The sequence below is a fragment of the Ruegeria sp. AL2 genome (genome assembly GCF_056540845.1).
Window position 1 is genome coordinate 56,524 of the sequence record NZ_JBQFXM010000009.1, and the last position, 53,454, is coordinate 109,977.

The following is a 53,454-nucleotide window of genomic DNA, read 5'->3' on the forward strand; positions in this document are numbered from 1 at the left end:
GGGATCAGAGGCATTGCTCACAATGGCGTGAGGGGCGGAATGGCCCAGCAAACCTTGTGGTCAAAGGTCGCTGGCGTCCAGCGCATCTTGCAGGATTACCGCCAGCCGCTCGGCCCAATGCCGTTGACCGGCATGGTCGGCGATCAGATCATTGCGCAGCTCGATCAATGCATTGGGGCGGCTAAAAGCGGTGCAGTGCTTGTCAATCGCGTCACCTGGCAAAACGCCGGTATAGGGTTCATTGACACCAACGCACAGGTCATTTTCCTGTTGCATCCGGTTGATCAAAGGGCGCGAGAACCGCTCGTCCGGGGTGTGCAATACGCCAATGTGCCATGGTCGGGGGTCACGTCCACGCAACTGGCGCGTGAAGGAATGCATCGACACAATTACCGCATGTGGCAGTGCCGCCATCTCGGCCAACGCTGTGTGGTAGGGGCGATAACACATGTCCAGGCGGCGTTCGCGCTCGGCGGCATCGGCATGGCGGTTGCCGAGGATGATCGACCCGTCATACAGTTTCATCAACAGCGTAGGGTCATCTTCCCCTCGGTTCGGGTCGATTACGAGGCGCGAGAAGTTGGCGGCAATCACCGGTGCGTTCAGAATCTCGCCCAGATGTTTTGATACCTCATACGCTCCGACATCATAGGCGATATGGCGCTCCATATCCTCGCGTGGCAGGCCAAGGTCTCCGTCGTTGACCTCGGGGGGGACGGTGTTGGTTGCGTGGTCGCATGTGATCAGCCACCGGGACGGGCGATCCGCGCCGTGAACGAAAAACGGGGTGTAAGTCATAAGCCTGTCATCTAGTTTGTCGCAGGTGTAGGGCAGTTGCTTTAAAAAGGGAATTGCGCAATAAGCGCCACAGCAGTGTTTGCGGTAACATTTTGCAAAAGCTGATCTGCGCAATCTGAACCGGCATGAGGAGGTCAAGACCAATGCGACGCCTGAGAAATGTAAAAATCGTGGCGACGCTGGGACCGGCGTCCAGTGACTATGACACCATTCGCGCCCTGCACGAGGCCGGGGCGGATGTGTTCCGTCTGAACATGAGCCACGGCAGCCATGATGAGATACGTGAACGCCACAGGATCATTCGGCAGGTTGAAAAGGATCTGGACAGCCCGATTGCTATTCTGGCCGATCTTCAGGGTCCCAAGCTGCGGGTTGGTGTTTTTGCAAATGATACGGAGGAGCTGGAAGAGGGCGCGGCGTTCCGTCTGGACCTTGATTCAGCCCCCGGTGACATCACCCGCGTGTGCCTGCCGCATCCCGAGATTTTTGCAGCCCTTGAACCGGGCGCGCGCCTTCTGGTCAATGACGGCAAGATCCGTCTGATCGTTCAGGATTGCGGCCAAGACTTTGCCAATTGCACGGTCGAAGTGGGCGGTACGATTTCGAATCGCAAGGGCGTGAACGTCCCGGATGTGGTGCTGCCGCTGGCGGCCTTGTCGGCGAAGGACCGTGATGATCTGGAGTTTGTGTGCCAACTGGGTGTCGATTGGCTGGCGTTGAGCTTTGTTCAGCGTGCGAAAGATGTGTTCGAGGCCCGCGCGCTGGCTGATGGACGCGCCGCGATCCTGTCGAAGATCGAAAAGCCCGCCGCGGTCGAGGCGTTCGACGACATCCTCGATGCCTCGGACGGGATCATGGTGGCGCGGGGCGATCTGGGCGTGGAACTGCCGGTATCCGCGGTGCCGCCCATTCAAAAAAGGCTGGTCCGCAAGTGCCGTAGTGCCGCCAAGCCGGTCATTGTCGCCACCCAGATGCTGGAAAGCATGATCGAAAGCCCGATGCCCACCCGTGCCGAAGTGTCGGATGTGGCCACCGCGATCTATGAGGGCACGGACGCCATTATGCTCAGCGCGGAATCGGCGGCAGGTGCTTATCCGGTTGAGGCCGTGCAGACCATGAATGAGGTCGCCATCGAGGTCGAGGCCGACCCGACCTATTCCCAGATCATCGCCGCGTCCCGCACGGCAAAAGGAAGCACTGTGGCCGATGCCATCGTCGCGGCCGCCCGAGAGATTGCTGAAAAGACCGATATCAAAGCCATCTGCTGCTTTACGCAAAGCGGAACGACCGCCTCATTGACAGCCCGCGAACGTCCCGGTGTTCCGATCATCGCGATGACATCGTTGATGGGGACCGCGCGCAGGCTTTGCCTGAGCTGGGGGTGCAACTGTGTCATGACACCCGAACTTCAGCGGTTCAAAAGCGCCGTGGTCAACGCGGCCCGCGCGGCGCGGGCAGGGGGGTTTGCAACCGAAACCGACCAGATCGTGGTTACGGCCGGTGTCCCCTTCAACGTTCCTGGCACCACCAACATTTTGCGGGTGGCCCCTTGTGATGAACGGCTGATCTACAGCACGGATCCGGAATAACCGCACTCCGAAACTCGGGCCCGAGTGTCATGTCAGTCAACCGGCTCTTTTACAATCTCCATAACTGTAAAAGAGCTGGTCTGATGTATCCCCGGCAGCTTGTTGATCTTCTCGCCCAGAACCAGCCGGAAATGTGCAATATCGCGCGTTCGAACGGTCAAGAGATAATCAAACGATCCCGCCACCATCAGGCAGCTTTCGATTTCCGACACATTCCGAACAGCCTCATTGAATTTCACAAGGGATTGTTCCGCAGTTGCGACCAGGGATACCTGCACCACGGTCAGCAGCGCCAGCCCCATCCTTTCCTTGTCGACGACGGCTCTGTACCCTTTGATATAACCATTCTTCTCAAGTCGTTTTACACGCTCGGAACAGGGCGTATTGGTAAGGTTTACGCGCGCCGCCAACTCAACTATCGAGAGCCGGCCATTGGCCTCCAGCTCGTACAGGATGCGTTGATCGATATTGTCTAAATCTCTGCTAATCAGTAAAATTCCCTGTATTTTTGGCGCAATTCGATAAATTACACTGAAAATGGCCCAAAAAAATCTCCAATTCCTAGTGAAATTTCCTAATACTTACCAAAGGGCGGTCTTGTTGAAAAGTTCCAAGTTCCGGCCGCCCTGCCGGGGGCGTGGGCCCCGGCCTTAACAACAAAAACGGAGGAACGAAATGACAACAAAGATTGTCATAGGACTCGACGGGACTGAAACCGGCGAGCGTGCGATTGCCTTTGCCAAGGATTTGGCAAAGCTGATCGGAACGTGCGATTTGCTGGTCGCTTATGTGATCGAATGGTCACCTTACACATTCCAGACACCTGAAGAAAACGCCCAGCGCCACAAGCGCCGCGAAGAAGAGGTTGATCTGGCGTTATCGCGTGTCGTGACACCAGCCGTAGAGGCCCTCAGGGCAGCGGGTTTCGAGGCGCAAGGCATTGTGCGCCATGGCGATGTGGCGGAAACGCTGAACGCCATCACTGTCGAAAACGGAGGCTCGCAAATCGTCGTGGGCCGGGCATCTGCGGACGGGATCAAGAAACGCCTGTTCGGCAGTTCGACGCAATATCTGGTGATGCATGCCGACGTTCCGGTTACGGTCGTGAACTGAGGGGAGGGCTAAAATGAGAACGCTAAAAACACTTGGCGCCGTAACGGCCGCCACCATTGCCGCCAGCCCTGCCCTTGCGCAAGAGGCGCCGGGACTGGACGAAAAAATCAATCAGGCCTTTGCAAACCTGACCGGGCCGTTTGTCAGCTTCATATTTGCACCGCTGCCCGGAACCAGCTTTCCGTGGATCGTTATGTGGCTGGTCATCGCTGCATCGGTTTTCACGCTGTATTTCGCGCTTGTGCAGTTGCGGTTTTTTGGTCACGCGATCAGCCTTGTCAAAGGTGACTATTCCGATCCCAACGACGCGGGCGAGGTCAGCCACTTTCAGGCATTGGCCACGGCGCTGTCCGGCACTGTGGGCCTGGGGAACATCGCGGGCGTGGCCGTTGCCATTGGCATCGGTGGGCCAGGCGCAACCTTCTGGATGATCCTTGCGGGTCTTCTGGGCATGGCATCGAAGTTCACCGAATGTACGCTGGGCGTGAAATACCGCAATGAATACGAAGACGGCACCGTTTCAGGTGGCCCGATGTATTACATGTCCAAGGGCTTCGACGAGCTGGGTCTGCCCGGTGGTAAGATCCTGGCGGTGCTGTTCTCGATCTTCTGTATTCTGGGCGCGTTGGGCGGCGGGAACATGTTCCAGGCTAACCAGGCGCATCAGCAGATCGCCGGTATCGTTGGCGACTATCCGGGCTGGATTACCGGTATTGTTTTTGCCGCGGTCGTGTTCATGGTCATTGTTGGCGGTCTGAAATCCATCGCTCGGGTGACTGAAAAGGTCGTGCCGTTCATGGGTGTGCTGTATGTCGCCACCGCACTGGTCATCATCGCGATGAATGCGGACATGATCGGCTGGGCCTTTGGTCAGATCTTTGCCGGTGCCTTCACGGGGCTGGGCGTAGCAGGGGGCATGGTCGGCGCGCTGATCCAGGGCTTCAAGCGCGCGGCATTCTCGAACGAGGCGGGCGTTGGCTCGGCGGCGATTGCGCACTCGGCGGTTCGGACCAAGGAACCGATCACCGAGGGTTTTGTATCGCTGCTTGAACCGTTCATCGATACCGTCGTGATCTGTACCATGACGGCACTGGTGATCATCATCACGCAACAGCTGATCATCGACCCTCAAACCGGCAACTACATGCTGAACGAGGCGGGTTCCGCCATCGCAACAGTGGATGGCAATTCCGGCGTCAGCCTGACCTCTGCCGCCTTTGCCAGCGCGTTCAGCTGGTTCCCGTACATCCTTGCGATCGCGGTGATCCTGTTTGCCTTCTCGACAATGATCAGCTGGTCCTACTATGGCCTGAAGGCCTGGACCTACCTGTTCGGAGAAGGTCACACAAAAGAGCTGATCTTCAAGATCATTTTCTGCGTCTTCGTGGTGATCGGCGCTGCAGCCAACCTCGGTCCGGTTATCGACTTCTCGGATGCGGCGATCTTTGCGATGGCGGTTGTGAACGTCTTTGCCCTCTACTTCCTGATGAAAGTGGTGCGGCAGGAACTGGCGTCCTACTCCGCAAGGCTGAAGAGCGGTGAAATCCGCAAATTTGAACACTAAGTCCAATCACCGGGGCGGCTTGTGTCGCCCCGGTGCCTGACCAGCCTGCAAAAAGCATAGATTCTGGTCCAAACCCCCTTGCCAGTATGACCGAACTTGCGTAAACGGCGCTTCTGATCGCGTGACCGGCCGAGATGGCATGCCGAGTCGCGTCTGAAACCGAACCCGGAAAAGGAGACGGAAATGCCTAAGATGAAGACCAAATCAAGCGCCAAGAAGCGCTTCAAGGTGACTGCGACCGGTAAGGTCCTTGCTGGCCAGGCCGGCAAACGGCACGGCATGATCAAGCGGACCAAGAAATTCATCCGCGATGCCCGTGGCAACACCACCCTGTCCGCCCCCGACGCAAAGATCGTCAAGGGCTACATGCCCTACGACCGCTAAGAGGAGATGTAAGAGATGTCCCGCGTTAAAGGTGGAACCGTAACTCACGCCCGTCACAAGAAGATCATCAAGGCCGCAAAAGGCTATTATGGTCGTCGCAAGAGCAACTTCAAAGTCGCAACTCAGGCCGTCGACAAGGCCAACCAGTACGCGACCCGTGACCGCAAGAACCGCAAGCGCAACTTCCGCGCGCTGTGGATCCAGCGGATCAACGCTGCTGTGCGCAGCCATGACGAGGCTCTGACATATTCCCGCTTCATCAACGGTCTCAACCTGGCCGGTATCGAAGTGGACCGCAAAGTTCTGGCCGACCTGGCCGTGCACGAACCGGAAGCGTTCGGCGCGATCGTCGCCAAAGCTCAGGCTGCTCTGGCTGCCTGAACCTCTGAAAAGAGACAGTGAAAGAAAGGCCGTCCCCTTGGGGCGGTCTTTTTCTTTGGCAGAAACCCGTGGATTTCCGCATCAACCAAGTATGGTATTCCATTCTGGATAATGCACGTAATTGCTGTAATTATATAATCAACTTCTCTTTTGGATTGAATGGAATTACCAGAATGCCTTTTGCCTAAAATTAATACAAGCTCTTATTGTTCTGACTGCCACGTTAGTCGGTTACTCTGATGAAGCGCGGTCGCAGGACGCTATCACAGAGCCCGATACTCCGGACGTGTTGGTTGAAACCTTTGACGGAGAAGACCAGACGCTCATGCTGGGCGGGCAGATTGACTTTCAGTCGGTCAAGTCGCCGTGGGCGTTTTATGTGGCCGATGGCAAGCTTGTGATGGAAAATAGGCAGGATACCCGCAGTCTTCAGTTCAACGATGTGGCATGGGTAAATTTTCCAGGATCGGACTCGTTGGAGAGTACGCAAGACATGGTGATATCTGCCGTTGTGGGCGGAGAGTTTTCCGGAAAAAGCGGGGTTGGCATTCTGGTTGGCAGCGGGAAAGCGGGAAAATATGTGGTATTTGCCGTGGACGGCAAGGGGCGCTTCCACGTTCTGCAAAAAGACGGACGTCAGTTGCGCGTCGTGCATGCGGGCACTCATGACGCGATTTTGCTCGAGTCTCCGAACAAGTTGTCCTTTAAGGTGCGAGGCGCGCATGTTGTCTTCTATGTCAACGGAACAAAGGTCATTCAAACGCTGTTTTCAAAACGAACGTCCTCGGGCGCGGACGGTCGCGCGGGAATTGGCCTCGCAGCATTCGGAACCGGCAGGTTTGAATTTGACGAAGTCGAAATCAAGAGGGTGAACTGAGACTGGACTTCTGCGCTTGAATGAACCGGCGCAGAGCGCGCCGGTTCAGAGAATTGGAGTTTTTAAGATCAGCGGTTAGTCGGCTTGGATCATCCAAAAACACGCCCCAGCGCGCCGTCAACCGCGTCGGTGATCTGGTCGATGTCATCGGCCGTAGCAATCAGCGCAGGCGAGAAGCACAGCGTGTTGTTGCGACCGGGGATCGAGCGGTTGGTCACGCCGATGATCACGCCCTGTGCCATACAGTCGGCAGTAACGGCCTGCGCTAGTTTCTCGTCCACCGGCTCTTTGGTGCCGCGATCCACAACCAGTTCGGCCCCCAGGAACAGGCCCTTGCCGCGCACATCGCCGATGACCTTGTGCTTGTCCATCAGCGCCAGAAGGTTGTTCGTCATACGCGCGCCCATGTCCGTGCAGTTCTGCAACAGGTTTTCATCCTGAATGATGCGCATGTTCTCGATGGCCGCTGCCGGACCAGCGGTGCACCCACCAAAGGTCGAGATATCGCGGAAATAGTTCATCGGGTCCGCGGCATCGTCTTTGAACAAGTCAAAGACTTCCTCGGTGGTGACCATGCAGGCAATCGCGGCATAGCCCGATGCAACGCCCTTGGCCATGGTCACGAAATCGGGCTTGATACCGTATTGCTGGTACCCGAACCACGTGCCGGTGCGGCCCACGCCACAGACAACCTCGTCGATATGCAGCAGCACATCGTATTTCTTGCAGATCTCCTGCACGCGCTGCCAGTATCCTTCAGGCGCTTCGATCACACCGCCGCCCGCTGTCACCGGCTCAAGGCACAGCGCACCTACTGTATCAGGGCCTTCGCGCAGGATGACGGCTTCAATCTGATCTGCGGCCCATTCGCCGAAATTCTCTTCGGGTGCGCCGTCCAACTCGTGCTTGCGATATTCCATGCAATGCGGCACGCGCACGAAATCAGGGGCGAAGGGGCCGTATTGCGCTGTGCGCTCGTCCTGACCGCCTGCCGACATGGTCGCCAGCGTCGAGCCGTGATAGTCCCGGTCGCGGTACAGGATTTTGGTTTTCTTGCCGCCGTATTTCTTGTGCGCGATCTGGCGCACCATCTTGAACGCCTTCTCGTTCGCCTCGGAACCTGAGTTGGTGTAATAGACGCGGCTCATGCCCGGCATCTTGTCGATCAGTTGCTCGGCAAACAGCGCACCCGGGATGGAACCGGCCGAATTGGCGAAATAGCACAGCTTCATCAGCTGGTCGTAAACCGCCTTGCAGATCGATTCGCGGCCATAGCCGACGTTGACGGTCCAGACGCCGCCGGAAACCGCATCCAGATGCTCTTTGCCTTTCTGGTCCCAGACACGCATGCCCTTGCCCTCGACAATGATGCGTGGGTCATTGGTTTCAAAGGGTTTATGCTGGATCAGATGGTGCCAGATATGGGCGCGGTCGGCCTCGACCACGCGGGAAAGATCGTTTTCGTTGAACGTGCCGTCCATGACATGTCCTTTCAGTGAGGAAGCGGTGCACGGGATATGGAAATGCCTCATCCCGGCATGTGTTTAAGATGCTTCAGATCACCGCGAAAGCCCGGATGTAGATAGCGCCAGATCGTATCATCCCGTATCGCCAGTCAGTTTTGCCGCCGTATTTCTACGGGTTTGTCAGAACGCGAACTTTGTGCTCAATTCGCCCAAACTGCGTTTCGGGAGGACAGCGGATGGCAGCGACACATATCTACGAGCGTCATTTGGACAAATGCCGGGCAAATTACACACCCCTGTCGCCCCTTACGTTCATTGAACGGACGGCGCAGGTCTACCCGGATTATCCATCCGTGGTTTATGGGGATCGCCGGTATTCCTGGGCTGAAACCTATGCCCGTTGCCGGCGTCTGGCGAGTGCGTTGACAGCGCGTGGGATTGGACGGGGCGATACCGTTTCGATAATCGCGGCCAACATCCCGGAAATGTACGAGGCGCATTTTGGCGTGCCCATGACGGGCGCTGTTCTGAACGCAATCAACACGCGGCTGGATGCGTCGATTGTCGCATTCATCCTGAACCATGCCGAAGCCAAGGCGCTGCTGGTCGACCCCGAGTTTTCGGATGTGGTGAAAGATGCGCTGCAACAGGTCGATCATGACATTCTGGTCATCGATATCGAAGACCCCACCTTCGACGGCGGTGAAAAGCTGGGCCGCCTGACCTATGATGCCCTGCTGGCCGAAGGCGACCCCGCGTTTGACTGGTCACTGCCAGCGGACGAATGGGACGCGATCACCCTGAATTATACCTCGGGCACCACGGGCAACCCCAAGGGCGTGGTTTACCACCATCGCGGCGCGACCCTGAATGCGCAGTCCGATTTGCTGGACTGGGATATGCCCAAGCATTCGGTCTATTTGTGGACTCTGCCGATGTTCCACTGCAACGGCTGGTGCTTCCCGTGGGCCATGGCAGCCAATGCAGGTGTTTCCGTTTGCTTGCGCGCGGTGCGGGCCGAACCGATCTATGCTGCTTTCCGGGACGAGAAAGTGACCCACTTCTGCGGTGCGCCGATCGTTCTGAATATGCTGGCCCACGCTCCGGATGAGCTGAAGGACTTTGACCACCAGATCAAGGTGATGACGGCAGGTGCCCCGCCGCCTGCGGCCGTGATCGAAGCGATGGAGGCGATGGGTGTCGAGGTCACGCATGTCTATGGCCTGACCGAAACCTATGGGCCTTCGGTTGTCTGCGCATGGAAAGACGAATGGAACAGCAAAGGGCCTGAAAACCGCGCGGCCCTCAAGGTGCGGCAAGGGGTGCGCTATACAGCGTTGTCCGGACTGATGGTGGCCGACCCGGAAACGCTGGAACCGGTTCCGGCTGATGGCGAAACCATGGGTGAGATATTCATGCAGGGCAACGTGGTGATGAAAGGATACCTCAAGAATCCCGACGCTACCGACAAGGCCTTTCACGGTGGCTGGTTCGCGTCCGGTGATCTGGGCGTCATGCACCCCGATGGCTATATCGCGCTCAAGGACCGTTCAAAGGACATCATCATCTCGGGCGGCGAGAATATCTCATCTGTCGAGGTCGAAGGTATCCTCTACAAGCATCCGGCGGTTATGGAGGCTGCAGTGGTGGCCCGTCCCGATGAGAAATGGGGCGAAACGCCCTGCGCCTTTGTCGAGTTGAAACCCGGCGCAGCCGCAACCGAGGCAGAGCTTATCGCCTTCTGTCGCGACCGGATGGCCCATTTCAAAGCACCCAAAACGGTTGTGTTCGGCACCCTGCCCAAGACATCAACCGGCAAGGTGCAGAAATTCGTTCTGCGGGATCAGGCACGGGCGCTGGGTTAAAGGTTGTCGAAGATCGACAGGTCCAACGCCAGCATCTCACCCATCCAGATCGCGCGGTCGCGGTGATCCTCCAGATGTTCACCGGTTTCCGGGTGCGTGAAGACCGTCAGGCCCTGCCGGTTCAGCATCAGCCATGGGATGACTTGGTCGAATGCGCTGGCAGCAAAGCCCAGCTGGCAGCTCCAGCGCGAATGGGGGCCGACGTTTCGGGCGTGCATCCGGCCCATTTGAACAGGGAACAGGCGGGCCGCCTCTTCACAGACCTGTCGCGCGGTGTCCTGCGTGTCGGCGTCGAAATAGACATGGGCGTGATAGCCGGTGATCTCGGGCATAGGAACCTCGTCTGCTTTGTTGGCTCAAAGCTAAGGCCTAAAAGGAAAAAAACCTAGCTGCGCATGCACACAGGGTCTGTGCAATGTTAACCCTGCGCATGTGCGTCGGGATGTGCCGCGACAAAGGCCGGGTGATTGGCGCAAGCCTCTTCAACCCGCAGCAGGCGGGGCATATCCGACAGATCAACCTGCCACCGGCGCGCGTTATAGATCTGCGGTATCAGGCAGAGGTCGGCGAGACCGGGCTTTGACCCAACACAGTAGGGGGTCTGTTCGAAATCCCCCAGCATGGTTTCAAACGCCTGCAACCCGGGTTTGATGAAATGTCGCATCCAGTCGCCGGGCATGTCGGGGGCATTATGGCTTAGGGTCGTGGCATAGCGCGCAACCGACAGGTTGCAGACTGGGTGGATGTCGACCGCAATCGCATAAGACAGTGCCTGAACACGCGCACGTTCCGCCGGATCATCAGGCAGAAGGTTCAACTGCCGGGTCCGGTCCAGATAGTCGAGGATGGCCAGCGATTGCGTCAACCGCAGCCCGTCAATATCCAGAACCGGCACAAATCCCTGCGGGTTTCGAGCGATATGTTCATCGCTCTTTTGTGCGCCGCCGACCAGATCGACAACAACCGGGCGATACGCGATCCCGGCCAGATTCAGTGCTATCCGCACCCGGTAACTGGCCGAGGATCGCCAATAGTCATAAAGGACGACGTCGCTCACGTCCGGGCCTGTCAATTGTCAGTCAAAACGGCAGCGCGAAGGGCGTCCGTCAGCACTGCACTGTCACCGATGTGGTTGGCCAGCACCAGCACCAGCCGCGCATTCAGCGCGTCGCTGTCGGCTTTTTCCAGGCCCTCATGTGCGGCCAGAAGTTCGGCATAGAAGTCATCGGCGTCTTTGATGTTCGGGGTTAGGATCAGGTCTGACATGGGGCTTACTCCTTACCGCAGGCTCTGCGGATCGCGTGCCGGAAGGTGTTTTCTTCGTAACTGTCACGCCGGGCCGCCACATGCTGGTCCGGGCGGATCAGGTAGACTGCGCTGGTCGCGTCGCCCAGATAGCGGCGTTTGAGGGCCAGCGTCATGTCATCCTTGACCGACAGCGCCAGTCGCGTGACCTCGATCCCATCTTCTTCCAGGGTGTCAGGGGCGTCTGCATCGATGGTCAAAAGCGTGAACTTGCCTGCAAGCTTGGGCAGCAGAAACTCGTCACCAAGCGGAGCGTCGGGACAGGCCGAGCCCGGTCGCGTTCCGGCGGGGCCGTTCAGCGCGTCCGCAGAATTCAGCGAAGATCCATCATAGGTGCAGGGCTGGCTCAGGCGGCCAGAATTCACCAGCGGGCGGGCGAAGTCATAATGCTCGCTCAGGTCCAGTACCGCATCGCGCAGGATCCGCGACATCTCGGATTTCGGGGTAATGAAATCGGTCGACCGGCTGGAATTCAGGATGTTCTCGTCCGCCCCGTACACGCGTTCGGCGTTGTAGCTGTCCAGCAGAGTTTCAGGTGCTTTCCCATCCTGAACCAGCTTCAGTTTCCAACACAGGTTGTCGGTGTCCTGAAGACCGGAATTGGCCCCGCGCGCGCCAAAGGGGCTGACCTGATGCGCGCTGTCGCCCGCAAACAGGACACGTCCCTTGCGGAAGCTTTCCATGCGACGGCACTGGAACGTATAGATCGAGACCCATTCCAGCTCAAACTCGACATCATCCCCAAGCATTGCCTTGAGGCGGGGGATCACGTTCTCGGGGCGCTTTTCGCGTTCCTTGTCGATATCCCAACCCAGTTGCAAGTCGATGCGCCATACATTGTCGGGCTGTTTGTGCAACAATGCGGATTGCCCGCGATTGAACGGCGGATCGAACCAGAACCAGCGTTCAGACGGAAAATCCGCATCCATGATCACGTCTGCAATCAGGAAGTTGTCTTCGAAAATCCGTCCTTCGAAATCAATGCCCAACATCCGCCGGGCGGGGGAGGTCGCGCCATCACAGGCAATCAGCCAATCGGCTTCGATTGTGTAAGGTCCTTCGGGCGTCTCGACCTCCAGCCGCACGTGATCGTCATGCGTGCCAATCGCCTCGACCTTGTTGCGCCCGCGTATCTCAATCGGTGCGCCTTCTGCCTGCAACTCGCGGACCCGTTCAACAAAATAGTTCTCAAAATGGTATTGCTGAAGGTTGATGAAGGCAGGGTTGGCATAACCTAGTTCCGGTTGCAGGTTGAAGTCATAGACCTGTCGGTCATCGAAGAAGACCTTGCCCCGATCCCACAGGACGCCCTTGTCGACCAGTCGGCGTCCGCATCCCAGCCGGTCGGCAATTTCCAGCGTGCGTTGCGAGAAACAGATGGCGCGGCTGCCGAAACTGACCTTGTCATTCTCGTCCAGAACCACGACGTCGACCCCTTGCTGCGCCAGATCAATCGCGGCGGCCAGACCAACCGGGCCCGCGCCGATCACGATAACCTTGTGCCGAACCGGCGTCGGGCTGTCCTGATCGGGGCTGCGTTCATAGCCGTAAAGCGGAGTTTCAAAGATCTTGTTCATGGGCTTCCCCCCAAGCAGATGCGCCAAAGTGCTGCATGTCCTGTGCCCCGGCAGCACGTGCCGAAGCCTTTGGCATATGGTTTCACTGAATCCCGCCGCCTAAAACGATCTGGATCAAACTGGGCCGTTTTTCCTTATCCCTGCAGGGCCTCCCACATCTCAAGATCGCGTTGGGCGGTCCAGATGCGAGGCGTGTCGATACCACGGGCTTCGTCATAGGCGCGGGCGACGTTGAACGGCAGGCAGTGTTCATAGATCGCGTAACTGGCGAATTTCGGGTCACATTCGGCGCGGACTGCGTCCCATGCCTCTTTCAGGCTGCCACCGCGCGCCGCAACCTTGGCTGCGGGGCGGTAGGTGCTTTCGACGAAATCGCGGGTGTTTTCGATGGCGGCATTGACCATGTCCTTGCCAACCAGCGCGTCGCCGCGTCCCGGTGCGATGGCGTCGACATCGAACCACTTGATCTCGTCCAGCGTGTCGCCCCAGTCGCTGAAATGCCCGTCGCCGCAATAGCAGGCCGAGTGATATTCGACGATGTCGCCGGTGAACATCACGTTCTGGTCAGGCACATGGATGACGATATCACCGGCGGTATGGGCGCGCCCCAGATGCATCAGGTCGATCCGGCGGTTGCCCAGATAAACGGTCATCGTGTCGCTGAATGTGGTTGTGGGCCAGGTCAGGCCGGGGATGCTTTCATGCCCTTCGAACAGGCGCGGGAAGCGCTGGAATTCGCTGTCCCAGTCTTCCTGACCGCGTTCAACCACCATGGCGCGGGCCATGTCGGACATCAGGATCTGTTGTGCTTCAAAAGCGCTGGCACCTAAAACCCGTACAGCGTGATAATGGGTCAGGGCCACGTGGGTGATCGGCTTGTCGGTCACAGACCGCACGCATTCGATCACCTTGTTGGCCAGGCGCGGGGTCGCCTGCGCCTCGACGATCATCACGCTGTCATCGCCGATGATCACGCCCGAGTTCGGGTCGCCCTCGGCGGTGAAAGCATAGAGCCCCTCGCCCACTTCGGTGAACGAGATTTTCTTTTCCGACATGTCCCCCTGGGACGCGAATGCTTTGGCCATCTTGGTTTTGTCCTTTTGCGGTTGCGCGGAAGGCAGGGATTGGATGCCTCCGGCGGGAGTATTTGGGAAAAGATGAAGCTCAGTGCGTCATCGCTCGAATGGGGAATTGAGTGCAGGCAGAACGGTGCCGGTGCAGTCGCCGAACCCGATCGTATAGCCGTCGCCCCTGGCCGCGCCGGTCAGGGTCATCGTGTCGCCGTCTTCGATGAAGCTGCGGGTTTCACCTGTGTTCAGCGTCAGCGGCTCTTTCCCACCCCAGCTGAGTTCCAGCAACGATCCGCGTTCGGGCTTGGTTGGTCCGGATATGGTGCCTGACCCCAGCAGGTCGCCGGTGTTCATCGGGCATCCCGATGTGGTGTGGTGGGCCAATTGTTGCGCGGCGGAATAATACATCTGGTTGTAGTTGGTCCGCGCGATGGTCGTGGCGTCTTTGCCTTCGGGTGCCATGGTGACGGCCAGATCGATGTCATAAAGCATCGGGCCGCAATCGTTGAGGTGGTCCAGCAGCGCGAACTCGCGGGCTGGCGTATCACAGCGGAACGGTTCGAGGGCTGCCTTGGTCACGATCCAGGGGCTGATCGAGGTTGCGGTTGCCTTGGCCTGAAACGGACCCAACGGCTGGTATTCCCAGGCCTGTATATCACGTGCCGACCAGTCGTTCAGCAGAACGTAGCCGAAGATGTGGTCGTCAGCTTCCTGAACCGTGATCGGGCCATCCGAGGGCGTGCCGACAATCGCACCCATCTCCAACTCGATATCAAAGCGGCGGCTGGGCAGGAAGGCGGGCAGGTCCTGATCGGGGGATTTCAGCTGTCCCCAAGGGCGACGGATATCCGTGCCGGACACCACGACCGAGGACGCCCGTCCGTTATAACCAATCGGAATGTGCAACCAGTTCGGCGGCAGCGCGTTTTCCGGGCCACGAAACATGGTGCCCACGTTGAAGGCATGGTTCCGCCCGGCATAGAAATCGGTGTATTCGCTGACCGCGAAGGGCAAGTGCATCTCGGCTTCGGCCTGTGGTACAAGCAGCGGTTCGACCTTGCTTTGTTCGTCCGAGCCGTCCGCCAGAAGGCTGATCAGCCGCTCACGCAGGGCGGTCCAGACAGCCGGGCCTTCCTCCATCAGGGGGTTCCAGAACGGCAGATCGAACAGCGGTTCATCGGTCAGGGTGATCAGGCCTTCGGCTTCGGCGGCGGTAACGTCCAGGATCATGTCGCCAATGGCCACACCGCAGCGTGGATCATCGCCTTCAGTCGAGAAGACACCGTAAGGCAGGTTGTTCAGTGGAAACGGATGCGCCGCGTCGTTGGCCGAGGCCACCCAGGATTTCATCAAAGGCATATTTCGCCCCTATTTTGTTGTACTTGGTACGTGGTTCGAAACGATCATAACCCCTAAAAGACAGGCGCCAAAGCCCAGAACGGGCGCGGTTGCGGCAGGTCGGCTGCCAAGGCCCCGTCTTTGTTTTCCGGTTGCAGCGACAGTACGCCTGCAACCGGAATGGGTATGTTCATCGCCATCAGGACGGGTGCTGTCCGGGTAACCCAGTCTGAGGGTCACTTCTTGCCCGGTGTGCCGTCGAACTTCTTCTCTAGCGATGTCCAGCAATCGATATAGTCGTCCTGCAACGGTGCCTCATTGGCGGCAAACGGCGTCAGGTGCTGGGGGAACCGGGTTTCGAACATGAACGACATCGTCTGGTCCAGCTTTTCCGGCCCCAGATTGGAATAGGATGCTTTGTCAAAGGCTTCCCTGTCGGGGCCATGCGGGATCATCATGTTGTGCAGACTGGTGCCACCGGGAACGAAGCCCTGCGGTTTCGCATCATATTGACCGTAGATGTTGCCCATCAGTTCCGACATGATGTTCTTGTGATACCACGGTGGGCGGAACGTGTCTTCCATCACCATCCAGCGTTCGCGGAACAGGACAAAGTCAATATTTGCAGTACCAGGCTGGCCGGAAGGCGCCGTCAGAACGGTAAAGATCGACGGGTCGGGATGGTCAAACAGGATGGCGCCGACCGGGCAATAATTGCGCAGATCGTATTTGTAGGGTGCATAATTGCCGTGCCACGCCACCACATCCAGCGGGCTGTGTCCGATTTTCGTGGTGTGAAACTGGCCGCACCATTTGATCGTCACGGTCGAAGGGGTTTCACGATCCTCATAGGCAGCGACCGGAGCTTTGAAATCGCGCGGGTTGGCCATGCAGTTGGCCCCGATCGGGCCGCGACCCGGCAGTTCAAACTTCTGGCCGTAATTCTCGCACACAAAGCCACGTGCCGGGCCTTCCAGAACTTCAACCCGGTACAGCAGTCCACGCGGGATGATCGCGATTTCCTTGGGCTCAAGGTCAATGATTCCCAGTTCAGTCGCAAAGCGCAGTCGCCCTTCCTGTGGCACCACCAGCAACTCGGAATCAGCCGAGAAGAAATAGTCGTCGACCATGGATTCGGTAACCAGATAAATGTGGCAGGCCATGCCAACCTGGGTGTTCACATCCCCGGCCGTCGTCATGGTCCGCATCCCGGTCATCCAGTTCAGACCTTCATCGGAATGCGGCACCGGGTCCCAGCGATACTGGCCCAGGCTGATCACGTCCGGGTCGATGCACGGGGCCGATTTCCAATAGGGCAAGTCGATCTTTTCGTAACGGTGCGAATGCTTTACCGACGGGCGAATACGATAGCACCAGGTGCGTTCAGGCGGGTTGGCGGTAAAGGCCGTGCCGCTCAGCTGTTCACCGTAAAGTCCGTAGTTGCACCTTTGCGGGCTGTTCATCCCCTGCGGCAGCGCATCGGGCAGCGCCTCGGTTTCAAAGTCGTTGCCAAAGCCGGGCATGTAACCGGCATGGGTACCAACAGGCGTTGCTGCTTGCGTCAATGAATGCGGATCCGTCGGACGGTTCATTACGTATTCCTCCGTTTGCTGCTTGTCGGTTAATAGTTGATTTTGTAACTAACAAGCATGACACACGACGAATCTGAAAAAAATGATGACTTTTTCCTGCAGAATTTTCTGCCGTTTCTGCTGAACCAGGCAGCCGAGCGCGCCTCGTTGGAATTTCAGGCTGTCTACAAGGGACGGTACGGAATGCTCAGAACCGAATGGCGGGTGCTGTTCCATCTGGGGCTGTTTGGCGAAATGACCGCCAAGGAAATTGGTGAACGGGCCGGAATGCACAAAACCAAGATCAGCCGTGCAGTTGCCAAGCTCGAGGAGCGCCGGTACCTGAAACGCACACGAGACGAAGCAGATCGGCGGGCGGAATGGCTGACACTGACACCAGCCGGGCAAGCCGTGTATCGCGACTTGTACGGGGTGGCCGCAAGCTATGACGCCAGGCTGTCGGGTCTGTTCAGCGAAAAAGAGGCCGCCTTGCTGCGCCAGATGTTGCAACGGTTGGCAGGCGTGGATTGACCACTGGTAATTGGCGCCTGCCGTCCCCAGATGTGTGTCATGCTTGATACGGAATTTGAAATGACGTCATTTGAACCTGCCAAGGTATCCACACACACCCTGATCGACTGGTTGGTCCAAAAGGGGCTTGAGGGTGCCGGGCAGGAAGAGTTGCTGGAAGGGTTCTGCACCAGTCTGGTCGATATGGGCATTCCGCTGGTGCGGTTTCATGCGGCGCAGTCAACCTTGCACCCGGTTTATGGCGGAACCGGATATAGCTGGTACAAAAGCACCGGTGGTGAATCCGAGAAGTTTGAAAACACGGATACGCCCAGCGAAATGTGGCAACAAAGCCCGCTTTATGCGCTGCTGAACGAGGATCTGGATGAAATCCGGGTCAAACTTGTCGACCATAATGAACCCAGCCGCTTTCCATTGTTGAACGACCTGAGAGAGGTTGGGGCGACCGATTATTATGCCACCGGCATCTCGTATGAGGGGGCGGGAAAGATGCGCCCCGACGGTACCAAAAAGGTCAGTGATGGCGTCCTGATGTCCTGGACCAGCGATGCGCCGTCCGGGTTTGATGACAGAGATCTCAGGCACATTCATGCGGTATTGCCGCATCTGGGGCTGGCGCTCAAATCCGCCAAGAACCAGAACCTGACCGAAGACCTGATGCGGGTCTATCTGGGTCGTGATGCCGGGCGCCGCGTCCTGTCAGGTGAGATTCGTCGCGGATCATTGCAGCAGATCGATGCGGTGATCTGGAATTTCGATCTGGAAGGGTTCACCAACCTGTCAGAAGACCTGCCGGGCCACGAGATCATCGACATGCTGAATGATTACCTGGCTGTGGCCGTGGGCGTTGTGCACGACAAGGGTGGGAATATCCTGAAATTCATGGGCGATGGGCTGATGGCTATGTTCGATGTCGGCGAAATCGACGAGGACGCCCGTGCCGCGCTCAGCGCAGTGCCCTTGCTGCAAGCCCGTATGGATGAATTGAACGCCCGACGTCAGGCGCATGGGCTGCCGGTTGCGAATTTCACGCTGGCCCTGCATTCCGGCGAAATCCTGTATGGCAATATCGGGTCCGAAACACGGCTGGATTTCACGGTGATCGGCCCCGCCGTCAATCAGGCCGCCCGCATCGCGGGAATGCACCGGTCGCTGGGTCAGAGAATCCTGATCTCGGACGACGTCGCGGTCGCGGCACGCCCCTGCGCACAAGACCTCATCTCGGTCGGGCGCTACATGCTGCGCGGGGTGAACGAACCCAAAGAGCTGTTCACGGTATACAGTCCCGGCGGGCCATCAGTTACCGGGTGAAACCGAGGCTGTTCCGTTCAGCGGTTCCAAAGCTGAAAGCCGTGAGGGAGCACCTTTGTTTCGCTGGGTACGAGCGGCGGGTTGGAGCGGGTGTTCGAGAATGGTGAGGATTTGAACGAATAGCTGGTTTAGAGGCCATTGCCGACAATGCGGTTTTACGCAGGGTAATCAAGGAAACCTTCATATTGACCTGATCCGGCGTCCTGTATTTGCATTGAGCTCGAATTGGAGTGCGGCCTTTGAAAAACAACTACATACTAATCGATTTTGAAAATGTTCAACCCAAGAACCTCGAACTCCTTCGGGGACATGTTTGCACCTTGATTGTTTTCGTAGGAGCCAATCAAAAAAGCATACCCTATGACTTTGCACAAGCACTGCAAAGCTTGGGAGAAAATGCTGTTTATCAGAAGATAGCAGGGAATGGCTCGAACGCCTTGGACTTTCATATCGCGTTCTACTTAGGAGAACTCTCTACCAAAGACGCCAATGCGTGTTTTCATGTTATTTCTCGTGACAAAGGCTTCGACCCATTGATTGCACATCTGCGACAAAGGAAGCTCCCCGCTTTCCGTCATGCAGACCTATCCGAGATCCCATTCGTCAAAATCTCGAATGCAAGCTCGCTGGATCAAAAAATTGATGCGATTGTTGACAGCTTGAAGTCTAGAGGAAGTTCGCGTCCTAGGAAGATCAAAACCCTTAAGGGAACGATGAACGCACTTTTTCTAAAGACCTTGGAGCAGGAAGAGCTGGAAAGGCTGGTTGATGAGTTGAAAAGACGTGGTCACGTAGTCTTTTCGGATCAATCAGTCAGTTATGGCCCAGACATTACCCAGCACTGACTGGCCTTGGGGCCGAGAGTTTCGCGTTTTGAATGGCCCAGTTGCCCCGCGTCCCAGCCCCCAATACAGCTGATCAGAAATCGACTTCGACACCCGGCAGGTTCAGCTCTCGCATCATGTCGCGCAGTTCCTGCCGTGCTGCGATGTTCGAGATGTTCAGCTGTTTGACGCCAATATCCTTGAGGTCCAGCAGGGTCAGGCCGCGGGGAAACAGTTCGCGAAAGATCACCCGTTCGGAAAAGCCCGAAGCGACGCGGAAGCCGATACGCTGCGACAGCATTTCGATCGCGCGCTGCATCTTTTCCTTGTTGACCATGCGCTGGGTACCGACGCGGTTGCGCACAACGACCCAGTCGATGGGCTTCAGCCCGGCCTGCGCCCGCAATTGCCGGGCATTCCAGACCATCTCGGAATAGACGGACGGGCCGAGGATTTTCTCACCCTTTGAATCAATCCGCGCCAGCAGGTCAAAATCGATGAAACTGTCGTTCAAAGGGGTGATCAGCGTGTCGGCCAGCGAATGGGCCACTTGGCTCAGGCGAGTATGGGAGCCGGGGCAGTCGATCAGGATAAAGTCACTGTCGCTTTCCAGTTGCGACACGGCAGCAGACAGGCGGTGGTCGTAGATATTCTCGCCCGGCTTCAGCGTGCTGGCATCGATCTCGGGCAGGTCGTGATGGCGGGGGCCGGGCAGCGTCAGGCCCGCGCTTTTCAGAAAGTTGTTCCGGTTCTCGAAATACCGTCCAAGGCTGCGTTGCCGCAGGTCCAGATCCAGCGTGCTGACCTTGTGACCCAGTCGGGCCAATGCGGTTGCCACATGCATCGACACGGTCGATTTGCCAGCGCCGCCTTTTTCGTTCCCGACCACAATGATATGTGCCATGCTTGTATTCCCAAGTCTTGCCGTGTTTGACTACACGTTGTTGGCACCCACTATATGTTGTGTCGCCTGCGATGAAAAGAACCTCAAGCGGCGCTTTTGGGCATTATCGGACTCTATTTTGGAAAACACAGCGCCGTGCGCGGGTTACACGAAGGCGCCTGTCGGGTGATCTGCCTTGATCGGCTATCCGATCACGGTCTTGGCGGCGATATCGCCGCGTCGGCGCCTAGTCCCGAACATCTTGAACAACCGCTGCCTGCAACGATCCGCACTGGATTGAACGAACCCGCTGACGCGGGAGGGGCGTAGCTATTGGCGGGAATGGCCCCCTGGTGGGAAGGTTTGGCTGCTGAGACCAACCTTTATCAGGAGACTATCCTATGGCTGATGCCACATCAGCGGTAAGCCCGCTGCGCCGCCGTATGATCGACGACATGACGCTTCGCAACCTGTCGCCTGCCACGCAACGATCCTATCTTCATGCCGTTGCAAAGTTCAGTCGGTATTTCGACTGTTCGCCGGATCGACTGGGGCTGGAGGATGTCCGTGCCTTTCAGGTCTACCTTGTATCGCAGGGTATTTCCTGGCCAGCTTTGAACCAGACGGTCTGTGCCTTACGCTTCTTCTACGGCGTGACGCTGAACCGGGCGGAAATCCCCGAACGGATCGCCTATGCGCGCACGCCACGCAAATTGCCGACGATCTTGAGTGCCGACGAGGTCGTGCGTTTTCTTGAGGCGGTGCCGTCGCTGAAGGCACGCGCGGCACTGACAACGGCCTATGCCGCAGGCCTGCGTGCCTCCGAGGTAGTCAGTTTGAAGGTCACGGATATCGACAGCGATCGCATGCTGATCCAGGTCCGTCATGGCAAAGGCGCCAAGGACCGGACCGTCATGCTCTCACCGCAGCTTCTCGGCATCTTGCGGACTTACTGGCGCCTGGCGCATCCGAAGGACTGGCTGTTTCCCGGCCGTGGCGACAAACCGATTGATGTGCAGGTGCTGCATTCCGCCTGCCGGTCCGCGACCAAAGCGGCGGGACTGACCAAGAAGGTCAGCGTGCACACGCTGCGACACAGCTTCGCCACCCATATGCTGGAGAACGGAGTCGACATCCGGGTTATCCAGGTGCTGCTCGGACACGCCAACCTGTCGACCACTGCGCGCTACACGCAGGTTGCCACGACGACGATCGCGAAGACGCAGAGCCCGTTCGATCGCCTGAGCCTGGACGTGGTGCCGCCCGGCTGAGGGCCGCGCCATGCGCCCGGCCGTGGAGGTGGCGGATATTTTCCGTCGCTATGGCGAGGCGTGGCGGCAGGCCCATGACGGTCATCTGGGCCGTGTCGAGCGCCGGGTGATGAGCGCGATCGAGCTGTGCAGGACAGCTGCGCTTGGCGGCCATGTCGAGGGCTGCCGAACCTGCCGCACGATGCGTGTCGCCTATAATTCCTGCCGCAACCGGCATTGCCCCAAGTGCCAGGGGGCGGTTGCGCGCGACTGGCTGGAAGCGCGGGCGGGTGATTTGTTGCCGGTGCCCTATTTCCATGTGGTCTTCACGCTGCCCGCGGAGATTGCAGCCATTGCCTTCCAGAACAAAAAGGTTGTCTACGGTATCCTGTTCCGGGCAGCGGCCGAGACCCTGCGCATCATCGCTGCCGACCCCAGACATCTCGGCGCCGGGATCGGTCTCATCGCTGTTCTGCACAGCTGGGGCCAGACCCTCAGCTACCATCCCCATCTCCATTGCATCGTACCGGGTGGGGGGCCATCGCCGGACGGCAGCCGCTGGGTTGCCTGCCGTCCCAATTTCTTTCTGCCGGTCCGGGTGTTGTCGCGCCTGTTCAGACGGCTGTTTCTGGAAACATTGCACACTGCCTTCGAGGCCGGGCAGTTGCAGTTCTTCGGCGAGATTGAAGGATTGGCCGACCCGCAGGTTTTTGCCCGGATGCTGACTTCGGCAAGTCGCCGCGACTGGGTTGTTTATGCCAAACCACCCTTTGGCGGGCCCGAACAGGTGCTGGCCTATCTCAGCCGTTACACCCATCGCGTCGCCATCGCCAACTCCCGCCTGATCAGCATACAGGACGGCAGGGTGACCTTCCGCTGGCGCGACTATCGTCGTGGCCGCAGACCCAGACGGATGACACTCGACGCTGGTGAGTTCATCCGGCGTTTCCTCCTGCATACCCTGCCGGACGGCGTTCATCGCATCCGTCATTACGGCTTTCTCGCAAACGGGCAGCGCGCTGCCCGTCTCACAACCTGCCGGGCGCTGCTGGCTGCCGGGACACCGGAGGCAGCCGACCGCGTCCGACCCGCAACAAGCCCGGAACCTGTTTCGCGTCCTTGCCCCTGCTGCGGCCGGCCGATGGCCACACTCGCCGTCTGGTATCATGGTCAGGCACCACCCACCGGACCGTTCTGGAATGACAGCTCATGAGCACTCGGGGCAACCCATCGCCACGCGATCCGCAGCCGATCCGCACGAGGACCGGCAAGATGGTCTGCGGGCCAAGGCCCCGATTACGCCAGCCCTGGTCGCTCCGCGAGACCACCGACCCGCAAACCGGACCGTTTCAGCGGTCCCTCGGGACCAGCCATGACGCCATCAGCCGACTGTTCGGTACCATTCATCAGCACGTACGCCCGCTTGGTCATCACGCCAGGTCAACGCCAGTGCCACAATCCCCATAGCGCAAAACCGGTACGAGGGTTTGTTCAATCCGGCTTCAATGAGGTCCGCCCGACACCTGTGCGGCAGCATCGGCGTTCTGCCCGCGGACCTCACAGAACCCTCCAGAATCAATCGCGCCGTTTGCCTGATTCACACATGTACAGATCGCCCTCCCAAAGGGTCCTTTCGCGGTGACGCCGCTTGGTCCGGATCGTGAAAACTATGCGGGGGGCGGAAAATTTGGTTAAATACCAAACAGATTTCACCGAATAACCTTGCAGGCTTTGCACGGGTCCTCTTCGGTTCATCTTCAAGGCAGGTGAAAGGGGCATAGGCATGCCGGACACTGCTGCGGACAGTTCAGGCGGTTCACGCGTTGTTCTTGCAATGACGGCCATTTGCATGATGGTTGTTGGCTTCAACACAACTGCTGTTGCGACCATCCTTCCATATCTGAAGGCCGAGTTCGATCTGACGCCCTCGGGTCTGCAATGGGTGATGGCGATCTATACGGTGGCCAGTGCGACCCTTGTGACGATTGTAAGCCGGCTTGGGGATATCACGGGCAAGATGGGTGTCTTTTTCTTTGGCATGATCGTGTTTGCCTGTGGCTCTGCTTCTGTGCTGTTTTCACAGAATGCAGCGATGCTGCTGATTGGGCGTGGCGCGCAGGGGGCAGGGGCTGCGGCCCTGTTCGGCACCTCATTGTCCCTGCTGACCGCCGCAACACCCGAGGAACAACGGGCCAGTGTGACCGGTGTGTGGGGCGCAATCGTGGGTCTTGCGATAGGCGTTGGGCCCATAGTCGGAGGAAGCTTTGCCAACTTTCTAAGCTGGCGCGGGGTGTTCGCCACAGACCTTGTGCTGCTTGCCATTGCGTTTGTGATCGGCCTGCAGGTCAGCAGGAAAAACTATGTCCCGGATACGCGCCTTCAGGGTGCGAAATTCGATACCGCAGGGGCGATTGCCATTGTGTTGCTGCTGGGTCCATTGTCTTTCGCACTCAGCAACGGTGAGGCACACGGATGGGACAATGCCCTGACCATCGTTCCTTTGGGTGTCGCCGCTTTGGCAGTTGTCGGTCTGGTCTACACCTCGCGGCGCAGCGATGATCCGCTGGTCGAGTTCCGGTACTTCCGGCACCCGCGCTATCTTATGGCGGCAACGGGGATGTTTTTTGCGGGATTTGCGTTGTTCTGTTTCTTTGTCTACTTCAACGTGTTCGTCCAGTCCCCGGATGCGTTCGGCTATTCACCGATTGAGGCGGGCGTGGCAATCCTGCCGCTGAGCCTGAGCATGTTTGTCATTTCCGTCACCGCGCCGCGCCTGCTTGCGCCATACAGTTTCCAATGGCCGGTGAGTGCTGCAATGGGGTTGATGGCCTGCGGCTTCCTGCTTTTGACAACAACCTCGAATATCGACAGCTATGCTGAAATCTGGTGGAAACTGATCATTGTGGGGGTTGGCATCGGCATCTGTTTTTCGTTGCTGCCCCGTCTTGGGCTTCGGTTGCTGCCCGACGAACATGTCGGACAGGGGTCCGGGGTGATCAACGCATTCCTGTATTTCGGGGCCACGATGGGATCGGTTGTCGGCGGTCTGGCCGAAGCTCTGACCATCCGCTCGGGCCTGTCAGAAGTCATCACCGCGCTGCCCGCCGGATCGACGCAGCGCGACGACCTTGCGCGCGCCCTGACACATGGCACGGCAACACAGGTGGAACAGCTGATTGCCGGGCTTGACCCGTCAACTGGTTCGGCGCTGGCCGGGGCGCTGCGTGATCTGCGGGATAATGCCTTTGATGCGGCGATGCTTATGGCCGCGATTGCCGCCAGTATCGGGCTGGTGATCGCGCTGCTGCTGTTGCGCGGTCCGGTTCCGCCATTGCACGACGCGGCTGAACTTACAAAACCAAAGGATCAGAAACCGGGGAAAACAGGGGCCTGAAACGAAAGAAGGCCGCCCGTTGGCGACCTTCCTTTGAAAGACTTTGGCAAAGGTTTAGAAACCCAGACCTTCGTATTTCTTCTTGAACTTCGACACGCGGCCGCCAGCGTCCAACAGGCGCGACGAACCACCGGTCCATGCAGGGTGTACCGAAGGGTCGATCTCCAGTGCCAGCTGGTCGCCTTCACTGCCCCAGGTGGATTTCATCTGAACGATGGTGCCATCGGTCATCTTGACGTCGATGACGTGATAATCGGGATGGATGTCTTTTTTCATCTTTCCGCTCCTTACGCTTCGGCGCCAGTTTTGGGCTTGTAGTTGGAAACCTCTGCGATACGCGCGGATTTGCCGCGACGGGTGCGCAGATAGTACAGTTTGGCGCGACGAACGCGGCCGCGGCGGACAACGGTGATGCTGTCGATATTGGTCGAATACAGCGGGAATACACGCTCCACGCCTTCGCCAAACGAAATCTTGCGAACGGTGAACGAACCGGCAATGCCGCTGCCGTTGTTGCGCGCGATGCAGACGCCTTCGTAGTTCTGCACACGGGTGCGCGACCCTTCGGTCACTTTATAGCCGACACGGATAGTGTCACCGGCTTTGAAATCAGGGATGTCTTTCCCCAGGGCGGCAATCTGTTCCGCCTCAAGCTGTGCGATCAGGTCCATCGCAGTTTCTCCTATCTGCTCGTGGTTGGTCCACGAAGTTGGGCACGGACTGAGAGCTCTTGGTCTTCACCGGGTCCTGCGTACAGCCCGCCAGAGGTCAGATCGAATGTTCCTTTGGTCTGGCCTGACCCGGCGCATCCCTGCCGAAGAAAACGGGACGTCACGCCATGGTGCAAACCAAAACACCGGAGTCGCAGAACGCGGCACCGGATTGCGGTCGTTTAAGGGTATTGCAGGCAGGGATCAAGGGAAAAACGCCCTGTCTTGCCGAACGGGCCGGTAGGAATCCGCCAGCCTGAAACTAAGGCGTTGCCAAGCGGCCCAGATCAGGCATTCTGAGGCAAATAATATGAGCAGATATTTCAGACAGGACCCTATGATGCGATTGGCATTCATGCTGGCCATAACGGCCGTTGCGCTGATGTCTTGCGGTCGAGGCGGCCCGAAACCTCAGGCCGTCGAACCCGTTCCGGGCGTGGACAGGACAGCACCGCTTGTGATCTACCCCGATTTTGGCGACGCGGATCCCCATGACTGGGAAGGGAGCCACCCCGGACAATACCCGATCCATGGCCTTGACGTGTCACGCTGGCAGGGGCCGATTGACTGGCGCACGGCCCGGGCATCAGGTGTCAGCTTTGTGTTTCTGAAAGCGACCGAAGGCGGCGACGTGGCAGATCCCCTGTTCGACGATCACCGCCGCGGCGCGCAGTCGGCCGGTGTGCCTTGGGGCGCCTACCACTATTATTATTTCTGCCGTTCGGCCCGGGAACAGGCCCGCTGGTTCATCCAGAACGTGCCCAAAGGGGCAGACCTGCCGCATGTGCTGGATATGGAATGGACGCCGCATTCCAAGACCTGCACGCTGCGCCCCGATGGCAGAACCGTCCGGGCCGAGGCGCAGCATTTTCTGGACATTCTCGAACGACATTATGGCCGCCGCCCGATCGTCTATACCACGGTGGATTTCTATGAAGACACCGATATCGGGCGCCTGCCCAAGACCGAGTTCTGGCTGAGATCGGTCGCAGGCCACCCACGCACTGTCTATCCCCGCGCGGTCTGGCGATTCTGGCAATATACCGGCACTGGTCTGGTGCCGGGCGTTCAGGGCCGAGTGGACATCAACACTTTCAATGGCACGCCAGACGTCTGGGCCAGATGGAAGGCCGGGGGTTAGGTCTTTGGTGCGCCGTAGGGTTCAATGGTGCCGCCGCTAACCAGATGGTCCAACCGGCGCTCACGCTCTTCCCCAAAGGCGTTGCGCACCCAGAACGATTCACCTGCGCTCAGTTCCCGGCGTTCGAAACCGCGCTCTGGCAGGCAGCGGTCCACCTGATCGATTTCGCCCTGCGTGCGCAGTTCGTCCTGGATCGGGGCGGTAATCGCAGGGCCGATGAGGATACCCCATAAAAGGATATTCGTTGCATATCCCCCGATGACGGCTCTGTTTCCGCCTTCGTCAGCTTCCAGAGAACAGGAATCGACCGCTACCCGCGCCGAATGCAGATTGTGACCGGCTTGCGTTGGAACGGACATCCCCAGTGGTTTGGTCGTACAGGCAGAGGCAACCAGAAAAGCGCCAAGCAATAACTTCTTCATAATGCAATTAGTCTTTCGTTTTAAGGCCCTGAAAACGCAGGGCTTTCAAACGTGCATATTTTGGAAGATGATCAACTGCAAATAGAATTCTGGCAAACACAGAACCTGCGGCATGTCTGCAACAATTCGGTCTGTCACTCAGACGAATCCGACCGGGATTTTGCATAGTCGGCCCAGATATCCGGGCGCCGCTCGCGGGTTATATCCTCAGCCATCTTGTGACGCCATTCGGCGATGCGGCCGTGGTGGCCCGACATCAGAACCTCGGGTATCGGGCGGCCTTTCCAATCTGCCGGGCGGGTGTATTGCGGATGTTCCAGCAGGCCCGAGGAAAAGCTTTCCTCTTCGGTCGAGGCCTGATTGCCCAGAACGCCGGGGATCAGGCGCACCGTGGCATCGATCAGGGCCTGCGCCGCAATCTCACCGCCGGTCATCACGAAATCCCCCAAGGAGACCTCCTGCACACCGTAATGCTGCAGCACGCGCTCATCCACGCCTTCGAACCGGCCACACAGCAGGGTCATGCCATCGCAGCGTGCAAGGGTCTGCATCATGCGCTGGTCCATGCGCCGCCCGCGCGGGCTGAGGTAAATCAGTGGCCAGTTGCCCTGAATGCCCGCCATGGTGTGCTCGATGGCTTCGCCCAACACATCGGGCCGCAAAACCATACCCGCGCCGCCCCCGGCTGGCGTGTCATCCACGTTGCGATGTCTGCCGACGCCGAATTGCCGCAAGTCCACGGTTTCCAGCTGCCACAACCCCTCTTGCAGGGCCTTGCCGGTCAGGCTTTCTCCCAGAACGCCAGGAAAGGCGGTTGGGAACAGGGTGATGATCTTGGCTTTCCAGACGCCGTGCAAGTCCGGGGTGGGTGTTATCAACTCACGCGGTTTCAGCGTGGGCCGGATCGCCTTGCGACCATGGGATTTGCCGGGTTTGTCAGTCATTTCTGGCGGGCCAGTTCATATTGGGCGGTTCGAATCAGGGCCTTTTTCTGAGTGATCAACGCCGTTTCGTCCAGCGATGATCGGTTCAGGGCCAGCAGTTCCCTCAGAACGTCGTCGGAAAGCTGAGGGCTTTCATGCGCGGGCTTCACTAGCCGCGCCGATTTCGCGTGTGGCAGGCCAAGAAATTCGACAAACGGTGCGCCCAGTCCAAGGTGGTGACCTTTCAGCGCTTCCATCCACGCGGTCCGTACCGTGACAGTTGGCAACCGGTCCATAATCCGGTCCGCCGTGTCCTGTAGCGATGGCAGATGCGCAAGATCGGCGCAAAAGCCGTCCAGGTCCTGAACCATGCGCGACAGGTGAAGATCGTGGGCCCAAAGGCTGCGCAACCACGCATCGCGATTGCGCAACGACAGGTAGACGGTGATGTCGGTTTCTTCGCCCACCAGACGGCGGCGCAGCACGCTGACGACCGTTTCCGCCAGTTCGGGTGCGGCTCCGTATCCTTCGCTTTTGTTCCTGCTGGGGCGCAGGCCCAGAAAATTCTCCTCGCTCAGGATCAATCCCCGGCGTGCTCCGAAATCCAGACCGTCGAAAAACGTGTGCAGCTGACCGCCAAACCCTGCCAGCGTGTCATCCAGACGATAGATCGAATGGCGCGTGGCCGCTTCGTTCAACCCGGCCTTGCGGGTCTTATACGGAAGGACCAGCGCGAAATGCGGCCAGATCAGCTCGCGGTTTTCGTGCAGAAAGGACTGTGCTGCCGTCATGCCGGTCTTGTGAAAACCCAGATGCAGCAGAACACGTCGCATCAGATCAGGCCTTCGGGCGGGTCGGCCACGATGCGGCCCTGTTCCAGATCGACGGTTGGCACCACCTGCATCGTGAACGGCAGCAGAACCGTCGCCTTCAGGCCCGGCCCGTGTAGTTCCAGCAGGTCCGTGGCACCGTGGTTCTGCACGGATTTGACCTTGCCCAGCAGGGTGCCGCCGGTGTCATAGACCTCAAGCCCGATCAGGTCTGTGTGATAGAATTCGTCGTCGGGCAACGAGGGCAACTGATCGCGCCGCGCAAACAGGCGCAAACCGTTCAGCGCATCCGCCTGTTCTTTGGTTTCAACCCCGCCAAGACGGGCGGCAAAACCGTTCTTGATCGTACGCGTCAGAACCACCGGATAGCGTTCCTTGCCGGTTTCATCCGTCAGTGGCGAATACGCCTCGATATCTTCGGGAACGGCGCAGAAGCTTTTCAGGCGCACTTCACCGCGTACACCATAAGACCCAACGACGCTGCCGACGCAGATCAGATCACTCATTGGCAGCCCCCGTCGTCAAGCAGATCCCGTTTCTCCATTCGCCAAGCCCTTCGCAGGCTTCGCGCTGATTGTTGCGCTCAAAGAACACGCCCACAATAAAGGCGATCAGCAGCAGAATGGGAAGGCGTATCAATCCGAACATATGGCGCTACCTTGTTTCGATCTTCAGGCTGTCGGCCCGGTTTTCCCAGCCAACCTGTTCAAGTTCGGGGGTGTCAGATATCTGTTCCGGCCATCCGACACAGAAATACCCGATCAGACGCCAGTTGTCCGGTACATCCAAATCGCGCGCCATCTGTTCGGGGTCCAGAATGGATACCCAGCCCAACCCCAGCCCCTCAGTCCGCAGGGCCAGCCAGAACAGGGTGATGGCAGAGACCACGGAATAGCGCCGCATCTCAGGCATCGAGCCCGCGCCAAGACCCATCCCCTTGTCGGTACTGTCGTCGCAGAAGACGGCCAGTTGCACCGGCGCTTCCTGCATCCCCGACAGTTTCAGGCGGCTGTAAAGCTGCGCCCTGTCGCCGGAATAGCCCGCCAGGGCATCATCATTGGCGGTTTGGAAATTCCTTAGCGCCGCAGCCCGGGCCGCTGCGCTATCGACGCGGATCACGCGCCAGGGTTCGCTTAGCCCCACGGATGGGGCCAGCCGAAACGCGTCGAGGCAGCGCGCAAGCACTGCCTCGTCTACCGCGTCGCCGCGGAACCGGCGCACATCGCGCCGGAGCCGCAACAACAGATCGAACTGCGTGCGAAATGCGTCAGTAAAGGTCTGATCCCGCACGCTTCGGCCTGCTTATTCTTCTGCAGCCGCTTCTTCAGCCGGTGCAGCAGCCGCTTCGGCAGCTTCCGCAGCCTTTGCAGCTTTCTCTTCCGCGCGTTCCTGAGCTTTCTTGCCCGGGGCGCCCTTGTTGGGGTTGTTGCGCTCGGCCTTGTCACGGGTGCCGGCTGCTTCCAGCATACGCGCGATACGGTCGGTGGGCTGGGCGCCCTGATCCAGCCAGTGCTGAACGCGTTCCATGTCCATTTTCACACGCTCTTCGCTGTCTTTCGGCAGCAGCGGGTTGTAGGTGCCCAGTTTCTCGATGAAACGGCCGTCGCGCGGCATCCGGCTGTCAGCCGCCACGATGCGGTAAAAAGGACGTTTTTTCGAGCCTGCGCGGGCGAGACGAATTTTCATTGCCATGGTGGTATCTCCTTTGAATGGCATCACGCCGGAGGCGTGTATTTGATTGGCCGGTGTGTTTTCCGGTTAATTCTGATGGTTGCTGAACCTCTGGTTCACCCTTGGTGTTTCCTGTGGTGTCGGATGACTTCCTGAATGATGAAATTCAGAAAAGCCTTGGCAAAATCGGGGTCCAGATCGGCCTCTTTCGCCAGGTCTTCAAGCCGTGCGATCTGCGTGGCCTCACGCGAGGGATCGGACGGGGGAAGGTTGTGTTCGGCCTTGAGCTTGCCAACGGCCTGTGTGTGTTTGAACCGCTCGCCCAGCGTATAGACAAGGATCGCATCCAGCCGGTCGATGCTTTCGCGATGCTCTTTCAGCAATGCAGCCGCGCGCGTCACGGGGTTGTTCATTGGCCGGTCCTTTCGGGTGTCGAAACGTCAATCTTGGGGTGCCGCCACACCTGGCAGGGCTGGCCCAGCAGTTCGGCATTGTCACGCTCCAGCGTTGCGCCCAACCGTTCGGCCAAAGCGCGCGAGCGATCGTTTTCGTGGGCGATATACGAAATCACCCCGTTCAGGCCCTGATGCCGCGCCGCATAGGACCGTGCGGCAAGCGCCGCCTCATAGGCAAAACCTTTACCTTCGAAATCTTCCATCACGGTCCAGCCCAGTTCAGGCTCGTCCCAGCCGGGGGCGTCAATCAGGCCGACGCCGCCAGCGAACCGACCGCTGGATTTATCGGTCAGGTGCCAGAGGCCAAATCCTTTCAACGCCCAGTGCCCAAGGCGTCTGGCCAACATGCCCCAGCTTTCCAGCGCGTCCCGGGGTCCGCCCACCAAATGGCTGCGCTCGGTCGCAAAGAATGCGGTCAGCGCAGGCAGATCATCCAGATGCGGCGCGCGCAGGATCAGGCGTTCGGTTTCAACGGTGGGGATGGTGAACGCGGTCATGCGTAGGCCTCCATCCCGCCATTCACCAGATCCGCAGGCGCGGGGTGACGCCAGATCTCGGACCTGCCGAATTTGGGGTGGTCATAGTGATACTCGAACTGCGCGCCCAGCCGTTTCGCCACCGCCTTGCTGGCATGATTGTCCAGATCAATTAACGAGATCGCCGTCTCCCACCCGAGAACATCATACGCATAAGACCGCGCGGCCAGTGCCGCCTCGGTCGCGTACCCCTTGCCGGTGGCATGGTTCATCAGCGTCCAGCCGATCTCGGGTTCGGGCCAGCCTTCGGGGCACCAAAGCCCGATCCGCCCGACATAACTGCCCGAGGCTTTTTCCTCGGCGCTCCAGAACCCGTAACCGCGCAGGGACCAGTGGCCCAGCAGCGAAGCGATCAGTCGCCAGACCTCATCCCGGCGCAGTGGCCCGCCGACGAACTTCGCCGCATCGCTGGCGAAAAACGCGGTATCGGCGTCCAGATCAGCCTCGGACGGCGCGCGCAGGATCAGGCGCTCGGTTTCAAGCCGGGGGATATGTTGGGCGATGGCGTTCATTACTTCTTCTTGCCAAACCCGCTCAGGCCCTGTGGCAGCCCCATGCCACCGCCCAGGCCGGGCAGACCGCCGGGCATCTTGCCGCCCATCGCCTTGGCCGCCTGTTCCAGTGCCTTGGGGTCCATGCCGGCTGCCATGTCTTCGGGGCTGGGGCCGCCTTTGCCGAACATGCCCTTCATGGCCTGTTTCAGCATCTTGCCTTTGCCCATCTTGCCCATCTTTTTCATCATGTCCGACATCTGCCGGTGCATCTTGAGCAGCTTGTTGAGGTCGCTGACCTCCATCCCCGAACCAGCTGCAATCCGTTTCTTGCGGCTGGCTTGCAGCAGCTGCGGGTTGGCGCGCTCGCGTTTGGTCATGGACTGGATCAAGGCGATCTGCTGGCGCAGGATCTTGTCGTCCAGACCGGCCTGATCCATCTGCTTGGCCATTTTACCCATGCCCGGCATCATACCCATCATGCCCTGCATGCCGCCCATCTGGATCATCTGCTCCAGCTGCATCTTCAGGTCGTTCATGTTGAACTGACCTTTGACCATGCGCTTCATCATGCGCTCGGTCTGTTCCATCTCCATCGTTTCCTGGGCCTTTTCGACCAGGGCAACGATGTCGCCCATGCCCAGAATACGTCCGGCGATCCGGTCCGGCTCGAAGGTCTCCAGCGCGTCCATCTTCTCGCCCAGACCGACAAAGCGAATGGGCTTGCCAGTCACTGCGCGCATCGACAGCGCCGCACCACCGCGCCCGTCGCCGTCCATCCGCGTCAGGACCACGCCCGAAATGCCAACCTTGGCGTCGAATTCTTCGGCCACCTCAACGGCGACCTGACCGGTCAGGCCGTCAACCACCAGCAGGGTTTCGCGCGGGTCGACCGCGTTGCGGACCTGCTCGACCTCGTCCATCAGCACTTCGTCGATATGCAGGCGACCGGCGGTATCCAGCATGTAGACGTCATAGCCGCCCAATGTGGCCTGCTGCTTGGCGCGCTTGGCAATGTCGACGGGTTTCTGGCCCGGTACAATCGGCAGCGTATCAACACCGACCTGCGTGCCCAGAACCGCCAGCTGGTCCATCGCCGCCGGGCGATAAACGTCGAGCGAGGCCATCAGGACCTTCTTGCCCTCTTTCTCTTTGAGGCGCTTGGCCAGTTTACCGGTGGTGGTGGTCTTACCCGAACCCTGCAAACCGACCATCAGGATCGGGGCGGGCGGGTTGTCGATCTTCAGCTTTCCGGGGTCTTCCTCGCCGCGCAGGGTATCGACCAGCGCGTCATGCACGATCTTGACGACCTGCTGACCGGGGGTGATCGACTTGGTCACCGCCTGACCGGTCGCCTGGTCCTGCACCTTCTTGACGAATTCACGCGCCACCGGCAGCGAGACGTCGGCCTCAAGCAGGGCAACGCGGACCTCGCGCAGGGCGGTCTTGACGTCTTCTTCAGACAGGGCACCCTGTTTGGTTAGCCGGTCAAAGACGCCGGAAAGGCGTTCGGATAGATTTTCAAACATGCCTTCGGCCTCCTTAGCCGGTTTAGATGTGGCACTCCCTAGCTAGGTAGCGCCGGTTAAATACACAATTGCCCCCTCCCACCGAACCAAACGTGGGGGTAATGCCAAATGGCATTGCCCCCACGGGCGAAACTCGCTGGTGGGGGGCGATCCCTGAACGACTCAAGGGACCGGAAGATCAAGACGCTTCCGGATGTTTGGCGGTGGCATTAGGCCGATTGGCTGTCAGAGTCAACTGTGCGGGCGTCATTCCATGCGTTCAGGGTTTGGATCACGTCAAATGCGCTCGATCCCCATTTCGTGTAACTGGCGAATAATGGAATTGAGCTTGTACCGTCTGAATGCACAAAATGTAGAACCGGACGCGTGGCCGTTTCGCCAATACTTCCACCATTGTCTTGCATTTCGGCGCATCTAAAGTCTGACAGTTTGTGTGTTTCGACACGATAGCCCAACAGAGTGCGACGTTGGATTTTCAAGGTGTCAGTTGTGCGATCCAGGATGATCTGCATCTTTTGTACAACTTCGAGGGACAATACCACAATAACAACAATCGGGATTGAGAGCGTTTTGAGAATTTCAAGATATCCCGGTCCCTCCTGTATCTGTTGGCCGATCGCGGATCCGGCGAAAATGAGGAAAACGATCAATATAAACAGGCTCCGCCCCCACGGTCTGTGCAAGATTATCAAATGATCGGGGTTGTTTCTGATGATCTTCATGAAAATTGATCTTCAAAGCGTCAGGTTCGTCTCGTTCTTGCCATTTTGGCGCAGTTAGGCCAAGTGCCGTTGAACATTTCGGAGATATCCCATGGACGCATCATCCACATTTCAGGATACATTGCCGCTTAGTTCTGACGCGCTGTTGGCGCAGCTGGATGACTGGGGGCTGCCCTACCGCCTGCATACCCATGTTCCCTTGCGTACGGTCGAGGACTCCAAGGCCGTAGAAGGCCAGTTCATGGTGCCGGGCGAGAACGCGTTGCGGGTCAAGAACCTGTACTTGCGCGACAAGAAAAAGCGCAACTACCTGGTGACGCTGGAACAAAGCCGCGAGATTGACCTCAAGGCGCTGGGCGCAGAACTGGGTGTCGGCGCCCTGTCTTTCGGTTCGGCAGACCGGCTGTTGCAGAACCTTGGTATTCGCCCCGGTGCGGTCAGCCCGCTGGCGATGATCAACGGCGTGCAGAACGATGTGCAATTTTTCATGGACGCCGCTGCCCAAGGGGCCGAGGTGATTTATATGCACCCGTTGGTCAATGACCGTACCGTTGTGATGAAACAATCCGACGTGATGGCGTTCTTCGATCGCATCGGTTGCACCGTTATGTGGCTGCCCTGATCACTCAAGCGCCAGTTTCAGCGCGGCGGCGACATGAGCGGCGGACGGGTTGATGAACAGGTGCCCGTCGGCCTCGAATACCGGGTCATCCAGATGCTTTGGAAAGGCAAGCGGCAACTCGGTACAGGCCAGCAGAATGGCGGTTCCGGGACGGGCGTGTTTGTCGCAAAAGGCCAGCAGTCTTGCACGGGCCGCATCAGAGGCACCACCGTAGAAATCACTGTCGATCATGGCCTGCATCTCGGAAATCTCGGGGTCGGGCAGCCGCGCATTCGCGGTGATGCCCTCGGCCGCCAGACGATCCGCATAGTTGGTGGCCTGCATCGTCACGGTTGTTCCCAGCACCAATGCGTTTGACACGCCTGTGTTGGCCGTGGCCTCTGCCGTCGCGTCGAAAATGCTGAGGATGGGCATGGAAACACCCTGTCTGATCGCGTGCAGCCGCGCGTGTGGGGTGTTGGACGCTATGATGCCAAAATCGCATCCTGCACGCTCCAGCGTCAGCAGCGCGTCGCGAAACACCGCATCAAACGCCGCCCAGCTGGCTTCGTCCCCTGCGACACCCCGCAGGGCGCGGGTCCTGGCCTGTGTGACAGATTCGATGGTCATGGTAGGGATCGGCAGGGGCGCGCCGTGGCCGCGCGCCGCAAAGTGACGCCCGGCACCCTCGGCAATCGCCCTGTAGTAGTCCACGGTCGAGGCCCAGCCCACACCGCCCAGAATTCCGATCTTCTTCATGCGCGCCATCCGGTCCGCCAGTTCCATCTGACCAGCAGACTGGACGTTTCAGAGATCATTGACCAGTGGCGATCAGGCCGCCAGTTCTGTTACCGCCTTTTTGGCGCTTTCCAGCGCGGCTTCGGGGTTCACCGCCATCTGATCCGCGGCGATGACCGCTACATCATGGATGCCGATAAAGCCCAGAACGTGACGCACATAGTTGGTGGCAAAGTCGATTTCGGATCCGACAGCAGTACCGCCCGACGCGATTGCCAGAATGGCGCGTTTACCCTCCAGCAACCCTTTTGGGCCGTTCTCCGAATAGGAAAAGGTCAGGCCCGCGCGGGCGACCAGGTCGACCCAGGCCTTGAATGCAGCGGGGACCGAGAAGTTGTAGATCGGCAGGCCGATAACGATGGTATCAGCCTCTTGCAATTCGGTCACCAGCGCGTCCGAAAGGGCCAGCCGGTCGCGTTGCAGGTCGTCGCGCTGCTCGGCCGGAGTAAAGTTGGCGGCGATCCAGTCTTCGGTCAGCAGGGGCAGGGGGGTGGCCAGATCTCGGCGGACGATGCGGGCGGCACCCAACTGCCGGACAATGCGGTCAGACAGGTCGCGGGTGGTCGAACCCGCGCGGCGGGCAGAGGCGTCTATATGCAGGATGGTTTTAGCCATTTTTCGGGTCCTTTAGGTCAGGGAAATCTTGTTCTGATCCCAATATGGCTGTTGCGTTTGCGAACAAAACTCGGATACATCAACAGCTATTGTTAGAAATTGCACAGAACGGTGTGACGATGGACAATTGGGATGAGGTGCGGACCGCCTATCAGGTGGCGCGCATGGGAACCGTCAGCGGCGCGGCCGAGGTTCTGGGCGTGCACCACGCCACAGTGATCCGCCACATCGACGCGATCGAGGCCCGGTTGGGTGTCAAACTGTTCCAGCGCCACGCGCGGGGATATACCCCGACCGAAGCGGGCGACGATTTGCTGCGCGTGGCGCAGGCCACCGAAGACCAGTTCAACCAGCTTGTCGGCCGGATGAAGGGGCGCGGTGACGATGTATCGGGTGAACTGGTGGTGACGTCGCTGGGCTCCATCGCGCCTTTGGTGGTGCCGACGCTGACCGAGTTTCAAAAGATGCACCCCGAGCTGATCGTGCGCTACCTGACCGGAGACCGCCTGTTCCGGTTGGAATATGGCGAGGCGCATGTTGCAATCCGCGCGGGATCAGCCCCGGATCAGCCCGACAATGTTGTGCAACCCTTCCGGCAGGAAGAAGTCGGCCTCTATGCCAGCACCTCTTATATCGAACGGCACGGCAAACCTTCGGGCATCGAGGATTTCGGGAACCACCACTTCGTCAGCTCTGACGATGAAGGCAGCCGAGCGCCGTTCACCCGGTGGCTGCGCAACACGGTATCCGCCGACCGCATTACCTTTCGCTGCACCAACAATTTCTGTATGCGCGAGGCCGTTCTGGCTGGGGCCGGTATCGGCTTCATGGCCCGTTGGGAGGCCGCCCGTCATGAAAGTCTGGTCGAAGTGATCGACCCGCTTCCGGAATGGTTCGGCAACCTGTGGCTGGTGACCCATGTGGACCTGCACCGAACCACCAAGGTGCAAACGTTCCTGAGTTTTCTGAAAGAGGCCTCCAAAGGCTGGTGCCCATGAATCCGCAGATGCGCGGCCATCTGGCCATGCTGACCTTTTCGGCCCTTGTTGCAGGCAGTTTCTCGCTTGGGTCGATGATTGCCAACGAAATTGCCCCTGCTGCCTTGAATGCGGTGCGCTTTGCCATCGCGGCTGTGGTGATTGGTGTGGCGGCATTGGCGACAACCGGTCTGCCCCGCAGTGCCGCACAGGCGCCCTGGCGGTATCTGGTGCTGGGCGGGTTGTTCGCCACCTACTTTGTCCTGATGTTTTACGGGCTGCAAACCGCCCCGCCGGTCAGCGCTGCTGCGGTTTTCACCCTGACCCCCGTTGTCTCGGCCATTGCGGGCTGGGTCCTGCTGCGCCAGATCACCACGCCGCGCATGGCAATGGCCCTGTCCATCGGTGCGATTGGGGCGCTGTGGGTGATTTTTCGGGCCGACTGGCAGATGTTCCGCGCCTTCCAGATCGGCGAGGGCGAGATCATCTATTTCTGGGGATGCGTCGCGCACGCGATTTACACCCCCATGATCCGCAGACTGAACCGCGGAGAACCTGCCGTCGTGTTCACGTTCGGTACGCTGGTTGCCGGGTGCCTGTTATTGGTCCTGTTCGGCTGGTCCGACCTGAAAGCGACCGATTGGGCAGCTCTTCCCGCCATCGTCTGGATCGGGTTGTTCTATATCTCATTCTTCGCAACGGCGGCCAGTTTCGTCCTGGTGCAATTCTCCTCGCTCCGGCTGCCGTCGGCCAAGGTCATGGCCTATACCTATCTGGTGCCAAGCTGGGTGATCCTGTGGGAAATCGCGCTGGGCAAACCAGTCCCGACGGGATTGATCCTGGGCGGTGTGGCGCTGACGGTCATTGCGCTGCTGATGCTGCTGAAAGAAGAGGCCCCGCGCTCCATTCCCCAACGCCGGGCAGCTGAGTAACGCCGCTCCCGGTCTGAAACCGGTACAGATTGCCCACGAATTCCAAAAGCATAATCTGTTGAGCCAGATCAAGGCAGGCCTTTGGTCTCAGGACTACCTTGGAAGGCGGACAAAAGGAGGAGATTATGTTCAAACATATCATGCTGCCGATTGACCGCCACCTGCCGCCCGAGGTTCGCAAGGCCGCAGATGTCGCCGCGCAGGTGGCAAAATGGCAAGGCGCCAAGATCACTCTGGTCAGTGTCAGCGGGGCCCATATGGGTGCATCCTCGGAAACCGAGGCTGAGATAGACAAGCAACTGGCCGACTTCACCGAACAGCTTGTATCAGAAGGCGCGGGCGAGGTCGCGGTGCGCAAGATTCACTCGGTTGATGTTGCTGCCGAAGTGGACAGCGACCTGACCCGCGCGGCGGAAGAGATTGGTGCAGACCTGATCATCGTGGGCACCCACGCGCCCCGGATCACCGACTACATCTTTTCCAGCCACGCCGGATATCTGGCCAAACATGCCAGCATGTCGGTCTTCGTCGTGCGCTAGGCCTCATCCGAGATCGGAAGCTCGACTTCCAGAAACCGTTCGAACGCATCCAGGTTGATGGGTTCGAACTGACCGAACCCCTGCATCCAGACCGAAGCGGTGCGCAACGCGTCGGGTTCCAGCTTGCACCACTTCACCCGGCCGCGCTTTTCCTGTGATATCAGCCCGGCCTTGGTCAGGATGACCAGATGTTTCGAGATCGCCGCCAGCGACATCTCGAACGGCTCGGCTACATCCGTCACGGCCATATCGTCCTCCAGCAGCATCGCCAGAATGGCGCGGCGGGTGGGGTCGGCAAGGGCCGCGAACACGGTGTCGAGATCGTTGGACATGGGTCTTTCCTAATGGGCGAGAACCCGTTTGACAATTTACCCTATCACGTCACTGTGCAGCGGTGATGCACAAAGGGGGCGGCAATGGCGCTGAAATACTGGCTGGTGATCTGCGTCCTTGGCATCGGGTGGGGCATGTCTTTCATGTTCAACGCCATATTGCTGCGCGAACTTGGGCCGTTATCCGTATCGTTGGGACGTGTTGCATTTGGGGCACTGGGCTGTTGGATCTATGTGATTGCCGCCCGTATGCCGGTTCACCTGACACTCGGGCGCGCCATTGGACTGCTGGGGTTCGGGGCGCTCAGCTATGCTGCACCATTTGCGTTCTATGCGCTTGGGCAGCAGCATATCGCGTCCGGCGTGGCAGGGATCGTGAATGCGACAACACCGGCCTTTGCCGTTATCGTTTCGCATTTCTGGCCGGGAAGCGAGCGTGCGACGCTGTTGAAATCCCTTGGCGTAGTGTGCGGCTTCATTGGGATTGTCGTGTTGTCCGTCCCGATTTTGCACAATGGCGAAACATCTCAGTTCTGGGCGGTTCTGCTGACCCTGTGCGCACCCATATGTTACGCGTTTTCTGTCAACATTGCGCGGGCCTTCCGCGACATGCAGCCGGTGGTGCTGGTCGCCCTGGCACTGACCGGGGCGGCCTTGGCAATTTTACCCTTGGCACTTTGGCGTGAAGGCCTGCCGATGATCGAGCGCACTGAAACATGGCTTTCGTTGTTGATGATCGGATTTGTGCTGACCTCGGCCGCTTTCATTGCCTTCTACTGGTTGCTGCCCAGAGTCGGGCCAACCAACATTTCGACCGTCACGCTGATCGCACCGGTTTCCGCCCTGATACTTGGAACCTGGGTTTTGGGGGAAACTCTGCAACCCGAACATTTGATGGGCATGGCGGCGATTTTTGCCGGGCTCTTGCTGATCGACGGACGCCTTGTTCGACGCCTGTGGCCGCAGCTAGCGCGCAAAGATCAACCAAAAGGTTGAATATGGGTTTTGGGGCGATTACTGCCGCTCAGGCCAAAGGCAGGCAATTCGATCGGGCGAGCAAGCCAAAAATAACTGTTTAAAAACAATTTATTAGCCTGCGTCATTTCACACCATCAACGCCGTTGACTCTGCGCCTTTCGCGCCTTAGCACCATGCGCAAGACAGCGCGAGGATTCCGTCCGTGACCGATGACGACCAAAAGCAGCGTATGGCGCAGCTTGAGGCCAAGATCGACGCGGCGAAAAAGGCCAGAAAGCCGGCTGCCCGCGCTGACAGTGACATATCCGGGGGCGAGCTTGCCTGGAGGATGGTCATCGAAATGGTTTCCGGTCTTGGGATCGGATTTGGCATCGGATACGGGCTGGACAGCCTGCTCGGGACGATCCCGATCTTTCTGGTGCTGTTCACATTGCTGGGCCTTGTCGCGGGCGTGAAGGTTATGCTCCGCAGCGCGCAAGAGGTTCAAGATAAACAAGCGGCCGATATGCAGGCCGAAAAGGACGAGAGGGACTGAACGTGGCAAGCGAGACCACCGCAGCACACGGCGCCGAAGGCGCAGACCACGCAGCAGAAGCCAGCAGCCTGGTGTTTCACCCGATGGACCAGTTCATCGTCAAGCCGCTGTTCGGTGGCGAGATTGCCTGGTACACGCCCACCAACGTGACCCTGTGGCTGTTCCTGGCCATCGTGGCGATCTTTGGCCTGCTGGTTCTCAGCACGTCAAAGCGCGCCATCGTCCCGACCCGGATGCAGTCGATTGCGGAACTGGCCTATGGCTTCATCTACAAGATGCTGGAAGACATCTGCGGCAAGGACGGTGTCAAGTTCTTCCCCTATGTCATGACCTTGTTCATGTTCATCGTGACCGCGAACTTCCTGGGTCTGATCCCAACCTCGTTCACCACTACATCGCATTTCGCCGTGACAATCCCGCTGGCGCTGGCCGTGTTCCTGACCGTGACCATTCTGGGTTTCGTCAAGAACGGTGCCGCGTTCCTCGGCCTGTTCTGGGTCTCCAGCGCGCCGCTGGCGCTGCGCCCGATCCTGGCGATCATCGAGCTGATCTCGTACTTCGTACGCCCCGTCAGCCACTCCATTCGTCTTGCCGGTAACGTCATGGCAGGCCACGCGGTGATCAAGGTGTTTGCAGGCTTTGCCGCAATTTCCCTGATTTCGCCTGTGTCAGTTCTGGCGATCACCGCAATGTATGGTCTCGAGGTCCTTGTGGCCTTCATTCAGGCCTACGTATTCACCATTCTGACCTGTGTTTATCTGAAAGATGCGCTGCATCCTTCGCACTAAGGTCCGATAACCCAATATCGAAACTTCCAATTCGTAAGGAGAAACATCATGGAAGGCGATCTCGCACACATCGGCGCAGGCCTGGCAGCAATCGGTTCCGGCGCAGCCGCAATCGGGGTGGGCAACGTTGCAGGCAACTTCCTGGCCGGCGCCCTGCGCAACCCTTCGGCGGCTGCTTCGCAGACCGCAACCCTGTTCATCGGTATCGCATTCGCAGAAGCCCTGGGGATCTTCGCATTCCTGGTCTCGCTGCTGCTGATGTTCGCCGTCTAATCTGCGGAACCTGATCCTTACGCGCAGGTGGGTCCAAGCCATAGCGGCCCACCTGTTGTAAAGACAACGTTCCGACGGAGGACATCATGGCGACTGAACCCATTAGCGAAGAAGTAGTTGGCGCGTGCGTCGACTCGCATGGCTCTGCCATCGGGATGCCGCAGCTCTGCTTCGATTGGTTCCCCAACCAGATTTTCTGGCTGGTCATTACGCTGGTCGTCATCTTTCTGGTCCTGTCTCGCGTGGCTCTGCCCCGCATCGCGGCAATCCTGGCCGAGCGCCGGGGGACCATTACAAATGACCTGGCTGCGGCCGAAGATCTGAAGGCCAAAGCGGTCGAGGCCGAAGAGGCCTATAACAAGGCGCTGGCCGATGCCCGTGCCGAAGCGCAGCGTATCGCGGCCGAAGCCCGTGCTGAAATCCAGGCTGGTCTGGATGACGCGATTGCCAGGGCGGATGCGGAAATCGCTGCAAAGGCGGCTGAATCGGAAAAGGCAATTGCCGAAATCCGTGCCGGTGCGCTGGAAAGCATTCAAGTGGTCGCCAAGGATACGGCGGCTGAACTGGTCACCGCGCTGGGCGGCGAGGCGGATGCCAAAGCCATCGACAGTGCCATTGACACGCAGATGAAAGGATAAGTGACATGCGGAACACTCTTGCCCTTATCCTGACCGTTGGTGCCGCCAGCCCTGCGCTGGCTGCAAGCGGCCCGTTCTTCTCGCTTGGCAACACCGACTTTGTGGTCCTTCTGGGCTTCATCGTTTTCATCGCGGTCCTGTTCTACTTCAAGGTGCCGGGCATGATCGGCGGTGCGCTGGACAACCGTGCCGAAGGCATCAAGGCCGAGCTGGACGAAGCCCGCGCCCTGCATGAAGAAGCACGCAGCCTGCTGGCCTCGTACGAGCGCAAGCAGCGTGAAGTGCAGGCACAGGCTGATGCGATTGTCGAGGCGGCCAAACAGGACGCGGCTCTGGCTGCGGACCAGGCGAAGGTCGATCTCGAAAAGTCGATCGAACGCCGTCTGGCTGCTGCGCAGGACCAGATTGCCTCGGCCGAAGCCTCGGCTGTGAAAGACGTGCGCGATCAGGCCGTTTCGGTTGCGATTGCCGCTGCCGGCTCGGTTCTGGCCAAGCAGATGACAGCCGCGCAGGCGAACAAGCTGATCGAGGTCTCGATCGCAGATGTGGGCGCCAAGCTGCACTGACGGGGACACCGACAGGTAAAAAACGCAGATGACCCGAGAGCATTGCGCTGTCGGGTCTTTTGTTTTGGGGGCGGGGCTGATTGTATTGACCGGAACATCACCCGGATTCTGTACCCGTCTTTGGGTCGGAATGTCCCGCTCGGGGCCGACGGGTGCAAAAAGAACAGGGAAAGACGGGCCGTGGCAGGCGAAAACGTTTCGATGAATATTGTTGGGGTGGTCAGAAACGGCGGGGCCGCGCTGATCGAAAGCATCAACAGGATCGAAGACCTGACCACCCGCTTGTACCGCTATTCCGTGACCATTGCGACAAACGACAACACCGATCGTACGGATCGGGTTCTGTCCGAATTCGCGCGCCGCGACCCGAATGTGGACCTTGTCCGCATGGATGGTCTGGCCTCCAGACTGCCGGGCCGGGTCGAGCGGATCACGGCGGCCAGAAACGCTGTCCTCAACAGGCTGGAAGAACGCGACAGCGGTCACGACCTGACATTGGTGCTTGATCTGAACGGGCCGAATGTCTGTCTGGACGCTCAGACGGTTCTGACGGCCGCACAACGTTCCGTACCACGCTGGGAAGGTGTCTTCGCGAATTCCAAACCGGCCTATTACGATATCTATGCCTTGCGCTGCGCAGGCTGGTGCGACGAAGACGTCTGGCAAAGAATTCGGACAACGCGCAAGCCCCTGTTCGGGCGCCGCAAATGGCGGAAAGTTCTGCTGAAATCAGCGGTTTTCGACCGCCAGTATCACATTCCGTCCCATATGCCCCTGATACCGGTCGATAGCGCCTTTGGCGGCGCAGGATTGTACAAGACCCGCGCCCTGCGTGGCCTGCGCTATTCCTGCCGGGATGAAAAGGGCGACCTCGTGTGCGAACATGTGATGCTGCATAAACACCTCAGGGACCGGGGCGCGCGGCTGTTCATCGACCCGGCCCTGACAACCATCGCCCCGAATGACGATCTGGGCGAAGGCAGTGGCACACCTTTCCCGTCACACCTGATCCAGGCCGAGACCGGGGCCGCCTGAGCTCCGCTCCCGGAAGGCCTTCGGAAAGCGCTAGGCCTGACGGGTTTCGTGCTGCAACCTTTGCTGCGCAACGGCCTCGTTCCGCTCTGCCTTCTGCTGATCGATCATGCAGCGTTCGACAAAGCTCAGATGAGTTTCGACGGCCTGACGTGCGGCTGCCGGATCGCGGGCCTGAAGGGCCGCGTTGATAGTGCTGTGCTGGTCCAGAATGGCCTCGCGGGTCGCGCGCTGCCGGAACATTGTCCGTCGGTTATAGAACACTCCCTGCACCAGCAGGTCATACATTGACCGCATCATGTGCAGCATCACCACATTGTGGCTGGCTTCGATGATGGCCATGTGAAACTCGGCATCCAGCTGCGCCTCTTGGTCCGCGGCGTTCCGGTCATGGGCCGCCCGCATCTTGTCATAGATCGCCTGAACAACCTTCAGGTCGCTCTCTGATCCCAGCCGCGCGGCCCGTTCTGCCGCCAGCCCCTCCATGTCGCGGCGAAAGGACAGGTAATCGAATACGGCCTCGTCATGGCTGCTGAATAACCGGATCAGCGCTGGCGAAAAGGCCGACCCCAAAACCTCGGCCACATAGATCCCGGACCCGGCTTTTGTTGTCAGCAACCCCTGTTCCTGAAGCTCGGACACCGCATCGCGCAGGGACGGGCGCGACACGCCCATCCGTTCGGCCAACTCACGCTCGGGCGGCAGACGCTCACCGGGGCGCAGGATGCCGCGCAGGATCAACAGCTCGATCTGGCGAACGACCGCAAGCGACAGTTTTTCCGTCTGAACTTTCTGAAAAGGCATGGTTCGTTCCGAAATTGGTCAACTCATTTGACCATGGACAGGGGGGCTGTTCAAGAATACCCGGTCAAATCCGCTGAAATATTAGGTCAGAAGTGTTGACTTTAATTTGATAAAGCATAGGCTGCGCCGAAATGAGATCGGAGGAGCCTCATGTCCCAACACCCATTGTTTGCCACCCGGGCCTCCCGGATGAAGGCGTCAGAAATCCGCGAGCTGCTGAAACTGCTCGATCAGCCCGGTATCATTTCGTTTGCCGGTGGCATTCCGGACCCCGCGCTTTTCCCGGCTGAGGCTTTCGCGCAGGCGTTTCAGCAGGCATTGGGGCCGGACATGCAGGCGCAGGCGCTGCAGTATTCGGTCAGCGAAGGCTATGCGCCCCTGCGCCGGTGGCTGGTGCAGCACATGCGCGAGATCGGGGTGGAATGTGACATGGATAACGTCCTGATCACCTCTGGCTCGCAGCAGGCGCTGGATTATCTGGGCAAGCTGTTCCTGTCCCCCGGCGACACGGCCTTGGTCGGGTGGCCCACCTATCTGGGCGCTCTTGCCGCGTTCAACGCATATGAGCCGCGCTTTGACCGGCTCAATGGCAACAAGGGGGCCGATGAATTCAGGGCTGCGGCAGGGAATGGCGCCGTGAAATTCGCCTATCTGTCGCCCGATTTTGCCAACCCGACAGGCGAAACCCTGACTCGCCCTGGCCGTGAGGCCTTGCTGGACCTGACCGACGAACTGGACTGCGCGTTGATCGAAGACGGTGCCTATCAGGCGCTGCGCTATGATGGTGATCCGATCCCGCCGATCCTGGCTCTGGAACAGGCGCGCAAGGGGTCGATCGAAAACTGCCGGACGATATACTGTGGCAGCTTCTCGAAAACCCTGTCACCGGGTCTGCGCATGGGGTGGGTGGTTGCGGCCAAGCCGATCATCTCGCAGATGGTTCTGCTGAAACAGGCGGCGGATCTGCATTCGGCGACCATCAACCAGATGGCCGTGCATCAGGTCGCGGAAGCGTGCTTTGACACCCATATCCCGAAAGTGCGCGACGCTTACCGCGCGCGCCGTGATGCGATGCTGGATGCGCTGCAACAGCACATGCCCGACGGGGTGGCGTGGACGCGCCCCGAAGGCGGTATGTTCGTCTGGGTGACACTCCCGGCGGGGATCAGCGGGTCTGACCTGCTGGCGCATGCGCTGGATACGGTGAAAGTGGCCTTTGTGCCGGGGCAGGCGTTTTTCCCAGACGGCAGCGGGGCAAACACGATCCGGCTCAGCTTCTCGAACTCGGACGAGGCGACGATCCGCGAAGGCATCCGCCGGTTGGGCGAGGTTCTGCGCGCCTGACGTCTGGAAATGTTCTGTTAACCAATATGCTGCAACTCTGCGGCATGATCCGGTTTCTCGCACCTCTTCTGCTGGCCGCCTGCGCCGCCGGGACCCCGCATTTCCGCGACGTTCCTGCCACCCGCGTGGCGGTGAACGGCAGTGTGTTCGACGTGCGCGTGCGCGGCGATCTGGCCGAGGCGGTGCGGATCAACGCGCAATACGCCCCGCGGCTTGGCCCTGTTCGGGATCGCGCCGCGCTGGCCATGGCGCAGGTTTCGGGCTGCCCGATCCTCGACGTGCTGGGCGACGCGGCTGTCACGGTTGGTGTTCTGGGTTGTGACCGCGAGGCGGGGGAACGGCTGCTGCTGACTGCCGTCTCGACGCCCAGATATGAATGTATCGACTATGGTATCTACGAAAATGTCGGAGGCGACAGCGGCTATCAGGTCTTTGAATGCAGCCCATACTGACATACGCGTGTTCCTGCGCATTTCGGCAAGATGTTGTGGATAACTTGCACTGATATCCCATATCCTGCGCAACTGCGTTGACTCGGACCCCATCCCTTGCGCAGACTTTCAATTCATAGGAATCACGGGACACGCGGCCATTGCGTTTCAGCAAGCTCAAACTGACCGGCTTCAAAAGCTTTGTTGATCCGACCGATCTGATCATCGCGGACGGATTGACCGGTGTGGTGGGTCCGAATGGCTGTGGCAAGTCCAACCTTCTTGAAGCCTTGCGCTGGGTGATGGGGGAAAACCGCCCCAAATCCATGCGCGGCGGCGCGATGGAGGATGTGATCTTTGCCGGTGCCGCCACACGGCCCGCCCGCAATTTCGCCGAAGTTGTCCTGACCATGGACAATTCCGAACGTCTGGCACCCGCGGGGTTCAATGACACCGACCAGCTTGAAATCGTGCGCCGGATCACCCGCGATGTCGGCAGCGCCTACAAGACCAACGGCAAGGATGTGCGCGCGCGCGATGTGCAGATGCTGTTTGCGGATGCCTCGACCGGTGCCCATTCCCCCGCGCTTGTGGGGCAGAACCGCATCGCCGAGCTGATCAGCGCCAAACCCCGCGCCCGCCGTCGCATTCTGGAAGAGGCCGCCGGGATCTCGGGGCTGTATCAACGCCGGCATGAGGCCGAGTTGAAGCTGAAAGCGACCGAGGCCAACCTGACCCGCGTCGATGACGTGCTCGAGCAGTTGGGCGGGCAGCTTGCGCAACTGGCCCGTCAGGCCCGTCAGGCCGCACGCTATCGCGAAATCGGCGAACAGCTGCGTCAGGCCGAGGGGATGCTGCTCTATCGCCGCTGGAAAGAGGCCGACATGGCCCGCCAGCAGGCTGAAGACAAGCTGCGGGCCCGGATTTCCGAGGCCTCCCGCGCCGAGGCCGAAGCCCGCGCCACAGCAGCAAAAAGGGCCGGGATCGAAGAAACCCTGCCCCCTCTGCGCGAGGAAGAGGCCATCGCCGCCGCTGTCCTGCAACGCCAGCAGGTGCAGCGCGATCAACTGACCGATCAGGAAACCCGCGCGCGCCAGACCATTGAAACACTGACCAGCCGCATTCATCAACTCGGCAAGGATATCGACCGGGAAACCGGCCTGAACCGCGATGCGGGCCAGATGATCGAACGGCTGGAATGGGAAGCCCGCGAACTGGCCAAGGCCGCCGAAGGGCATGACGCGAAGGTGGCGGAAGCCGCAGAAATTGCCCGCGAAGCCGCGTCGATCCTTCAGAACCGCGAAGACCACCTGTCGCAGCAGACCGAAGATATGGCGCGTCTTGTCGCCCGTCACCAGTCGGCGCAGCGACTGGTCGAAGACAGCCGCAAGACGCTGGCACGCTCTGAGGGCGAAGAGGAAAAAGCCCGCCTGGCCGTGGATGAGGCCAGAACAGCCCTGACCCGTGCCAGCGAGGCGTTTGAAACTTCGCAGGAAAGCGAGGAAGAAGCCCGCGAAGCCGCCGAGGCCGCCGAAGAGGCGCTGGCCGCCGCAGATGAGTTGCGCAATGAAACGCAGGCCCGCGAAGCCGAGGCACGCGCGCAACGGTCCGAGGCCGAAGGCGAATTGGGTGCAATCCGCGCCGAAACAACCGCGCTTGCCAAGCTGGTGGAACGCGACACGGCCGAAGGCGGGCAGGTGATGGACCTGCTGCGCGTGGAACCGGGTTTTGAGAAGGCGCTGGGAGTAGCCTTGGCCGATGACCTCCGTGCGCCGCTGGTTGAAGGTGACGGCCCGTCCGGCTGGGTTCAGGTGGCAGGCTATGACAGCGATCAACCCTTGCCCGATGGGGTCGACCCGCTGGCGCTGCACGTGTCGGGTCCGGACAGGCTCAGCCGTCGCATCGCGCAGATCGGGCTGGTCGATGCGGATCAGGGCGCGCGGTTGCAGGCGTCGTTGAAGCCGGGCCAGCGTCTTGTGTCGCGCTCGGGCGACCTGTGGCGCTGGGACGGGTTCCGCGCCTGGGCCGAGGATGCGCCAAGTGCGGCGGCGCTGCGTCTGGAACAGCTCAACAAGCTTGAGGCGCTGAAACAGGAACTGGCCCGCACCGAGGCGCAGGCCGACGGTGCCCGCGCCGCGCATGAAACCCTGTCGCGGCAACTGGCGGACGTGACCGAGGCCGACCGACGCGCGCGCGAAGCCCGCCGTGCCGCCGATCAGCGCATGGCCGAAACCGCACGCCAGCTCAGCCGCGCCGAGGCGGATCGCAACCTCGCGCAGGGCAAGCTGGAAACCCTGGCCCTCGCCGTGGACCGTCACAAGGAAGACGCCATGTCCGCCCGCGTGCAACTGCGCGAGGCCGAGGCGGCGCTGAACGACCTAGGTGATCTTGCCAGCGCCCGCGCCGAGGTTGAAGACATCAAGCAGACGGTCGAGGCGGCGCGGATCACCATGCTGACCCACCGCTCGACCCATGATGAGCTGCGCCGTGAAGGCGACGCCCGCACCCGACGCACGCAGGAGGTCACCAAGGACCTGAGCGGCTGGCGGCACCGTCTGGAAACGGCCGAGAAACGGATTTCGGAACTTGCCGAGCGCAAGGAAAGTTCGGAAGAGGAACTGACCGAGGCTATGGCCGTCCCCGGCGAAATCGCCGAGGCGCGGGAAGAGCTGAACGAGTTGATCGAAGCCGCCGAAGCCCGGCGGGCCGATGCCGCTGACAAGCTGGCCGAAGCAGAAACACAGTTGCGCGAAGTGGTGACGGCCGAGCGTGAGGCCGAACGCCTGGCCTCAGAAGCCCGCGAAAACCGCGCCGCAGCCGAGGCGCGCAGTGACGCGGCAAAGGAAAGCGTGCTCGCGGCGGCAGAACGGATTGCCGAAGACCAGCAACTGACCCCGAACCAGTTGCTGAACCAGCTGGACGTCAACCCCGACCAGATGCCCGCCGCGGATGCTCTGGAAGCCGAAGTGAACCGCCACAAACGCCAGCGTGACGCCATGGGCGCGGTGAACCTGCGGGCCGAGGAAGACAGCAAGGACGTTCAGGAAGAATTTGACACGCTCAGCAGTGAAAAGGCCGATCTGGAAGAGGCGATCAAAGCCCTGCGCAGTGGCATCTCCAGCCTCAACCGCGAAGGGCGCGAGCGTCTGTTGACCGCGTTTGAACAGGTGAACTCGAACTTCGCGATGCTGTTCAAGCATCTCTTTGGTGGGGGCGAGGCCAATCTGGTCATGGTCGAAAGCGATGACCCGCTGGATGCGGGGCTGGAAATCATGTGTCAGCCGCCGGGCAAGAAACTCTCGACCCTCAGCCTGCTGTCGGGCGGCGAACAGACCCTGACCGCGACCGCGCTGATCTTTGGCGTTTTCCTGGCCAACCCGGCCCCGATCTGTGTGCTGGACGAGGTTGACGCGCCGCTGGACGATGCCAACGTCACCCGCTTTTGTGACCTGCTGGACGAGATGTGCCGCCAGACCGACACCCGTTTCCTGATCATCACCCACCACGCGGTGACCATGGCGCGCATGGATCGTCTGTTCGGCGTCACCATGCAGGAACAGGGCGTCAGCCAGCTGGTTTCGGTCGATCTGAAGAAGGCCGAGCAGATGGTGGCCTGACCGCTCACCGCAACGTTATGATGATTGCAGGCATAACGCGCTACCTTGGCCTCATGACGCGTTTCCTGATTTCCGCCCTCATCGCCGCCACCCCGGTTGTCGCCGCCGACTGGCCTGTCAAACCCGGCGATGTCCCGCTGACAGTGGCCGAGCTTGACGCCCTCGCAGGCCAGACGCTGACCTTTTACGATGATGGTCAGGCCAAATTTTCGGCCGGTGGGGCCTATTCCTATACCTACGCGGGCGGAGATTCCGCCTTTGGAACCTACGCCATCGCCGATGACGGTTCCGTCTGCATTGCGTACCGCAACGGGTTCAGCCGCTGCGACCTGTATGTCCACAGTGGCGAGCGGCTGATCCTGATCGATCAGAAAGGGGATCGATACCCGGTGCGGCCCGAATAAGGAAGTCAGCAGTTCAGGCCGGTCACTTTGGCAATGGACCAACCCGTGCAGCGTACTGAACCCGCGGCAGGTGCCAAAGGCTACGCCAGGAACATTAGCCCAAAAATGCACGCCCGAAGATAGGCCAGAACCAAACTGTGGGCACCTCGACACAGCGCGCTGGCGCAAAGCAGGGTAAGTCGTGCCAAAACCGCCGCCGCGGTTGACGAGCCACGCACCGCTTCGTTAGTGCAGCAGCGATCCCGTTTCGGCTTTGGGCAAGAGGTGCTGTTTTGGATTTTCAAGTTGCAAGTTTCTGGTTTGGCTCGCCGTTATCTTGCGTTGAAAGAGTATGCATTCAGTCCTTTCTGGATCATGGCTATGTCTTCCACCTGTACGTGCTGGATATGAACATGGATGTTCCCGAAGGCGTCGTTGTTCATGATGCCCGCGAAATCTATACAGATGAAACCACCGAAAACCTGACCGGTGGCCGACGACGGATGGCGGTCTATTCAGACATCTTCCGCATCCACATGTTGCAAAAAACCGACTATGTGTGGGTCGATCTGGATATCTACTGCGTCCGGCCGCTGGATGTTCCACCGGACTATCTGTTTGGTGTCGTCTGGCGCAACAAGGCGATGAACAATTGCGTCTTGCGCCTTCCCAAAAATTCTCTGGCACTGAGTCTGATCCTGAATTTCCTTGAGTCAGAAGTCCCGATCCCGTTTTGGTTGGGCAGTGATCGTGTTGAGAAACTGGTCAAACGCTATGAAGCGGGCGAGACAATCACGCTCTATGACCTTCCGTGGACGACAACCGGCCCAAGCGTGACCCGCTGGGCGCTGGGGGTCACCGGTGAAATCGACCGAGGCCAGCATTGGCATTTGTATTGGCCGCGTCGCGGGTTTCTGGACTCGGTCGAGAACATTGAAGACTACGAACCCGATTGGGCCCGGTTTCACCACTTCCAGGGCGAAACCCGCAGTGGTATTCGCAGCAAATTCGGTGGTATTCCTCCAAAGGGAAGTTACATTGATATTGTCTGTCAAAGACATGGAATTGACCCCGAGAAATATCCGGTCACATAATCAGCGGCGTCGGTGCCGATATCGTCGAATAATCTTGGGGTTTTGCGCCATACCGCAGCGGTGCGGGCCGCTGGATCAGAGTTTTTCCAGCAATTCCATCGTTGGCCATGCGTCCGCAGGCAGGCCCAGACGTTTCTGTTCCGCCTGCGTCGCAGCTCGCGTCCCTGACCCCAGAATCCCGTCGATCTTGCCGACATCATATCCTTTGGCCTGAAGCTTGGTCTGCAACTGTTTCATCTGTGCGCCATTCAGGCCCTGCGCGGGATTGCCCGCATCATAGATCTGGCCGCCCTCAAGCCGTGTTCCGAAATAGGCGGCAGTCAGAACATAAACAAAGCTCTGGTTCCATTCGAAATAGACATCGAAATTCGGATAGGCCAGAAAGGCAGGCCCGTTGCGCCCCTGTGGCAGGATCAGCGAGGCGGGTAGGTTGGCCAAGGACCCGCCGCGCGCCTGTACGCCCATCGCCTGCCATTCCTCCACCGAACGCGGTTTGCCGGGGCCGGACAGGGACCAATCCATCTGCGCGGGCACGGTGACCTCCTGCAACCAAGGCTCACCCGCGCGCCATCCCAGATGGGACAGCATTCTGGCCCCCGACATCAGCGCATCAGGTGCCGAGCTTTTCAGGCGGACATGCCCGTCACCGTCACCATCGACGCCGTTTTCCAGTATGTCACGCGGCAGCATCTGCACCATGCCGATCTCTCCGGCCCATGCACCGGTGGTGCGGGCCGGGTCGAAATCACCGTTCTGAAACAGCTCGATGGCGGCGAAGATCTGTGGCCGGAACAGCTCCGGGCGGCGGCAGTCATGCGCCAAAGTTACCAGTGCGTTGCGGGTGTTGAAGTCGCCTTGAAACGATCCGTAATCGGTTTCAAATGCCCAGAAGGCCAGCAGCACCCCGCGGGAAACGCCATATTCCCGCTCGATCCGATCAAAGACCGCATCGTATTTGCGCGACATCGCTTGCCCGCGCTCGATCCGGTTTTGCGAAATCAGACGACGAGAAAATTCAACAAAGGGCTTCTGAAAAACGCCCTGCGCCCGGTCGGCCTTCAGCACGGCGCTGTCCTGCTGCACCCCGTCAAAGAACCCGTTCACTGCTGATTTGTCCAAACCTTGCTGCACGGCCTCGGCCTTCAGCCCTTTGACAAAGGAATTAAAACCACCGCCACATTGCGCCAGCGCAGGTGAGGTGAACAGGGCAGCGGCGATCAGGCCAGAGAGTATACGCATGAAAAGGTCCGTCAGAATATCAGTTTGGCCCCAACCCACACTGACACGAGCCCAAGCGCAAGCCCCCAAACCCGCCAGAGCATGTCACATGCGCGAAAAACTTCTGATGCACCGATCTCGCGCGGGGCGTCGCCATTGACCCAGGCTAGGTCGCGCACCTGCCCGTCATAGCTGCGCGGCCCAGCCAGCGCGACATTCAGGGCGCGGGCCATGGCGGCCTCGGGCCAGCCAGCGTTGGGTGAGATATGGCGTTGCGCATCCCGCACCATCTCAGACCAGCGAGACCATTGGCCGGACAGCGCCACGATCATCACACAGGTCAGTCGGGCAGGGATCAGGTTCAGCAGGTCGTCGAACCGGGCCGCGGCCCAGCCAAAATCGCGGTACGTTTCGGTGCGATAACCGATCATGCTGTCG

63 protein-coding genes (1 of these 63 only partly in view) are annotated in these 53,454 nt (G+C 59.4%); 30 read left to right on the top strand and 33 right to left on the bottom strand.

Features of this window, described 5'->3' with window-relative positions; all coding sequences use genetic code 11:
* Positions 1 to 60: 60 nt before the first annotated feature.
* Positions 61 to 798 (bottom strand): N-formylglutamate amidohydrolase, encoded by a 738-nt coding sequence (locus tag ACR0ID_RS12620; protein ID WP_480605874.1) that lies wholly within the window; start codon positions 796 to 798, stop codon positions 61 to 63.
* A 143-nt stretch (positions 799 to 941) separates the two neighbouring features.
* On the opposite strand from ACR0ID_RS12620, the gene pyk reads away from it, so the two are divergent.
* Positions 942 to 2,387, top strand: coding sequence for a pyruvate kinase (gene pyk / locus ACR0ID_RS12625; RefSeq protein WP_480519382.1), 1,446 nt, complete (start codon positions 942 to 944; stop codon positions 2,385 to 2,387).
* A 32-nt stretch (positions 2,388 to 2,419) separates the two neighbouring features.
* On the opposite strand, the gene ACR0ID_RS12630 is transcribed toward pyk, so the two are convergent.
* The gene (locus ACR0ID_RS12630) at positions 2,420 to 2,926 is read right to left on the bottom strand and encodes a winged helix-turn-helix transcriptional regulator (RefSeq protein WP_480606014.1); all 507 of its coding nucleotides are present in this window, start codon (positions 2,924 to 2,926) and stop codon (positions 2,420 to 2,422) included.
* A gap of 136 nt (positions 2,927 to 3,062) precedes the next feature.
* Here ACR0ID_RS12630 and ACR0ID_RS12635 point away from each other — a divergent pair, with 136 nt between their 5' ends.
* The 5 genes from ACR0ID_RS12635 to ACR0ID_RS12655 all read left to right on the top strand — a co-directional run bounded on the left by ACR0ID_RS12635 (position 3,063) and on the right by ACR0ID_RS12655 (position 6,706).
* Positions 3,063 to 3,500 carry a universal stress protein gene (locus ACR0ID_RS12635; RefSeq protein WP_480473950.1) on the top strand — a complete coding sequence of 146 codons (438 nt, stop codon included), beginning with the start codon at positions 3,063 to 3,065 and terminating at the stop codon, positions 3,498 to 3,500.
* A gap of 13 nt (positions 3,501 to 3,513) precedes the next feature.
* Complete coding sequence (locus ACR0ID_RS12640) at positions 3,514 to 5,064, top strand: alanine/glycine:cation symporter family protein (RefSeq protein ID WP_480559601.1); 1,551 nt, start codon at positions 3,514 to 3,516, stop codon at positions 5,062 to 5,064.
* A gap of 183 nt (positions 5,065 to 5,247) precedes the next feature.
* On the top strand, positions 5,248 to 5,448 hold the full coding sequence (rpmI, locus tag ACR0ID_RS12645; protein WP_010443552.1) for a 50S ribosomal protein L35: 201 nt from the start codon (positions 5,248 to 5,250) through the stop codon (positions 5,446 to 5,448).
* 15 nt (positions 5,449 to 5,463) lie between these two features.
* Positions 5,464 to 5,829, top strand: coding sequence for a 50S ribosomal protein L20 (gene rplT / locus ACR0ID_RS12650; protein WP_039523695.1), 366 nt, complete (start codon positions 5,464 to 5,466; stop codon positions 5,827 to 5,829).
* 286 nt (positions 5,830 to 6,115) lie between these two features.
* The gene (locus ACR0ID_RS12655) at positions 6,116 to 6,706 is read left to right on the top strand and encodes a hypothetical protein (RefSeq protein WP_480605878.1); all 591 of its coding nucleotides are present in this window, start codon (positions 6,116 to 6,118) and stop codon (positions 6,704 to 6,706) included.
* Positions 6,707 to 6,795: 89 nt separating this feature from the next.
* On the opposite strand, the gene ACR0ID_RS12660 is transcribed toward ACR0ID_RS12655, so the two are convergent.
* A complete protein-coding gene (locus ACR0ID_RS12660; protein ID WP_209506068.1) occupies positions 6,796 to 8,187 on the bottom strand; it encodes an aminotransferase family protein in 1,392 nt (463 codons plus the stop codon).
* A 221-nt stretch (positions 8,188 to 8,408) separates the two neighbouring features.
* Between ACR0ID_RS12660 and ACR0ID_RS12665 the strand changes: the two genes are divergently transcribed.
* Complete coding sequence (locus ACR0ID_RS12665; protein ID WP_480605881.1) at positions 8,409 to 10,037, top strand: acyl-CoA synthetase; 1,629 nt, start codon at positions 8,409 to 8,411, stop codon at positions 10,035 to 10,037.
* Here the strand turns inward: ACR0ID_RS12665 and ACR0ID_RS12670 are convergent.
* The 8 genes from ACR0ID_RS12670 to hmgA all read right to left on the bottom strand — a co-directional run bounded on the left by ACR0ID_RS12670 (position 10,034) and on the right by hmgA (position 16,919).
* A complete protein-coding gene (locus ACR0ID_RS12670) occupies positions 10,034 to 10,369 on the bottom strand; it encodes a DOPA 4,5-dioxygenase family protein (RefSeq protein WP_480519392.1) in 336 nt (111 codons plus the stop codon). The genes ACR0ID_RS12665 and ACR0ID_RS12670 overlap by 4 nt on opposite strands.
* A gap of 86 nt (positions 10,370 to 10,455) precedes the next feature.
* Positions 10,456 to 11,094, bottom strand: a complete 639-nt coding sequence (maiA, locus tag ACR0ID_RS12675) for a maleylacetoacetate isomerase (protein ID WP_480605884.1) — start codon at positions 11,092 to 11,094, stop codon at positions 10,456 to 10,458.
* Between the two features lie 11 nt (positions 11,095 to 11,105).
* On the bottom strand, positions 11,106 to 11,303 hold the full coding sequence (locus ACR0ID_RS12680; protein WP_480605887.1) for a DUF2783 domain-containing protein: 198 nt from the start codon (positions 11,301 to 11,303) through the stop codon (positions 11,106 to 11,108).
* 5 nt (positions 11,304 to 11,308) lie between these two features.
* Positions 11,309 to 12,919 carry an FAD-dependent oxidoreductase gene (locus ACR0ID_RS12685; RefSeq protein ID WP_480605890.1) on the bottom strand — a complete coding sequence of 537 codons (1,611 nt, stop codon included), beginning with the start codon at positions 12,917 to 12,919 and terminating at the stop codon, positions 11,309 to 11,311.
* 134 nt (positions 12,920 to 13,053) lie between these two features.
* On the bottom strand, positions 13,054 to 14,004 hold the full coding sequence (locus ACR0ID_RS12690) for an MBL fold metallo-hydrolase (RefSeq protein ID WP_480519399.1): 951 nt from the start codon (positions 14,002 to 14,004) through the stop codon (positions 13,054 to 13,056).
* Between the two features lie 87 nt (positions 14,005 to 14,091).
* Positions 14,092 to 15,348 (bottom strand): fumarylacetoacetase, encoded by a 1,257-nt coding sequence (fahA, locus tag ACR0ID_RS12695; protein ID WP_480605893.1) that lies wholly within the window; start codon positions 15,346 to 15,348, stop codon positions 14,092 to 14,094.
* 53 nt (positions 15,349 to 15,401) lie between these two features.
* A complete protein-coding gene (locus ACR0ID_RS12700; protein ID WP_480605896.1) occupies positions 15,402 to 15,527 on the bottom strand; it encodes a hypothetical protein in 126 nt (41 codons plus the stop codon).
* Positions 15,528 to 15,563: 36 nt separating this feature from the next.
* Positions 15,564 to 16,919 carry a homogentisate 1,2-dioxygenase gene (gene hmgA, locus ACR0ID_RS12705; protein ID WP_267365046.1) on the bottom strand — a complete coding sequence of 452 codons (1,356 nt, stop codon included), beginning with the start codon at positions 16,917 to 16,919 and terminating at the stop codon, positions 15,564 to 15,566.
* Positions 16,920 to 16,976: 57 nt separating this feature from the next.
* Here hmgA and ACR0ID_RS12710 point away from each other — a divergent pair, with 57 nt between their 5' ends.
* From ACR0ID_RS12710 to ACR0ID_RS12720, 3 genes are all read left to right on the top strand, one after another.
* Positions 16,977 to 17,429: a MarR family winged helix-turn-helix transcriptional regulator gene (locus tag ACR0ID_RS12710; protein WP_480605899.1), complete on the top strand. Its 453-nt coding sequence runs from the start codon at positions 16,977 to 16,979 to the stop codon at positions 17,427 to 17,429.
* Positions 17,430 to 17,468: 39 nt separating this feature from the next.
* A complete protein-coding gene (locus ACR0ID_RS12715; protein WP_480605902.1) occupies positions 17,469 to 18,740 on the top strand; it encodes an adenylate/guanylate cyclase domain-containing protein in 1,272 nt (423 codons plus the stop codon).
* 230 nt (positions 18,741 to 18,970) lie between these two features.
* Positions 18,971 to 19,585, top strand: coding sequence for a PIN domain-containing protein (locus tag ACR0ID_RS12720; RefSeq protein ID WP_480605904.1), 615 nt, complete (start codon positions 18,971 to 18,973; stop codon positions 19,583 to 19,585).
* A 73-nt stretch (positions 19,586 to 19,658) separates the two neighbouring features.
* Here ACR0ID_RS12720 and ACR0ID_RS12725 read toward each other — a convergent pair whose 3' ends face one another.
* Positions 19,659 to 20,468, bottom strand: a complete 810-nt coding sequence (locus ACR0ID_RS12725; RefSeq protein WP_480483795.1) for a division plane positioning ATPase MipZ — start codon at positions 20,466 to 20,468, stop codon at positions 19,659 to 19,661.
* Between the two features lie 380 nt (positions 20,469 to 20,848).
* On the opposite strand from ACR0ID_RS12725, the gene ACR0ID_RS12730 reads away from it, so the two are divergent.
* Both ACR0ID_RS12730 and ACR0ID_RS12735 read left to right on the top strand, forming a co-directional pair.
* The gene (locus tag ACR0ID_RS12730; protein ID WP_480605907.1) at positions 20,849 to 21,718 is read left to right on the top strand and encodes a tyrosine-type recombinase/integrase; all 870 of its coding nucleotides are present in this window, start codon (positions 20,849 to 20,851) and stop codon (positions 21,716 to 21,718) included.
* Between the two features lie 10 nt (positions 21,719 to 21,728).
* Entirely contained in the window at positions 21,729 to 22,910 is a 1,182-nt protein-coding gene (locus ACR0ID_RS12735; RefSeq protein ID WP_480605910.1) for an IS91 family transposase, read from the top strand.
* An 83-nt stretch (positions 22,911 to 22,993) separates the two neighbouring features.
* On the opposite strand, the gene ACR0ID_RS12740 is transcribed toward ACR0ID_RS12735, so the two are convergent.
* Positions 22,994 to 23,128, bottom strand: coding sequence for a hypothetical protein (locus ACR0ID_RS12740; RefSeq protein ID WP_480605912.1), 135 nt, complete (start codon positions 23,126 to 23,128; stop codon positions 22,994 to 22,996).
* 352 nt (positions 23,129 to 23,480) lie between these two features.
* Between ACR0ID_RS12740 and ACR0ID_RS12745 the strand changes: the two genes are divergently transcribed.
* Positions 23,481 to 25,091, top strand: coding sequence for an MFS transporter (locus tag ACR0ID_RS12745; protein WP_480605914.1), 1,611 nt, complete (start codon positions 23,481 to 23,483; stop codon positions 25,089 to 25,091).
* 54 nt (positions 25,092 to 25,145) lie between these two features.
* Here the strand turns inward: ACR0ID_RS12745 and rpmE are convergent, their stop codons facing one another.
* Together rpmE and rplS are read right to left on the bottom strand one after the other, a co-directional pair.
* Positions 25,146 to 25,367 carry a 50S ribosomal protein L31 gene (gene rpmE, locus ACR0ID_RS12750; protein WP_480473936.1) on the bottom strand — a complete coding sequence of 74 codons (222 nt, stop codon included), beginning with the start codon at positions 25,365 to 25,367 and terminating at the stop codon, positions 25,146 to 25,148.
* Between the two features lie 11 nt (positions 25,368 to 25,378).
* Complete coding sequence (gene rplS / locus ACR0ID_RS12755) at positions 25,379 to 25,762, bottom strand: 50S ribosomal protein L19 (protein WP_480605917.1); 384 nt, start codon at positions 25,760 to 25,762, stop codon at positions 25,379 to 25,381.
* Positions 25,763 to 26,141: 379 nt separating this feature from the next.
* Here rplS and ACR0ID_RS12760 point away from each other — a divergent pair, with 379 nt between their 5' ends.
* Entirely contained in the window at positions 26,142 to 26,942 is an 801-nt protein-coding gene (locus ACR0ID_RS12760; protein WP_480473934.1) for a glycoside hydrolase family 25 protein, read from the top strand.
* On the opposite strand, the gene ACR0ID_RS12765 is transcribed toward ACR0ID_RS12760, so the two are convergent.
* The 12 genes from ACR0ID_RS12765 to ACR0ID_RS12820 all read right to left on the bottom strand — a co-directional run bounded on the left by ACR0ID_RS12765 (position 26,939) and on the right by ACR0ID_RS12820 (position 34,521).
* Positions 26,939 to 27,364: a hypothetical protein gene (locus ACR0ID_RS12765; protein WP_480605922.1), complete on the bottom strand. Its 426-nt coding sequence runs from the start codon at positions 27,362 to 27,364 to the stop codon at positions 26,939 to 26,941. The two genes, ACR0ID_RS12760 and ACR0ID_RS12765, sit on opposite strands and share 4 nt — an antisense overlap.
* Before the next feature lie 134 nt (positions 27,365 to 27,498).
* Entirely contained in the window at positions 27,499 to 28,308 is an 810-nt protein-coding gene (trmD, locus tag ACR0ID_RS12770) for a tRNA (guanosine(37)-N1)-methyltransferase TrmD (RefSeq protein WP_480605924.1), read from the bottom strand.
* Complete coding sequence (locus tag ACR0ID_RS12775; RefSeq protein ID WP_480605926.1) at positions 28,305 to 29,120, bottom strand: hypothetical protein; 816 nt, start codon at positions 29,118 to 29,120, stop codon at positions 28,305 to 28,307. The genes trmD and ACR0ID_RS12775 overlap by 4 nt, the downstream gene beginning before the upstream one ends.
* Positions 29,120 to 29,623, bottom strand: coding sequence for a ribosome maturation factor RimM (gene rimM, locus ACR0ID_RS12780; RefSeq protein WP_480605929.1), 504 nt, complete (start codon positions 29,621 to 29,623; stop codon positions 29,120 to 29,122). Before rimM ends, ACR0ID_RS12775 begins: the two co-directional genes overlap by 1 nt.
* Complete coding sequence (locus tag ACR0ID_RS12785) at positions 29,616 to 29,765, bottom strand: hypothetical protein (protein ID WP_209506115.1); 150 nt, start codon at positions 29,763 to 29,765, stop codon at positions 29,616 to 29,618. Before ACR0ID_RS12785 ends, rimM begins: the two co-directional genes overlap by 8 nt.
* Positions 29,766 to 29,771: 6 nt before the next feature.
* Positions 29,772 to 30,407: a 5,6-dimethylbenzimidazole synthase gene (gene bluB / locus ACR0ID_RS12790; protein WP_480519417.1), complete on the bottom strand. Its 636-nt coding sequence runs from the start codon at positions 30,405 to 30,407 to the stop codon at positions 29,772 to 29,774.
* Between the two features lie 12 nt (positions 30,408 to 30,419).
* Positions 30,420 to 30,809: a 30S ribosomal protein S16 gene (gene rpsP / locus ACR0ID_RS12795; protein ID WP_480605931.1), complete on the bottom strand. Its 390-nt coding sequence runs from the start codon at positions 30,807 to 30,809 to the stop codon at positions 30,420 to 30,422.
* Positions 30,810 to 30,904: 95 nt separating this feature from the next.
* Positions 30,905 to 31,201, bottom strand: coding sequence for a chorismate mutase (locus ACR0ID_RS12800; RefSeq protein ID WP_209506121.1), 297 nt, complete (start codon positions 31,199 to 31,201; stop codon positions 30,905 to 30,907).
* Entirely contained in the window at positions 31,198 to 31,740 is a 543-nt protein-coding gene (locus ACR0ID_RS12805) for a GNAT family N-acetyltransferase (protein ID WP_480519419.1), read from the bottom strand. The genes ACR0ID_RS12800 and ACR0ID_RS12805 overlap by 4 nt, the downstream gene beginning before the upstream one ends.
* The gene (locus ACR0ID_RS12810) at positions 31,737 to 32,291 is read right to left on the bottom strand and encodes a GNAT family N-acetyltransferase (protein ID WP_480538741.1); all 555 of its coding nucleotides are present in this window, start codon (positions 32,289 to 32,291) and stop codon (positions 31,737 to 31,739) included. Before ACR0ID_RS12810 ends, ACR0ID_RS12805 begins: the two co-directional genes overlap by 4 nt.
* Entirely contained in the window at positions 32,291 to 33,799 is a 1,509-nt protein-coding gene (gene ffh / locus ACR0ID_RS12815; RefSeq protein ID WP_480605933.1) for a signal recognition particle protein, read from the bottom strand. Before ffh ends, ACR0ID_RS12810 begins: the two co-directional genes overlap by 1 nt.
* Positions 33,800 to 34,008: 209 nt before the next feature.
* Positions 34,009 to 34,521, bottom strand: coding sequence for a hypothetical protein (locus ACR0ID_RS12820; RefSeq protein WP_480605936.1), 513 nt, complete (start codon positions 34,519 to 34,521; stop codon positions 34,009 to 34,011).
* 91 nt (positions 34,522 to 34,612) lie between these two features.
* On the opposite strand from ACR0ID_RS12820, the gene ACR0ID_RS12825 reads away from it, so the two are divergent.
* Positions 34,613 to 35,143: a prolyl-tRNA synthetase associated domain-containing protein gene (locus ACR0ID_RS12825; protein ID WP_480473923.1), complete on the top strand. Its 531-nt coding sequence runs from the start codon at positions 34,613 to 34,615 to the stop codon at positions 35,141 to 35,143.
* On the opposite strand, the gene ACR0ID_RS12830 is transcribed toward ACR0ID_RS12825, so the two are convergent.
* The gene (locus tag ACR0ID_RS12830; RefSeq protein WP_480605939.1) at positions 35,144 to 35,881 is read right to left on the bottom strand and encodes an aspartate/glutamate racemase family protein; all 738 of its coding nucleotides are present in this window, start codon (positions 35,879 to 35,881) and stop codon (positions 35,144 to 35,146) included.
* A gap of 72 nt (positions 35,882 to 35,953) precedes the next feature.
* The gene (locus tag ACR0ID_RS12835; RefSeq protein WP_480605942.1) at positions 35,954 to 36,535 is read right to left on the bottom strand and encodes an FMN-dependent NADH-azoreductase; all 582 of its coding nucleotides are present in this window, start codon (positions 36,533 to 36,535) and stop codon (positions 35,954 to 35,956) included.
* A gap of 119 nt (positions 36,536 to 36,654) precedes the next feature.
* Here ACR0ID_RS12835 and ACR0ID_RS12840 point away from each other — a divergent pair, with 119 nt between their 5' ends.
* From ACR0ID_RS12840 to ACR0ID_RS12850, 3 genes are all read left to right on the top strand, one after another.
* Positions 36,655 to 37,533 (top strand): LysR family transcriptional regulator, encoded by an 879-nt coding sequence (locus tag ACR0ID_RS12840; protein WP_480494788.1) that lies wholly within the window; start codon positions 36,655 to 36,657, stop codon positions 37,531 to 37,533.
* Entirely contained in the window at positions 37,530 to 38,444 is a 915-nt protein-coding gene (locus tag ACR0ID_RS12845; RefSeq protein WP_480605946.1) for a DMT family transporter, read from the top strand. The genes ACR0ID_RS12840 and ACR0ID_RS12845 overlap by 4 nt, the downstream gene beginning before the upstream one ends.
* Positions 38,445 to 38,569: 125 nt before the next feature.
* Positions 38,570 to 38,983: a universal stress protein gene (locus ACR0ID_RS12850; RefSeq protein ID WP_480473917.1), complete on the top strand. Its 414-nt coding sequence runs from the start codon at positions 38,570 to 38,572 to the stop codon at positions 38,981 to 38,983.
* On the opposite strand, the gene ACR0ID_RS12855 is transcribed toward ACR0ID_RS12850, so the two are convergent.
* Positions 38,980 to 39,315: an ArsR/SmtB family transcription factor gene (locus ACR0ID_RS12855; protein ID WP_480473915.1), complete on the bottom strand. Its 336-nt coding sequence runs from the start codon at positions 39,313 to 39,315 to the stop codon at positions 38,980 to 38,982. The genes ACR0ID_RS12850 and ACR0ID_RS12855 overlap by 4 nt on opposite strands.
* An 84-nt stretch (positions 39,316 to 39,399) precedes the next feature.
* Here ACR0ID_RS12855 and ACR0ID_RS12860 point away from each other — a divergent pair, with 84 nt between their 5' ends.
* From ACR0ID_RS12860 to ACR0ID_RS12890, 7 genes are all read left to right on the top strand, one after another.
* Positions 39,400 to 40,311 (top strand): DMT family transporter, encoded by a 912-nt coding sequence (locus tag ACR0ID_RS12860; protein WP_480494686.1) that lies wholly within the window; start codon positions 39,400 to 39,402, stop codon positions 40,309 to 40,311.
* Between the two features lie 184 nt (positions 40,312 to 40,495).
* Positions 40,496 to 40,828, top strand: a complete 333-nt coding sequence (locus ACR0ID_RS12865) for an AtpZ/AtpI family protein (protein WP_480605950.1) — start codon at positions 40,496 to 40,498, stop codon at positions 40,826 to 40,828.
* 2 nt (positions 40,829 to 40,830) lie between these two features.
* Positions 40,831 to 41,616, top strand: coding sequence for a F0F1 ATP synthase subunit A (locus ACR0ID_RS12870; protein ID WP_267366759.1), 786 nt, complete (start codon positions 40,831 to 40,833; stop codon positions 41,614 to 41,616).
* 48 nt (positions 41,617 to 41,664) lie between these two features.
* Entirely contained in the window at positions 41,665 to 41,889 is a 225-nt protein-coding gene (locus tag ACR0ID_RS12875) for a F0F1 ATP synthase subunit C (RefSeq protein WP_005981269.1), read from the top strand.
* An 86-nt stretch (positions 41,890 to 41,975) separates the two neighbouring features.
* Entirely contained in the window at positions 41,976 to 42,527 is a 552-nt protein-coding gene (locus tag ACR0ID_RS12880) for a F0F1 ATP synthase subunit B' (protein ID WP_480494682.1), read from the top strand.
* Between the two features lie 5 nt (positions 42,528 to 42,532).
* Positions 42,533 to 43,093 carry a F0F1 ATP synthase subunit B gene (locus tag ACR0ID_RS12885; RefSeq protein ID WP_480483779.1) on the top strand — a complete coding sequence of 187 codons (561 nt, stop codon included), beginning with the start codon at positions 42,533 to 42,535 and terminating at the stop codon, positions 43,091 to 43,093.
* 180 nt (positions 43,094 to 43,273) lie between these two features.
* Positions 43,274 to 44,128 (top strand): hypothetical protein, encoded by an 855-nt coding sequence (locus ACR0ID_RS12890; RefSeq protein ID WP_480605952.1) that lies wholly within the window; start codon positions 43,274 to 43,276, stop codon positions 44,126 to 44,128.
* 30 nt (positions 44,129 to 44,158) lie between these two features.
* On the opposite strand, the gene ACR0ID_RS12895 is transcribed toward ACR0ID_RS12890, so the two are convergent.
* Entirely contained in the window at positions 44,159 to 44,929 is a 771-nt protein-coding gene (locus ACR0ID_RS12895) for an FCD domain-containing protein (protein WP_267365974.1), read from the bottom strand.
* A gap of 150 nt (positions 44,930 to 45,079) precedes the next feature.
* On the opposite strand from ACR0ID_RS12895, the gene ACR0ID_RS12900 reads away from it, so the two are divergent.
* From ACR0ID_RS12900 to ACR0ID_RS12920, 5 genes are all read left to right on the top strand, one after another.
* The gene (locus ACR0ID_RS12900; RefSeq protein WP_480605954.1) at positions 45,080 to 46,273 is read left to right on the top strand and encodes an aminotransferase-like domain-containing protein; all 1,194 of its coding nucleotides are present in this window, start codon (positions 45,080 to 45,082) and stop codon (positions 46,271 to 46,273) included.
* 26 nt (positions 46,274 to 46,299) lie between these two features.
* A complete protein-coding gene (locus ACR0ID_RS12905; protein WP_480494675.1) occupies positions 46,300 to 46,725 on the top strand; it encodes a hypothetical protein in 426 nt (141 codons plus the stop codon).
* A gap of 140 nt (positions 46,726 to 46,865) precedes the next feature.
* On the top strand, positions 46,866 to 50,321 hold the full coding sequence (locus ACR0ID_RS12910) for a chromosome segregation SMC family protein (RefSeq protein WP_480605957.1): 3,456 nt from the start codon (positions 46,866 to 46,868) through the stop codon (positions 50,319 to 50,321).
* Between the two features lie 53 nt (positions 50,322 to 50,374).
* Positions 50,375 to 50,725 (top strand): hypothetical protein, encoded by a 351-nt coding sequence (locus ACR0ID_RS12915; RefSeq protein ID WP_480473899.1) that lies wholly within the window; start codon positions 50,375 to 50,377, stop codon positions 50,723 to 50,725.
* Positions 50,726 to 50,997: 272 nt separating this feature from the next.
* On the top strand, positions 50,998 to 51,798 hold the full coding sequence (locus ACR0ID_RS12920; RefSeq protein WP_480605961.1) for a hypothetical protein: 801 nt from the start codon (positions 50,998 to 51,000) through the stop codon (positions 51,796 to 51,798).
* Between the two features lie 75 nt (positions 51,799 to 51,873).
* On the opposite strand, the gene ACR0ID_RS12925 is transcribed toward ACR0ID_RS12920, so the two are convergent.
* Together ACR0ID_RS12925 and cbiB are read right to left on the bottom strand one after the other, a co-directional pair.
* Entirely contained in the window at positions 51,874 to 53,037 is a 1,164-nt protein-coding gene (locus tag ACR0ID_RS12925; RefSeq protein WP_480605963.1) for a lytic murein transglycosylase, read from the bottom strand.
* A gap of 11 nt (positions 53,038 to 53,048) precedes the next feature.
* Positions 53,049 to 53,454, bottom strand: partial view of an adenosylcobinamide-phosphate synthase CbiB gene (cbiB, locus tag ACR0ID_RS12930; RefSeq protein WP_480519447.1) — the 3' end only. Its footprint extends 515 nt past the window's final position; 406 of the gene's 921 nt are visible here — the last part of the coding sequence; its start codon lies off the right edge, out of view; it ends in the stop codon at positions 53,049 to 53,051.

Excerpts from the sequence above, each read along its gene's own strand:
- ACR0ID_RS12840 (WP_480494788.1), top strand. The coding sequence starts at position 36,655 with ATGGACAATTGGGATGAGGTGCGGACCGCCTATCAGGTGGCGCGCATG.
- ACR0ID_RS12690 (WP_480519399.1), bottom strand. The coding sequence starts at position 14,004 with ATGGCCAAAGCATTCGCGTCCCAGGGGGACATGTCGGAAAAGAAAATC.
- ACR0ID_RS12800 (WP_209506121.1), bottom strand. The coding sequence starts at position 31,201 with ATGAACAACCCCGTGACGCGCGCGGCTGCATTGCTGAAAGAGCATCGC.
- ACR0ID_RS12680 (WP_480605887.1), bottom strand. The coding sequence starts at position 11,303 with ATGTCAGACCTGATCCTAACCCCGAACATCAAAGACGCCGATGACTTC.
- ACR0ID_RS12875 (WP_005981269.1), top strand. The coding sequence starts at position 41,665 with ATGGAAGGCGATCTCGCACACATCGGCGCAGGCCTGGCAGCAATCGGT.
- ACR0ID_RS12810 (WP_480538741.1), bottom strand. The coding sequence starts at position 32,291 with ATGAACGCCATCGCCCAACATATCCCCCGGCTTGAAACCGAGCGCCTG.
- ACR0ID_RS12805 (WP_480519419.1), bottom strand. The coding sequence starts at position 31,740 with ATGACCGCGTTCACCATCCCCACCGTTGAAACCGAACGCCTGATCCTG.
- ACR0ID_RS12925 (WP_480605963.1), bottom strand. The coding sequence starts at position 53,037 with ATGCGTATACTCTCTGGCCTGATCGCCGCTGCCCTGTTCACCTCACCT.
- ACR0ID_RS12820 (WP_480605936.1), bottom strand. The coding sequence starts at position 34,521 with ATGAAGATCATCAGAAACAACCCCGATCATTTGATAATCTTGCACAGA.
- rpmE (WP_480473936.1), bottom strand. The coding sequence starts at position 25,367 with ATGAAAAAAGACATCCATCCCGATTATCACGTCATCGACGTCAAGATG.
- ACR0ID_RS12620 (WP_480605874.1), bottom strand. The coding sequence starts at position 798 with ATGACTTACACCCCGTTTTTCGTTCACGGCGCGGATCGCCCGTCCCGG.
- rplS (WP_480605917.1), bottom strand. The coding sequence starts at position 25,762 with ATGGACCTGATCGCACAGCTTGAGGCGGAACAGATTGCCGCCCTGGGG.
- ACR0ID_RS12885 (WP_480483779.1), top strand. The coding sequence starts at position 42,533 with ATGCGGAACACTCTTGCCCTTATCCTGACCGTTGGTGCCGCCAGCCCT.
- ACR0ID_RS12900 (WP_480605954.1), top strand. The coding sequence starts at position 45,080 with ATGTCCCAACACCCATTGTTTGCCACCCGGGCCTCCCGGATGAAGGCG.
- rimM (WP_480605929.1), bottom strand. The coding sequence starts at position 29,623 with ATGAGTGATCTGATCTGCGTCGGCAGCGTCGTTGGGTCTTATGGTGTA.
- ffh (WP_480605933.1), bottom strand. The coding sequence starts at position 33,799 with ATGTTTGAAAATCTATCCGAACGCCTTTCCGGCGTCTTTGACCGGCTA.
- ACR0ID_RS12640 (WP_480559601.1), top strand. The coding sequence starts at position 3,514 with ATGAGAACGCTAAAAACACTTGGCGCCGTAACGGCCGCCACCATTGCC.
- ACR0ID_RS12775 (WP_480605926.1), bottom strand. The coding sequence starts at position 29,120 with ATGCGACGTGTTCTGCTGCATCTGGGTTTTCACAAGACCGGCATGACG.
- ACR0ID_RS12785 (WP_209506115.1), bottom strand. The coding sequence starts at position 29,765 with ATGTTCGGATTGATACGCCTTCCCATTCTGCTGCTGATCGCCTTTATT.
- ACR0ID_RS12700 (WP_480605896.1), bottom strand. The coding sequence starts at position 15,527 with ATGGCGATGAACATACCCATTCCGGTTGCAGGCGTACTGTCGCTGCAA.
- ACR0ID_RS12830 (WP_480605939.1), bottom strand. The coding sequence starts at position 35,881 with ATGAAGAAGATCGGAATTCTGGGCGGTGTGGGCTGGGCCTCGACCGTG.
- ACR0ID_RS12725 (WP_480483795.1), bottom strand. The coding sequence starts at position 20,468 with ATGGCACATATCATTGTGGTCGGGAACGAAAAAGGCGGCGCTGGCAAA.
- ACR0ID_RS12635 (WP_480473950.1), top strand. The coding sequence starts at position 3,063 with ATGACAACAAAGATTGTCATAGGACTCGACGGGACTGAAACCGGCGAG.
- ACR0ID_RS12835 (WP_480605942.1), bottom strand. The coding sequence starts at position 36,535 with ATGGCTAAAACCATCCTGCATATAGACGCCTCTGCCCGCCGCGCGGGT.
- fahA (WP_480605893.1), bottom strand. The coding sequence starts at position 15,348 with ATGCCTTTGATGAAATCCTGGGTGGCCTCGGCCAACGACGCGGCGCAT.
- ACR0ID_RS12915 (WP_480473899.1), top strand. The coding sequence starts at position 50,375 with ATGACGCGTTTCCTGATTTCCGCCCTCATCGCCGCCACCCCGGTTGTC.
- pyk (WP_480519382.1), top strand. The coding sequence starts at position 942 with ATGCGACGCCTGAGAAATGTAAAAATCGTGGCGACGCTGGGACCGGCG.
- ACR0ID_RS12745 (WP_480605914.1), top strand. The coding sequence starts at position 23,481 with ATGCCGGACACTGCTGCGGACAGTTCAGGCGGTTCACGCGTTGTTCTT.
- ACR0ID_RS12850 (WP_480473917.1), top strand. The coding sequence starts at position 38,570 with ATGTTCAAACATATCATGCTGCCGATTGACCGCCACCTGCCGCCCGAG.
- ACR0ID_RS12765 (WP_480605922.1), bottom strand. The coding sequence starts at position 27,364 with ATGAAGAAGTTATTGCTTGGCGCTTTTCTGGTTGCCTCTGCCTGTACG.
- ACR0ID_RS12660 (WP_209506068.1), bottom strand. The coding sequence starts at position 8,187 with ATGGACGGCACGTTCAACGAAAACGATCTTTCCCGCGTGGTCGAGGCC.
- ACR0ID_RS12735 (WP_480605910.1), top strand. The coding sequence starts at position 21,729 with ATGCGCCCGGCCGTGGAGGTGGCGGATATTTTCCGTCGCTATGGCGAG.
- ACR0ID_RS12905 (WP_480494675.1), top strand. The coding sequence starts at position 46,300 with ATGCTGCAACTCTGCGGCATGATCCGGTTTCTCGCACCTCTTCTGCTG.
- ACR0ID_RS12665 (WP_480605881.1), top strand. The coding sequence starts at position 8,409 with ATGGCAGCGACACATATCTACGAGCGTCATTTGGACAAATGCCGGGCA.
- rplT (WP_039523695.1), top strand. The coding sequence starts at position 5,464 with ATGTCCCGCGTTAAAGGTGGAACCGTAACTCACGCCCGTCACAAGAAG.
- ACR0ID_RS12845 (WP_480605946.1), top strand. The coding sequence starts at position 37,530 with ATGAATCCGCAGATGCGCGGCCATCTGGCCATGCTGACCTTTTCGGCC.
- ACR0ID_RS12860 (WP_480494686.1), top strand. The coding sequence starts at position 39,400 with ATGGCGCTGAAATACTGGCTGGTGATCTGCGTCCTTGGCATCGGGTGG.
- ACR0ID_RS12670 (WP_480519392.1), bottom strand. The coding sequence starts at position 10,369 with ATGCCCGAGATCACCGGCTATCACGCCCATGTCTATTTCGACGCCGAC.
- hmgA (WP_267365046.1), bottom strand. The coding sequence starts at position 16,919 with ATGAACCGTCCGACGGATCCGCATTCATTGACGCAAGCAGCAACGCCT.
- ACR0ID_RS12895 (WP_267365974.1), bottom strand. The coding sequence starts at position 44,929 with ATGCCTTTTCAGAAAGTTCAGACGGAAAAACTGTCGCTTGCGGTCGTT.
- trmD (WP_480605924.1), bottom strand. The coding sequence starts at position 28,308 with ATGACTGACAAACCCGGCAAATCCCATGGTCGCAAGGCGATCCGGCCC.
- rpsP (WP_480605931.1), bottom strand. The coding sequence starts at position 30,809 with ATGGCAATGAAAATTCGTCTCGCCCGCGCAGGCTCGAAAAAACGTCCT.
- ACR0ID_RS12710 (WP_480605899.1), top strand. The coding sequence starts at position 16,977 with ATGACACACGACGAATCTGAAAAAAATGATGACTTTTTCCTGCAGAAT.
- rpmI (WP_010443552.1), top strand. The coding sequence starts at position 5,248 with ATGCCTAAGATGAAGACCAAATCAAGCGCCAAGAAGCGCTTCAAGGTG.
- ACR0ID_RS12730 (WP_480605907.1), top strand. The coding sequence starts at position 20,849 with ATGGCTGATGCCACATCAGCGGTAAGCCCGCTGCGCCGCCGTATGATC.
- ACR0ID_RS12880 (WP_480494682.1), top strand. The coding sequence starts at position 41,976 with ATGGCGACTGAACCCATTAGCGAAGAAGTAGTTGGCGCGTGCGTCGAC.
- ACR0ID_RS12760 (WP_480473934.1), top strand. The coding sequence starts at position 26,142 with ATGCGATTGGCATTCATGCTGGCCATAACGGCCGTTGCGCTGATGTCT.
- ACR0ID_RS12715 (WP_480605902.1), top strand. The coding sequence starts at position 17,469 with ATGCTTGATACGGAATTTGAAATGACGTCATTTGAACCTGCCAAGGTA.
- ACR0ID_RS12825 (WP_480473923.1), top strand. The coding sequence starts at position 34,613 with ATGGACGCATCATCCACATTTCAGGATACATTGCCGCTTAGTTCTGAC.
- ACR0ID_RS12685 (WP_480605890.1), bottom strand. The coding sequence starts at position 12,919 with ATGAACAAGATCTTTGAAACTCCGCTTTACGGCTATGAACGCAGCCCC.
- ACR0ID_RS12855 (WP_480473915.1), bottom strand. The coding sequence starts at position 39,315 with ATGTCCAACGATCTCGACACCGTGTTCGCGGCCCTTGCCGACCCCACC.
- ACR0ID_RS12740 (WP_480605912.1), bottom strand. The coding sequence starts at position 23,128 with ATGACCAAGCGGGCGTACGTGCTGATGAATGGTACCGAACAGTCGGCT.